61 protein-coding genes and 1 tRNA gene (2 of these 62 running past the window's edge) are annotated in these 55,584 nt (G+C 63.1%); 40 read left to right on the forward strand and 22 right to left on the reverse strand.

Going from position 1 to position 55,584, the window contains the following annotated elements; translation table 11 throughout:
* The 4 genes in view from ACT3UQ_RS07685 to ACT3UQ_RS07700 are tightly spaced (at most 55 nt apart) and all read left to right on the forward strand, a layout consistent with a single transcriptional unit that may run on beyond the window.
* A protein-coding gene (locus ACT3UQ_RS07685; protein WP_105649153.1) for an ABC transporter ATP-binding protein crosses the window boundary here: on the forward strand, positions 1–86 show its end. Its footprint begins 718 nt before the window's first position; 86 of the gene's 804 nt are visible here — the last part of the coding sequence; its start codon lies beyond the left edge, outside the window; its stop codon occupies positions 84–86.
* A gap of 55 nt (positions 87–141) precedes the next feature.
* The gene (locus ACT3UQ_RS07690; protein ID WP_105552081.1) at positions 142–1,089 is read left to right on the forward strand and encodes a dihydrodipicolinate synthase family protein; all 948 of its coding nucleotides are present in this window, start codon (positions 142–144) and stop codon (positions 1,087–1,089) included.
* Positions 1,090–1,091: 2 nt separating this feature from the next.
* Positions 1,092–2,036 (forward strand): ROK family protein, encoded by a 945-nt coding sequence (locus ACT3UQ_RS07695; RefSeq protein WP_105649152.1) that lies wholly within the window; start codon positions 1,092–1,094, stop codon positions 2,034–2,036.
* Positions 2,037–2,040: 4 nt separating this feature from the next.
* Positions 2,041–2,727, forward strand: a complete 687-nt coding sequence (locus tag ACT3UQ_RS07700) for an N-acetylmannosamine-6-phosphate 2-epimerase (RefSeq protein ID WP_105569086.1) — start codon at positions 2,041–2,043, stop codon at positions 2,725–2,727.
* Between the two features lie 202 nt (positions 2,728–2,929).
* Here the strand turns inward: ACT3UQ_RS07700 and ACT3UQ_RS07705 are convergent, their stop codons facing one another.
* A complete protein-coding gene (locus ACT3UQ_RS07705) occupies positions 2,930–3,394 on the reverse strand; it encodes an NUDIX hydrolase (protein WP_444636895.1) in 465 nt (154 codons plus the stop codon).
* Between the two features lie 193 nt (positions 3,395–3,587).
* A complete protein-coding gene (locus tag ACT3UQ_RS07710) occupies positions 3,588–3,797 on the reverse strand; it encodes a hypothetical protein (RefSeq protein WP_444636866.1) in 210 nt (69 codons plus the stop codon).
* A gap of 69 nt (positions 3,798–3,866) precedes the next feature.
* Here ACT3UQ_RS07710 and ACT3UQ_RS07715 point away from each other — a divergent pair, with 69 nt between their 5' ends.
* Complete coding sequence (locus ACT3UQ_RS07715; RefSeq protein WP_146113990.1) at positions 3,867–4,376, forward strand: hypothetical protein; 510 nt, start codon at positions 3,867–3,869, stop codon at positions 4,374–4,376.
* 97 nt (positions 4,377–4,473) lie between these two features.
* Here ACT3UQ_RS07715 and ACT3UQ_RS07720 read toward each other — a convergent pair whose 3' ends face one another.
* From ACT3UQ_RS07720 to ACT3UQ_RS07730, 3 genes are all read right to left on the reverse strand, one after another.
* Positions 4,474–4,671 (reverse strand): hypothetical protein, encoded by a 198-nt coding sequence (locus ACT3UQ_RS07720; RefSeq protein WP_146113989.1) that lies wholly within the window; start codon positions 4,669–4,671, stop codon positions 4,474–4,476.
* A gap of 112 nt (positions 4,672–4,783) precedes the next feature.
* Complete coding sequence (locus tag ACT3UQ_RS07725; RefSeq protein ID WP_444636867.1) at positions 4,784–5,494, reverse strand: hypothetical protein; 711 nt, start codon at positions 5,492–5,494, stop codon at positions 4,784–4,786.
* A gap of 42 nt (positions 5,495–5,536) precedes the next feature.
* Positions 5,537–5,767, reverse strand: a complete 231-nt coding sequence (locus ACT3UQ_RS07730; protein WP_444636868.1) for a hypothetical protein — start codon at positions 5,765–5,767, stop codon at positions 5,537–5,539.
* Positions 5,768–5,892: 125 nt separating this feature from the next.
* On the opposite strand from ACT3UQ_RS07730, the gene ACT3UQ_RS07735 reads away from it, so the two are divergent.
* The 3 genes from ACT3UQ_RS07735 to ACT3UQ_RS07745 all read left to right on the forward strand — a co-directional run bounded on the left by ACT3UQ_RS07735 (position 5,893) and on the right by ACT3UQ_RS07745 (position 8,279).
* Positions 5,893–6,201 (forward strand): type II toxin-antitoxin system Phd/YefM family antitoxin, encoded by a 309-nt coding sequence (locus ACT3UQ_RS07735; protein ID WP_444636869.1) that lies wholly within the window; start codon positions 5,893–5,895, stop codon positions 6,199–6,201.
* On the forward strand, positions 6,198–6,764 hold the full coding sequence (locus tag ACT3UQ_RS07740; RefSeq protein WP_444636870.1) for a type II toxin-antitoxin system RelE family toxin: 567 nt from the start codon (positions 6,198–6,200) through the stop codon (positions 6,762–6,764). Before ACT3UQ_RS07735 ends, ACT3UQ_RS07740 begins: the two co-directional genes overlap by 4 nt.
* A gap of 486 nt (positions 6,765–7,250) precedes the next feature.
* On the forward strand, positions 7,251–8,279 hold the full coding sequence (locus ACT3UQ_RS07745; protein WP_105649147.1) for a DUF1648 domain-containing protein: 1,029 nt from the start codon (positions 7,251–7,253) through the stop codon (positions 8,277–8,279).
* A 120-nt stretch (positions 8,280–8,399) separates the two neighbouring features.
* On the opposite strand, the gene ACT3UQ_RS07750 is transcribed toward ACT3UQ_RS07745, so the two are convergent.
* Positions 8,400–9,356 (reverse strand): GlxA family transcriptional regulator, encoded by a 957-nt coding sequence (locus ACT3UQ_RS07750; protein ID WP_105649146.1) that lies wholly within the window; start codon positions 9,354–9,356, stop codon positions 8,400–8,402.
* Between ACT3UQ_RS07750 and ACT3UQ_RS07755 the strand changes: the two genes are divergently transcribed.
* Both ACT3UQ_RS07755 and ACT3UQ_RS07760 read left to right on the forward strand, forming a co-directional pair.
* Entirely contained in the window at positions 9,349–10,032 is a 684-nt protein-coding gene (locus ACT3UQ_RS07755) for an isochorismatase family protein (RefSeq protein WP_444636871.1), read from the forward strand. The two genes, ACT3UQ_RS07750 and ACT3UQ_RS07755, sit on opposite strands and share 8 nt — an antisense overlap.
* A 97-nt stretch (positions 10,033–10,129) precedes the next feature.
* Complete coding sequence (locus ACT3UQ_RS07760) at positions 10,130–10,570, forward strand: VOC family protein (RefSeq protein ID WP_181150321.1); 441 nt, start codon at positions 10,130–10,132, stop codon at positions 10,568–10,570.
* A 51-nt stretch (positions 10,571–10,621) separates the two neighbouring features.
* Here the strand turns inward: ACT3UQ_RS07760 and ACT3UQ_RS07765 are convergent, their stop codons facing one another.
* Positions 10,622–12,631, reverse strand: coding sequence for an acyl-CoA dehydrogenase family protein (locus tag ACT3UQ_RS07765; RefSeq protein WP_444636872.1), 2,010 nt, complete (start codon positions 12,629–12,631; stop codon positions 10,622–10,624).
* A gap of 19 nt (positions 12,632–12,650) precedes the next feature.
* Positions 12,651–13,328, reverse strand: a complete 678-nt coding sequence (locus ACT3UQ_RS07770; protein WP_105552093.1) for a TetR/AcrR family transcriptional regulator — start codon at positions 13,326–13,328, stop codon at positions 12,651–12,653.
* A gap of 64 nt (positions 13,329–13,392) precedes the next feature.
* On the opposite strand from ACT3UQ_RS07770, the gene ACT3UQ_RS07775 reads away from it, so the two are divergent.
* From ACT3UQ_RS07775 to ACT3UQ_RS07795, 5 genes are read left to right on the forward strand one after another with little or no spacing between them, the layout of a single operon-like run.
* Positions 13,393–14,688: an acetyl-CoA C-acetyltransferase gene (locus ACT3UQ_RS07775; RefSeq protein ID WP_444636873.1), complete on the forward strand. Its 1,296-nt coding sequence runs from the start codon at positions 13,393–13,395 to the stop codon at positions 14,686–14,688.
* Positions 14,689–16,026 (forward strand): 3-oxoacyl-ACP reductase, encoded by a 1,338-nt coding sequence (locus ACT3UQ_RS07780; RefSeq protein WP_444636874.1) that lies wholly within the window; start codon positions 14,689–14,691, stop codon positions 16,024–16,026.
* Positions 16,027–16,881: a MaoC family dehydratase gene (locus tag ACT3UQ_RS07785; RefSeq protein ID WP_444636875.1), complete on the forward strand. Its 855-nt coding sequence runs from the start codon at positions 16,027–16,029 to the stop codon at positions 16,879–16,881.
* 55 nt (positions 16,882–16,936) lie between these two features.
* On the forward strand, positions 16,937–17,299 hold the full coding sequence (locus tag ACT3UQ_RS07790; RefSeq protein WP_105552097.1) for an ArsR/SmtB family transcription factor: 363 nt from the start codon (positions 16,937–16,939) through the stop codon (positions 17,297–17,299).
* On the forward strand, positions 17,296–18,273 hold the full coding sequence (locus ACT3UQ_RS07795) for a cation diffusion facilitator family transporter (RefSeq protein ID WP_308729548.1): 978 nt from the start codon (positions 17,296–17,298) through the stop codon (positions 18,271–18,273). Before ACT3UQ_RS07790 ends, ACT3UQ_RS07795 begins: the two co-directional genes overlap by 4 nt.
* A gap of 5 nt (positions 18,274–18,278) precedes the next feature.
* Here the strand turns inward: ACT3UQ_RS07795 and ACT3UQ_RS07800 are convergent, their stop codons facing one another.
* Both ACT3UQ_RS07800 and ACT3UQ_RS07805 read right to left on the reverse strand, forming a co-directional pair.
* Entirely contained in the window at positions 18,279–19,466 is a 1,188-nt protein-coding gene (locus tag ACT3UQ_RS07800; protein ID WP_105552098.1) for a glycosyltransferase, read from the reverse strand.
* 426 nt (positions 19,467–19,892) lie between these two features.
* Complete coding sequence (locus ACT3UQ_RS07805) at positions 19,893–20,090, reverse strand: type II toxin-antitoxin system HicB family antitoxin (RefSeq protein WP_444636876.1); 198 nt, start codon at positions 20,088–20,090, stop codon at positions 19,893–19,895.
* Between the two features lie 223 nt (positions 20,091–20,313).
* On the opposite strand from ACT3UQ_RS07805, the gene ACT3UQ_RS07810 reads away from it, so the two are divergent.
* Complete coding sequence (locus tag ACT3UQ_RS07810; protein ID WP_181148250.1) at positions 20,314–20,478, forward strand: hypothetical protein; 165 nt, start codon at positions 20,314–20,316, stop codon at positions 20,476–20,478.
* Positions 20,479–20,729: 251 nt separating this feature from the next.
* Here ACT3UQ_RS07810 and ACT3UQ_RS07815 read toward each other — a convergent pair whose 3' ends face one another.
* The 5 genes from ACT3UQ_RS07815 to ACT3UQ_RS07835 all read right to left on the reverse strand — a co-directional run bounded on the left by ACT3UQ_RS07815 (position 20,730) and on the right by ACT3UQ_RS07835 (position 24,145).
* Positions 20,730–21,317, reverse strand: coding sequence for a Fic/DOC family protein (locus ACT3UQ_RS07815; RefSeq protein ID WP_181148249.1), 588 nt, complete (start codon positions 21,315–21,317; stop codon positions 20,730–20,732).
* A gap of 19 nt (positions 21,318–21,336) precedes the next feature.
* Positions 21,337–21,510: an antitoxin VbhA family protein gene (locus ACT3UQ_RS07820; RefSeq protein WP_176484109.1), complete on the reverse strand. Its 174-nt coding sequence runs from the start codon at positions 21,508–21,510 to the stop codon at positions 21,337–21,339.
* Positions 21,511–21,718: 208 nt separating this feature from the next.
* A tRNA-Leu gene (locus tag ACT3UQ_RS07825) sits at positions 21,719–21,802 on the reverse strand.
* 265 nt (positions 21,803–22,067) lie between these two features.
* Positions 22,068–22,730, reverse strand: a complete 663-nt coding sequence (locus ACT3UQ_RS07830; protein ID WP_105552101.1) for an NADPH-dependent F420 reductase — start codon at positions 22,728–22,730, stop codon at positions 22,068–22,070.
* Positions 22,731–22,843: 113 nt separating this feature from the next.
* Positions 22,844–24,145 carry an Nramp family divalent metal transporter gene (locus ACT3UQ_RS07835; protein WP_105552102.1) on the reverse strand — a complete coding sequence of 434 codons (1,302 nt, stop codon included), beginning with the start codon at positions 24,143–24,145 and terminating at the stop codon, positions 22,844–22,846.
* A gap of 263 nt (positions 24,146–24,408) precedes the next feature.
* Here ACT3UQ_RS07835 and ACT3UQ_RS07840 point away from each other — a divergent pair, with 263 nt between their 5' ends.
* The 5 genes from ACT3UQ_RS07840 to ACT3UQ_RS07860 all read left to right on the forward strand — a co-directional run bounded on the left by ACT3UQ_RS07840 (position 24,409) and on the right by ACT3UQ_RS07860 (position 30,003).
* Positions 24,409–25,074 carry a response regulator transcription factor gene (locus ACT3UQ_RS07840; RefSeq protein WP_105552482.1) on the forward strand — a complete coding sequence of 222 codons (666 nt, stop codon included), beginning with the start codon at positions 24,409–24,411 and terminating at the stop codon, positions 25,072–25,074.
* Positions 25,071–26,501, forward strand: a complete 1,431-nt coding sequence (locus tag ACT3UQ_RS07845; RefSeq protein WP_444636877.1) for a sensor histidine kinase — start codon at positions 25,071–25,073, stop codon at positions 26,499–26,501. The genes ACT3UQ_RS07840 and ACT3UQ_RS07845 overlap by 4 nt, the downstream gene beginning before the upstream one ends.
* A complete protein-coding gene (locus tag ACT3UQ_RS07850; RefSeq protein WP_258133860.1) occupies positions 26,485–27,456 on the forward strand; it encodes a TAXI family TRAP transporter solute-binding subunit in 972 nt (323 codons plus the stop codon). Before ACT3UQ_RS07845 ends, ACT3UQ_RS07850 begins: the two co-directional genes overlap by 17 nt.
* 79 nt (positions 27,457–27,535) lie before the next feature.
* The gene (locus ACT3UQ_RS07855) at positions 27,536–28,852 is read left to right on the forward strand and encodes a M20/M25/M40 family metallo-hydrolase (RefSeq protein ID WP_105649141.1); all 1,317 of its coding nucleotides are present in this window, start codon (positions 27,536–27,538) and stop codon (positions 28,850–28,852) included.
* Between the two features lie 11 nt (positions 28,853–28,863).
* Entirely contained in the window at positions 28,864–30,003 is a 1,140-nt protein-coding gene (locus ACT3UQ_RS07860) for an acyl-CoA dehydrogenase family protein (RefSeq protein ID WP_105552104.1), read from the forward strand.
* Here the strand turns inward: ACT3UQ_RS07860 and ACT3UQ_RS07865 are convergent.
* A complete protein-coding gene (locus ACT3UQ_RS07865) occupies positions 29,992–30,234 on the reverse strand; it encodes a DUF5703 family protein (protein ID WP_105552105.1) in 243 nt (80 codons plus the stop codon). The two genes, ACT3UQ_RS07860 and ACT3UQ_RS07865, sit on opposite strands and share 12 nt — an antisense overlap.
* Before the next feature lie 44 nt (positions 30,235–30,278).
* Between ACT3UQ_RS07865 and ACT3UQ_RS07870 the strand changes: the two genes are divergently transcribed.
* From ACT3UQ_RS07870 to mshC, 3 genes are all read left to right on the forward strand, one after another.
* Positions 30,279–30,497: a hypothetical protein gene (locus ACT3UQ_RS07870; RefSeq protein WP_096284411.1), complete on the forward strand. Its 219-nt coding sequence runs from the start codon at positions 30,279–30,281 to the stop codon at positions 30,495–30,497.
* Between the two features lie 78 nt (positions 30,498–30,575).
* The gene (locus tag ACT3UQ_RS07875) at positions 30,576–31,400 is read left to right on the forward strand and encodes an undecaprenyl-diphosphate phosphatase (RefSeq protein WP_105569076.1); all 825 of its coding nucleotides are present in this window, start codon (positions 30,576–30,578) and stop codon (positions 31,398–31,400) included.
* An 89-nt stretch (positions 31,401–31,489) separates the two neighbouring features.
* Positions 31,490–32,752 carry a cysteine--1-D-myo-inosityl 2-amino-2-deoxy-alpha-D-glucopyranoside ligase gene (gene mshC, locus ACT3UQ_RS07880; protein WP_181148248.1) on the forward strand — a complete coding sequence of 421 codons (1,263 nt, stop codon included), beginning with the start codon at positions 31,490–31,492 and terminating at the stop codon, positions 32,750–32,752.
* Between the two features lie 75 nt (positions 32,753–32,827).
* Here the strand turns inward: mshC and ACT3UQ_RS07885 are convergent, their stop codons facing one another.
* Entirely contained in the window at positions 32,828–33,736 is a 909-nt protein-coding gene (locus ACT3UQ_RS07885; RefSeq protein WP_096284418.1) for a proteasome assembly chaperone family protein, read from the reverse strand.
* Between the two features lie 83 nt (positions 33,737–33,819).
* Between ACT3UQ_RS07885 and ACT3UQ_RS07890 the strand changes: the two genes are divergently transcribed.
* From ACT3UQ_RS07890 to ACT3UQ_RS07965, 16 genes are all read left to right on the forward strand, one after another.
* Positions 33,820–34,533 carry an HAD family hydrolase gene (locus ACT3UQ_RS07890; protein ID WP_444636878.1) on the forward strand — a complete coding sequence of 238 codons (714 nt, stop codon included), beginning with the start codon at positions 33,820–33,822 and terminating at the stop codon, positions 34,531–34,533.
* Positions 34,530–35,657: a site-2 protease family protein gene (locus ACT3UQ_RS07895; RefSeq protein WP_105552109.1), complete on the forward strand. Its 1,128-nt coding sequence runs from the start codon at positions 34,530–34,532 to the stop codon at positions 35,655–35,657. The genes ACT3UQ_RS07890 and ACT3UQ_RS07895 overlap by 4 nt, the downstream gene beginning before the upstream one ends.
* A 25-nt stretch (positions 35,658–35,682) precedes the next feature.
* Positions 35,683–36,735 (forward strand): tRNA (adenine-N1)-methyltransferase, encoded by a 1,053-nt coding sequence (locus ACT3UQ_RS07900; protein WP_255248365.1) that lies wholly within the window; start codon positions 35,683–35,685, stop codon positions 36,733–36,735.
* Between the two features lie 184 nt (positions 36,736–36,919).
* Positions 36,920–38,557 carry a proteasome ATPase gene (arc, locus tag ACT3UQ_RS07905; RefSeq protein WP_105649258.1) on the forward strand — a complete coding sequence of 546 codons (1,638 nt, stop codon included), beginning with the start codon at positions 36,920–36,922 and terminating at the stop codon, positions 38,555–38,557.
* Complete coding sequence (gene dop, locus ACT3UQ_RS07910) at positions 38,554–40,170, forward strand: depupylase/deamidase Dop (RefSeq protein ID WP_444636879.1); 1,617 nt, start codon at positions 38,554–38,556, stop codon at positions 40,168–40,170. The genes arc and dop overlap by 4 nt, the downstream gene beginning before the upstream one ends.
* 66 nt (positions 40,171–40,236) lie before the next feature.
* The gene (locus ACT3UQ_RS07915) at positions 40,237–40,422 is read left to right on the forward strand and encodes a ubiquitin-like protein Pup (RefSeq protein WP_096284431.1); all 186 of its coding nucleotides are present in this window, start codon (positions 40,237–40,239) and stop codon (positions 40,420–40,422) included.
* A gap of 62 nt (positions 40,423–40,484) precedes the next feature.
* Positions 40,485–41,858: a Pup--protein ligase gene (gene pafA / locus ACT3UQ_RS07920; RefSeq protein WP_105649139.1), complete on the forward strand. Its 1,374-nt coding sequence runs from the start codon at positions 40,485–40,487 to the stop codon at positions 41,856–41,858.
* Positions 41,859–42,052: 194 nt separating this feature from the next.
* On the forward strand, positions 42,053–42,910 hold the full coding sequence (locus tag ACT3UQ_RS07925; protein ID WP_146113322.1) for an FKBP-type peptidyl-prolyl cis-trans isomerase: 858 nt from the start codon (positions 42,053–42,055) through the stop codon (positions 42,908–42,910).
* Positions 42,911–42,926: 16 nt separating this feature from the next.
* Positions 42,927–43,322: an FKBP-type peptidyl-prolyl cis-trans isomerase gene (locus tag ACT3UQ_RS07930; protein ID WP_096284437.1), complete on the forward strand. Its 396-nt coding sequence runs from the start codon at positions 42,927–42,929 to the stop codon at positions 43,320–43,322.
* Between the two features lie 104 nt (positions 43,323–43,426).
* Positions 43,427–45,430, forward strand: coding sequence for a helix-turn-helix transcriptional regulator (locus tag ACT3UQ_RS07935; RefSeq protein ID WP_444636880.1), 2,004 nt, complete (start codon positions 43,427–43,429; stop codon positions 45,428–45,430).
* A 3-nt stretch (positions 45,431–45,433) separates the two neighbouring features.
* Positions 45,434–45,793 (forward strand): hypothetical protein, encoded by a 360-nt coding sequence (locus tag ACT3UQ_RS07940; RefSeq protein ID WP_105552114.1) that lies wholly within the window; start codon positions 45,434–45,436, stop codon positions 45,791–45,793.
* A gap of 32 nt (positions 45,794–45,825) precedes the next feature.
* Positions 45,826–46,041, forward strand: a complete 216-nt coding sequence (gene tatA, locus ACT3UQ_RS07945; protein ID WP_096284442.1) for a Sec-independent protein translocase subunit TatA — start codon at positions 45,826–45,828, stop codon at positions 46,039–46,041.
* A gap of 9 nt (positions 46,042–46,050) precedes the next feature.
* Positions 46,051–46,902, forward strand: coding sequence for a twin-arginine translocase subunit TatC (tatC, locus tag ACT3UQ_RS07950; protein WP_258133441.1), 852 nt, complete (start codon positions 46,051–46,053; stop codon positions 46,900–46,902).
* Between the two features lie 58 nt (positions 46,903–46,960).
* The gene (locus tag ACT3UQ_RS07955; protein ID WP_105649137.1) at positions 46,961–49,744 is read left to right on the forward strand and encodes a DEAD/DEAH box helicase; all 2,784 of its coding nucleotides are present in this window, start codon (positions 46,961–46,963) and stop codon (positions 49,742–49,744) included.
* A gap of 34 nt (positions 49,745–49,778) precedes the next feature.
* Positions 49,779–51,368 carry an amidohydrolase gene (locus ACT3UQ_RS07960; RefSeq protein ID WP_444636881.1) on the forward strand — a complete coding sequence of 530 codons (1,590 nt, stop codon included), beginning with the start codon at positions 49,779–49,781 and terminating at the stop codon, positions 51,366–51,368.
* 381 nt (positions 51,369–51,749) lie between these two features.
* Positions 51,750–52,478 carry a polyprenol monophosphomannose synthase gene (locus ACT3UQ_RS07965; RefSeq protein WP_096284450.1) on the forward strand — a complete coding sequence of 243 codons (729 nt, stop codon included), beginning with the start codon at positions 51,750–51,752 and terminating at the stop codon, positions 52,476–52,478.
* An 82-nt stretch (positions 52,479–52,560) separates the two neighbouring features.
* Here the strand turns inward: ACT3UQ_RS07965 and ACT3UQ_RS07970 are convergent, their stop codons facing one another.
* The 5 genes from ACT3UQ_RS07970 to ACT3UQ_RS07990 form a co-directional block, all read right to left on the reverse strand.
* A complete protein-coding gene (locus ACT3UQ_RS07970) occupies positions 52,561–52,908 on the reverse strand; it encodes an RNA polymerase-binding protein RbpA (RefSeq protein ID WP_096284452.1) in 348 nt (115 codons plus the stop codon).
* 176 nt (positions 52,909–53,084) lie between these two features.
* Positions 53,085–54,014 (reverse strand): SPFH domain-containing protein, encoded by a 930-nt coding sequence (locus ACT3UQ_RS07975; protein WP_258133442.1) that lies wholly within the window; start codon positions 54,012–54,014, stop codon positions 53,085–53,087.
* Positions 54,015–54,069: 55 nt separating this feature from the next.
* Positions 54,070–54,540, reverse strand: coding sequence for an NfeD family protein (locus ACT3UQ_RS07980; RefSeq protein WP_105552117.1), 471 nt, complete (start codon positions 54,538–54,540; stop codon positions 54,070–54,072).
* 103 nt (positions 54,541–54,643) lie between these two features.
* The gene (locus ACT3UQ_RS07985; RefSeq protein WP_105649136.1) at positions 54,644–55,492 is read right to left on the reverse strand and encodes a putative RNA methyltransferase; all 849 of its coding nucleotides are present in this window, start codon (positions 55,490–55,492) and stop codon (positions 54,644–54,646) included.
* Positions 55,492–55,584, reverse strand: partial view of a peptide deformylase gene (locus ACT3UQ_RS07990; RefSeq protein ID WP_105649135.1) — the end only. It continues 552 nt past the right edge of the window; the window shows 93 of its 645 coding nt (coding positions 553–645); the start codon falls outside the window, past its right edge — the gene reads right to left on this strand; its stop codon occupies positions 55,492–55,494. Before ACT3UQ_RS07990 ends, ACT3UQ_RS07985 begins: the two co-directional genes overlap by 1 nt.

Raw genomic sequence — 55,584 nt, forward strand, 5'->3', positions numbered from 1 at the left:
GCACCGCCGCACAGGTTTTCGACGCGCCGACCAACGAATACACCCGCACCCTGCTGGGCGCAGCTCCCTCGCTGCTCCAGCTCTAGGCACCCACAATTTCAGGGCCCGAAGAATTGGGCCCCAAGCAGAAGGATCAGTTACGTGGCATTTGTTAATAACCCGAAGTACAGCGGCGTCATCCCACCGGTAGTCACCCCGCGCTCGGCCGACGGCCAGCTCGACATCCCATCCCTGCAGCGCGTGGTCGAGCACCTGATCGCCGGGGGAGTCTCCGGGCTGTTCGTGCTCGGTTCCTCGGGCGAGGTGCCCTACCTGTCCAACGCCGAACGCGAGCAGGTGATGCGCGCCATCGTGGCCGCCAACTCCGGACGCGTGCCGATCCTGGCCGGCGCCAGCGAGCAGACCACCGTGCGCACCATCGAGGAAGGGGCGCGGTTGCTGGCCCTCGGCGCCGACGCGCTGGTGGTCACCACCCCCTTCTACGCGTTGAGCAATGCCGCGGAGATCGAGGCGCACTTCCGCGGGATCAAGGCCGCGCTGAACGTGGACATCTTCGCCTACGACGTGCCGGTGCGCACCCATCACAAGCTGCCGCTGGAGGTGGCAATCCGCCTGGCCAACGACGGGGTAATCGTGGGCGTGAAGGATTCCTCGGGAGATGACGTGTCCTTCCGCCAGCTGCTGCTGGCCACCCGCGAGATCGAAGGCTTCTCGGTCTTCACCGGCCACGAGGTCGTCGTGGACGGCGCGCTGCTCGGCGGCGCCCACGGCGTCGTGCCGGGACTGGGCAACGTGGACCCGGCCGGCTACCGCCGCCTGTTCGAGTTGGCAGTGGCCGGCGACTGGGCCGGAGCCGCCGCCGAGCAGGACCGCCTCGCGGCCCTGTTCAACATCGTCTACACCCCGGATTCGGCCCGTGTTTCCGGCGGAGCCGCAGGCTTGGGCGCCTTCAAGACCGCGCTGGTCGAGCTCGGCGTGATCGCGGCGAACACCATGAGCGTGCCGATGGAAGCGCTGAACGCGCAGGAGGCCACCGCCATCCGCACCATCCTGAATGAAACCGGACTGCTCACCGCGGCGGCCAGCTAAGCATGAGCGAACTCCGCTTCGGCGCCGGCGCGGTGCTCGCCCTGGATGTGGGCGGCACCAAAATCGCCGGCGCCGTGCTGGATTCCCGCCGGCAGATCATCGCCACCGGCCAGGTGCCTACCCCCGCGAGCGCTGGAGCGCCGGCGGTGCTCGACGCGATGGCCGGGCTCGTGGCGCAGCTGCGCGGGAAGGCGAGCGAGGAAATTCTGGGCCTCGGCCTGGGCGCGGCCGGAGTCATCGACCCGGCGAACGCGCAGGTCGCCTCCGCCACCGATACCATCGCGGGGTGGGCTGGAACGGATTTGCGCACCGAGCTGCTGGCCCGCACCGGGCTGCCGGTCCGCGCGGTCAACGACGTGCACGCCCACGGGCTTGGCGAGGCCCGCGCTGGCGCCGGACGCGCGGCGAAGCAGGTCTTGCTGTTCGCGGTCGGCACCGGCATCGGCGGAGCGCACCTGGTCAACGGTCAATTGCTCTCCGGCGCGCACCATGTCGCAGGGCATATGGGGCACGTCGACTCGCCGCTGGCGGCCGGGCTGCCCTGCTCCTGCGGCCGCACCGGACATGTCGAAGCCATCGCCTCGGGTCCGGCAATCCACCGCCACTACCTCCGCCTCGGCGGAGATGAAGGCGTCTTGGACACCCGCGAGCTGACGGCTCGCGCGGGACAAGGCGATGAGCTCGCCCGCCGTGCGCTGCAGACCGGGGCCCTGGCCGCCGGCATGGCGCTGGCCTCGCTGGGCAACGTGCTGGATCCGGAGCTGATCATCGTCTCCGGCGGGATGGCTGGCGCCGGAGACCTTTGGTGGCAGGCGCTGCGTGCCGGCTATGCCGCCTCGGCCATCGACCCGCTGGCGCACACCGCAATTGTGCCCGCCCAACTGGGCAACGACGCAGCATTTTACGGGGCGGCCAGCTTATTCTGGCCGGCCAACGAGAGGAAGTAGCGACATGCTGCTCAGCAAGTCACAGCAAGAAGCCCTGCGCGGAGGTTTGATCGTCTCGGCGCAGGCCTATCCGGGCGAACCCATGCGCAACCCGCAGACCATGGCGCAGGTCGCCGCGTCCGCGGTGATCGGTGGGGCGGCCGCCGTCCGCGTGCAGGGAATCGCGGATATCCAATTCACCCGTGCGGCGGTCGAGGTGCCGGTAATCGGCTTATTCAAGGATGGCCATGAGGGCGTGTTCATCACCCCGACGATCCACCATGCCGTGGCCGTGGCCCAGGCCGGTGCGCACATCGTGGCGCTGGACGGCACACGCCGCGAACGCCCCGATGGCAAGTCCCTGAAACAAACCATCACCGCGGTGCACGAACAAACCGGTGCACTGGTGATGGCCGACTGCGGGTCGCTCGACGACGCGTTGGAGGCCGCCGCGGCCGGCGCCGATCTGATCGGCACCACACTGGCCGGGTACACCGGCGAACGCGCCAAAACCGAGGGCCCGGACTTGGAGCTCCTCGCCTCGATTGCCTCCGCGGGGCTCGACCGGCCGCTGGTCGCCGAGGGACGCATCCACACCCCGGCGCAAGCCCGTGCCGCGCTGGATGCCGGAGCATTCTGCGTCGTGGTCGGTACCGCGATCACCCACCCGGCGAGCATCACCGGATGGTTCGACGCGGCGCTGCGCGCATAACAGGACAGCCTTCCGGCCAAGGACCTTTCGGAGCCAGAGAACTAGCCCTATCGCCGCGGCGAAGCGCGCGTAATCCTTGGACCGGAGGGCACGCGCACATCCGCGTGCCGCCTCGGAGACCGAGGCGCAACTTCGACGATAGATATTGAGGCATTCCACTCCCATGGAGGTGCCCAACCCTTGGCGGCGGATCCAGCGTAAATTACTGCGCCATGAGGGAGTTGGCGGCAATTATGGCCGGAAGGTCGTTGCCCAGCCGCTCTAGGATGTAGCGCTCGTGCGGAACAACTTTGCCAGGCAGCTCGCAAAGGTCGAACCAAGTAAGCGCCGAGGTTTTGTGCGGCTCCATAATCTGAGGCACACCCGTCCACGTGGTGCATTCGAAGAAGAAATCGATTCGACCACCGGCGGTTTCGTTGCTGGACTGCGGCCGGTGGACGGTGGTGAGCGGCTTGAGCTGCATGGCATCCAGCTCGATCCCGAGTTCCTCACGCGTCTCACGAACCGCAGCTTGGATGGCCGACTCACCCGCTTCGACATGACCTGCGGCAGCAGTTGACCAGTAGCCGTCTAGATAGCCCGTGCCCTGCCTGCGCTGCAGAAGAACTCTATTCCTATCGCGAACGATTACGTAGCTTACTGGTGTGAGCGCATTCCTATAATTAATGTGAAATCACTGCCTCTGCGTGTTTAGTTCGTTGGCCACGGGCCTAACTAGCCGAAGGGGAGACGCTGGCAAACTTCGAGCAATTAAGTGTCCGCGTGGAGAATTTGGTTCACTCACCAATCGCGAGATTACCTGCCACTTCATGGCTACTACGTAAGCGCTGAGCGTACTCATGATTCAACTAATTGAACAGCTAATTTGCCAGCCTCGTGAAGAGCCCGAGTGCAAATACGACCGTGAAGAACAGCGCGATCCAGAATGCGATGATGGCCCAGTTTCTAAAAAACTTGTCCTCCTTGGAATGAGTTCGCTTCCGGTCCTGGCGTTCCCCGAGGTAAGTCCCAATAAATACCAGCGTCAAAAATAATGAAATAAGTGTTGGCGCTAGCATGGTCTTTCTCATTCCGGTAGGCTAAAAGGTGTTGCTGCTGATCTTAGCAGGACGATCACTCGATGCCGATGGGAGGTGAAAATGACTAAAAGCCTAGTGGATACCGACAAATCTCATATCGCATGCCCTGCTGGAACTCGATTTTTATTCATTCTCGCCCCTAGTTTGTCTATCGCTTTGACGCTGCTGGCCTATTGGCTGGCCAGCCCGTGGATTCCGGACCATGTGGCAATTCATGTCGGACCGGACGGGGTTGGCTACGGATCAGCATTGCGCATGTTCGTGACCTGTTGCATCATCGCGACGGTGGCATTCATCGTTGGAGGTGTCACCGCGAGGGGATTCTTCGTGTCTGGACACTGGTATCAGATTGAAAAATCGATCGTCGTGTGCACGGAATCATTCGCCTATGCAGTGCTTGGTGTTGGGCTTGGGTCAGTTATGAGCACCATTGGACAAGAACCCAATGGTTCCAACGCCCAGAGTGCGGGTATCGGACTATTGTCGTTTGTGCTCGTTTTTATCGTCTTTGCCACCGTATACGTCCTAGCGCTTCCAAAAGGGCGCCTTGAAGAGCTCGACACCGCATAACTCACAACAGTTCTCGCGCACGCTCGTGAATGCGCTGAGGCGCGTTGCTTAGCGGCCTGTGGCTGTGCTTCAGGCAGGACAACTTCAGTCAAGTTGCTTACTCTCGTTGATGCTTGGGCAGGTGGATGACCGGTGGGGCAATATCTCGGACTATTCCGGTCGCTGGGGGTGCCAGGGATCGGTAGGTCCGTCCGTCTCCGGTGTCCATCACGATGGAGTGCGGCAGGCACGGATCGACTTTTTCATACCATCCCGGCAGTTCCTTCGCCTTGTCGCACCGGATTGGGTGTCTCATAAATTGTGTGTTTTCGGGCTATTTTCGGAGTAATGGCCCTGTTGCGTCATGTCAATACCTCCGGGAACTCTGATGCGTTGCGTCAGGTGAAAACGTCCGGGAAACAGGTTTCTCATCGTGAGGCCTTTCTCGCCTGCCGGGCCGAGGACCCGGACTTAGATATCGACAATCGCTCCAGGCTGCCGGTCAACCCAAAGATCTGCTGCGACAACGCCATGACCCGTATCTTCTTGAACTGCCCGTTCATCCGAATCACCGGCATCTTCTTCACTTCCGGATGCGCTACCGCACGCTGGTGAGCAGTCGCCGGCCGGTCATGCACCTTGATGACCTTGGCCCCTTTGCGAGTCTTGTGCAGCAGCTTCTGCTGCGGCAGAAGATAGTTCGTGAACACCCGGTCCAGCTCCCAAATCTGATTCAGCAATACCAGCTCTTCGGGACTGTCGTAGCGCTGGTGACCCGCGAGCTCACGAACCCGAGACCAGTTCTTCTGTTCCACGTGCGCCCCGTCGTTCTTGTTCCCTGACCGGGACCGGGTGAAGCAGAATTCGCCTTGGCTGTTGCCGCCTTCATGGCCCACCAAATCGATCTCGACAAATCCGGGTACCGCGTCATCCCATTCGGCCCACGTGCGAATGGGAATTTGGGACTTGAGGAGCGAGCCAGGCTTGGTATGGGACCTGCCATGAAGGATCATCTTCCGGCGTTCGTTAGCCAGGCGCCGGTCGATGGTTGACGCGCTCATCTTGATCAGCAGAGCGGCTTGATCGTCAGTGACGTCCAGGGCTTTCTCGGCGCGCAGCATCGGCACCAGAGGCGGCATGGAAGCCGTCAGCAGTTTCGACGCTGGGCCACGCAGGACGGCCTAGCACAGGATCAGGCCGGGTTGCAGGTCGGCCGGGTAGGTCGGTTTCCTGCCTGCTTTGATGATCCGTGGTTTGGCGGGCTTCAGTGCTTCTCGCAGGGCGCAGCGGGCGTAGTCGCGGTGCCAGCCGGTGATTTCGACCAGTTCATCCAGGATCCGTGTTTTCCCGGCTTTAGCGCCGAGCCGGTAGCTGTTCGCGAGTTGCTTGGTGACTTGTTTGCGTGCGCTCATTGTCAGTCCCATGCTGCTGAACAGATACCCGCAGAGTCCGAGAAGCAAGAGGTATTTTGCCGGAGGTTTATTACGAGTCAACGCGCCCACTAGAAAATCTAGGTAGAAATCTATATAGTTTTCATATGACTACTTTGAGTATCACCGAAGCATCACGCGCGGGACTTTCTGCGCTTGTCGCCGCCGCCGAAGAAGGCCGGGATACCTCTTTGTCGCGCCATGGCAAGGTTGTGGCCGAAGTCGTTTCCGCCAAGGAAATCGCTCAGCTGCGCCATGACCGTGACACCCTCCGCGATGCTGCGCTGGTGATGGCACGCTTTGCCACCGATAGCGGCGTACGCACGACTCTTGACCAAGCGATGGAATTCTTTGATTTGAACCGCGCAGAGCTTGAGGCGGAAAATGCCGAAGAAGGCCAGTCTGATAATTCGTGAAGCAGCCTCAAGAGCGCCTGTGCATCGTCCGGCTAACTGAAGGCGCAGTATCTGATTTGTACCGTCTTCACAACAAGGATCCGCAGATCGTGCGATCCGTGTTCAAGAAGATGCTGCTGCTCGAAAAATCTCCTGAGGCTGGCGAGCCTTTGCTCGGTGCGCTAGTCGGTTTCCGCAAGTTGGTCGTTGGCGATCGCGACTGGAGAATCGTATGGCGCATTACCGAAGACGCATCCGGCCGCCCAATTCTTGATATTTCTGAGGTCTGGGCTGTTGGCGCCCGTTCGGATGGCGAAGTTTACGATGAGCTCACCTCACGGGTCGCACGCATGGGCGATGACCCGAAGATCCAATCGCTCAAAGACGTCATTGTCCAGATGGGACGGCTCTACGAATCCGTTGAAGCCACACCTGAACCCGCACGGGGATCTGTCCTGCCCGAGTGGATGGAAGCTGCGCTCATAGAACAACTTCATCTGTCGGCACAAGAGATTTCAGGACTGAGCGAACAGCAAGCCCAGCAAAGACTCATGCAGCATTGGTCCCGTAACGCTGACAGCTAACCCATCCGCCGGCACCGCCGAGCTCAACGGCAACCGCTTGGTTCCGTATGGCAGCTTAGCCAAGAAGAAGAGGGGCAACTTTCCGCTGGAGCGTAGGGGGTAATTAAAGCCTTCCGATCTTCGAGACAGGGGAGCGTGCAGGCGCCAAGCCTATGGCGCAGGAAGGGATGCCGCGGAATTTGATGCCGGCGCTGAAGAAGCGTTTGCTCTCGGCAAAAGATCGCATCCGGATTTGCTGAAGCAAGCATCGCCGAGTTGGAGCGGATTGCCATCAAGGAATTAAATGCCGGATTCGATTCATCCTGGAGCGAGCGTTATGACTTTGGGAGCTACGAGCGGATCCCTTGCCGCGTTACTTTCGGCACTCGTCTTGAAGTCCTTCCAGTGCTCGACATGGGATCCGTAGATTATTGTAAGACTCCTATTTCACTTGGTAATGTTCATTCTAATGAATGGGCTTTAGGGTCTGGTAGGCGAAAGGGCGCCGTGGCGGAACAGAAGAAGACGTACAGCAGAAATTGGGCTATCGGAAGCATCGTCGGGTTGCTGGTCTTGGCGCTGAGTGCTTGCGGGTGGATGTACAGCGTGCAAAGCCGATTACCTGCAAAGCTTGCGGTTCATTGGAACGGCAGGGGGGAGGTTGACGAGTTTGCCACGCTCGCCAACGTGGCCATATCGACCGTGCTGCTGACGGTGTTTGTTGGCGTTGCCATATGCTGGTCGGCGATTTTGCTGCGTGCGCATTCGCTCATGCTTGCACGCATCGGACTGGGCTTCGGCGTAGCCTTGAGTTCCATGGTTGCCGGCCTGTTCCTCGCCCTCGTAGCCGGCCAAATCGATCGCGTGACCGCAGAACATGCTGCGTTTTCCAGTTCGGTGATTGCCGGAGCCATTGTCGTTTCCGTCCTGGCAGGATTTGCAACCGCTATGGCCTACCGTCCCGAGGAGATCGTGCGCGAGCAAAGCGTGGAAGCTGTTCGGGCCGATGAACTAGCCAATGATCCGGATTCCTCGGCATCAAGAACCCAGGAGGAGCGCGCTGCGCACCGCGCAGTCCACGAAATCCCGTTGCGGGTGACGCCGCTGCGCTATCTGCTGGTGGCGTTTGCGCTGCTGGCGGTGCTTGTCGGCTGGTATATGGATCAGTTTTACATCGTCTTTTCCTCGATTGTCGCGGGAGCCATCTGCTGGATCTTTTTCGCCGGGACCTTTGTGGTTGATTCGGCGGGAACCCGGTTCGTGGCCTCCGGCTTTTGGAAGGTTATGAAGCTGGACTATGCCGGCATCAAAGGCGTTCATATCAAAGACATCAAGGCGTTGGACTACGGAGGCTGGGGATACCGGTCGGATATTTCGGATAGGGGGTTCATCACCGGCGATGGTCCCGCGGTGCTGATCGATATGGGCTACCACCAGCAGCACGTCATCTCCATGCCCGACGTCAAATCTGCAATCGAAACCGCCGCGCTGATCAATGCCTACCGGGCGCTGGAAGCGGCGAAGAGCAGCAACTAGGCGGGCCCTGGACTATTTCAAAAGCTCTTGCAGAGCGTCACGCTGCTCGCGTTGCGCAGAATTGCTGCTGGAATGTCTCGATTTTCCGCGGGCAGGCCGGTGGTAGCCAGGGGCTCCATTTTAGCCCCGCAGCTGGAAAGCCTTGCGGTATTCCGCCGGGGCCACTCCCTTGATCGCCCGGAATCTCTGGCGGAAGGAGACGGGTGTCGCATAGCCGACCGCCCGTGCGATCTCGGCAATGGAGTTGGTGCTGTCCTCAAGCAATTGGCTGGCCTCATCGACGCGCCACCGCATCACCCATTGCTGCGGTGTGGTTCCCGTTTCCGCAGCGAAGCGTCGTAGAAAGGTCCGTTCGGACATGCAGGCGCGCCTGGCATAGTCAGCGGCGGTTCGGGATTGGCTTGGATCTTCTTGCAGCAGGCTGCGCACGGCGTGAAGTGCCTGCCCATCGGCATCCTTGAGGGCTACCGGAGTGCGGACGAATTGTGCCTGCCCTCCGGCGCGGTGCGGTGCCATCACCATGGAACGAGAAACCGTTGTGGCGATCTTTCCGCCGCACAACTGGCGGATCAAGTGGATGCTCAAATCGATGCCCGCGGCGACGCCGGCCGATGTCCAGACGCGACTGCCGCCGACGAAGAGCGCCGAGGGGTCCACCTCGACTTGCGGAAATCGTTGGGCGAATTCATCGGCCAAGGCCCAGTGCGTGGTTGCGCTCTGTCCATCCAACAGGCCGGTCTCCGCCAAGACGAAGGCGCCCGAGCAGAGCGAAGCGACGGTTGCCCCGCGTTGGTGCGCTTCGCTGATGGTTCGCAGGTATTTGGCATCTGGAATGCTGCGGGCGTTGCCTAACCCGGGGATCAGCAACACGTCCGCGTGTGCTGCCCACTCGAGGGATCCATTCGCGGCGCAGGTAGCCCCGTCGGTCAGCTCTACGAGCCCCGATTCAGCGGAGCATCGACGAAGCTCCAGATCCAAGGGCGGCGACGAGATTCGTTCGGTTGCCCAGGTCTCGGAGACGATGGCGACGTCAAAAAGTCTAGATCCTGGCATGAGCAAAAGGGCTACGGTGAGCATCACCCAATTATATGGCGGTAAATCATCGAACAGTGTCAAAACTGCCGCTCACGGTATGCGCCTTTCCGGCGGCAAAGTAGTAACCATGAATGAAATCATCATCGACCAATCCGCGCCATCGGCACATCCTGCACTGGTAATGATCGACGTGCAACAAACTTTCGACTGCGCCGAGCACTGGGGGAGGCGAAACAACCCCGAGGCCGAAACGAATATGCAAAGGCTGCTCGCCTGCTGGCAAGAGCGCGGTTTGCCGATCGTCATCGTCACCCACACTTCCAAGCTCATCGGTTCAACGTTCCACCCGCAGCACGCAACGTCGAAGCTGAAGCCGTTCCTGGCACATGTCGTTCCGAGCGTCAGGATCACTAAAACCGTGAATTCTTCGTTCTACGGCACCCCGGATCTGGCAAGTTGGCTCACCGGGCAGAACATCAGCCGCATCGTCCTGTGCGGCATTCAAACCAATATGTGCGTGGAGACCACGGCGCGGATGGCCGGAAACCTGGGCTTCAACACGCAGGTGGCCATCGATGCCTGCCATACCTTCGATCTCGCAGGTGACGACGGCTTGAAGATTAGCGCCGAACAGCTCACGCAGGTGAGCGCCACCAACTTATCGGGCGGCGGGTTCGCCTCGGTCGAGTCGACCGCGTCGATCATCGGGCGGCTATGACTTCTGCTCAGCAGAAAACCTGAGCAGCTGTGGTGCCCGGCCCCGGGCGGGCGTAGCATGTGGACTTGCGCCATACGAAACCCGAAGGGAATGCGCCATGCCACGGATCAAGAAGTTCGACCATGTGGGAATCACCGTCGCCGATCTGGATGCGGTGACCAAATTCTTTGTGAGCCTGGGGATGCACGTCGCCGGGCGCGTGGACGGGATGGAGGGCGAGTTTCTGGAAACCGTCTGCGGAATCCCCGGATCGCGCACCAATGTGGTGATGCTGCTGGCCGAGGACGGTGCCACGGGGATCGAGCTGTCCAGCTTCGAGCGGCCCGACCACGGGCCCGGGCAGCCGGAGGCGATGGCCAACGAACTGGGCATCCGCAACGTCGCCTTTGAGGTGGAGGACCTGCGCGGCATGGTCGCCGGGCTGCAGGCCGAGGGCTATGAGCTGGTCGGCGGCATCGGCGAGTACCAGGACAGCTGGCAGATGGCCTACGTGCGCGGGCCCGAGGGGATCCTGGTTGCGCTCGCGCAGCCAATTTAAATGAAGCAGGCCCGCCGGCGGAGCAATCCGCCGGCGGGCCTGCTTGAGCAGCTAGGCCTTGGCCTTCTTCAGCGATTTCTCGCTGACCGGGGCCTGATCGCTGGCGCGCAGCTTGGCGAAGTACGCCATCGCCTCATCCTGGCGTTCGGCTTCGATGCCGCTGGAGATCTCCGCGCGCAGGTGCTCCTGGGTGTAGCCGAAGGCGTCGACCAGCTCCTGGGCGTGCGGGCGCAGGCGGGCGAGCAGCCGGTTGATGTAGCCCGGCAGGGTGCGTGCGCGCTGCATGGACAGCCGGCCGTGCCCCAGGAACCAGCCCAGATCGTCTTCGATCACGCTCAGCGCGAAGACGTCGCGCAGCCAGGTGAGCACCTCGCGGGTCGGCTCGTCGGAGATCTTCTCCAGCGCGGCGGTGAACGCCTCCCAGCGCAGCAGCTCGCCGTGCGCGCGGGCGGCGGCGATGAGCAGCTCCTGGTTCTCGTTGAAGGCGTTGGCGGCCTTGAGCTTGTCCTTGCCGGCGGCGCGCAGCGCGGTGGCCACCTCGGCCACCTTCGCATTGATCCGGTCGGTGAGCAGTTCGCGCTGGTTCTCCGGATCCTTGAAGAAGTTCGCGCTCTTGCGCTCATCGGAGATGTCCACGAAGGCCTGGCCGACGCTGCGCAGCCCCGAGCGGTGCAGCGCGGTGGTGCCCACCTGCTTGGCCACGTAGCGGGCCATCGCCCCGGTATCGAGCTTGCGGAATTCCGCGGCGTAGTCGGTGAGCAGGCGCTTGCCCACCAGCTGCAGCAGCACGTTGTTATCGCCCTCGAAGGTCACGTAGACGTCCAGGTCCGCGCGCAGCTGGGTGAAGCGGTTCTTGGCGATGAAGCCGGCGCCGCCGCAGGCCTCGCGGGCCTCCTGGATGGTGTCCAGCGCATCCCAGGTGCTCAGCGACTTGAGCGCCGCGGCGAGGGTTTCCAGGTCCTGGCGGTCCTCGTCGGTGTCCTCGCGGCCGGAGAAGACCGCGTCGAATTTGTCCAGCAGCTCATCGTGGGCGAAGCTGGCCGCGTAGGTGCGTGCCAACCGGGGCAGCAGCCGGCGCTGGTGGCGCTGGTAGTCCAGCAGCGTGGTCTCCTCGGTGTCCGAGACGCTGTTGAACTGGCGGCGCTGGTTGCCGTAGGTCACCGCGATCTGCAGGGCCATCTTTGCCGCGCCGGTGGCCGCGCCGTCCAGCGAGACGCGGCCCTGGACCAGGGTGCCGAGCATCGTGAAGAAGCGCCGGCCCGGGGAGGAGATCGGGGAGCTGTAGCTGCCGTCGGCGGCGACATCGCCGTAGCGGTTGAGCAGGTTGCCGCGCGGGATGCGCACCTGGCTGAAGTGCAGCCGGCCGTTGTCGATGCCGTTCAGCCCGCCCTTGAGCCCGTCGTCCTCGCCGCCGATGCCGTCCAGGAACTCGCCGTTGGCGTCGCGGATCGGCACGTAGAAGCAGTGCACCCCGTGGTTGACGCCGTTGGTGATCAACTGGGCGAACACGGTGGCGGCGGTGCCGTGCAGCGCGGCGTTGCCCAAAAATTCCTTCCAGGCCGCGGCGAAGGGGGTGTGGATGATGAATTCTTCGCTGTCCGGATCATAGGTGGCGGTGGTGGCCACCGCGGCGACATCCGAGCCGTGGCCGATCTCGGTCATCGCGAAGGCGCCGGGAACCTGGAGGTTCATCGCGCCGGGCAGCCACTTGGCGTGGTGCTCGGCGGTGCCCAGGTGCAGGATGGCGCCGGCGAACAACCCCCACTGCACCCCGGCCTTGATCTGCAGCGAGGGGTCCGCGGCGACGAGTTCCTCGAAGGCGGCGATGGATCCGCCGTGGTCATCCTGCCCACCGAATTCCTTTGGGAAGGCGCGCTGCACGGCCTGCTGCTCGACGAGGATCTTCAGCTGGCCGAGCACCTGCTCGCGGTGCTCATCCATGGACCAGGCGGGGTCGCGCTGCAGCTTCGGGTCCGCGGCGCGGGCCCGGGAGGCCTTGCGGATCTCGGCGTAGGGGCCGAGCAGCTGTTCGGCGAGGGCTTGGACATTGATGCTGGTCATAAGTGGGGCCTTTCGAATGCTAGGAGCGGGAGTTGGTGGAGATGCCGTGGGTGAGCCAGCCGCTCAGCGCCTCGGCTAGTTCGTTCAGGCTCGGCTTGCCCGGCGCCTCGGGCTGGCGCAGCCAGAGTTCCCCGGCGGAGCGGATCATGCCCAGCGCCGCGCGCGGCCAAAGCGCCGTGGCGCTGGAGGGGGCGAGCGTGTGCGCGGCGAAGTGCGCGCTGAGCCGTTCGTTCATCAGCGAGGTGACCTCGTCGAAGAAGGCGTTCAGCGCCCCGGTGGAGCCGGTGGCCGCGCGATCCGGGGCGGTGAGCACATCCGGGGTCTGCGCGGTGACGAAGAAGTACAGGTTCGGACTGCCCTTGGCCAATTCCAAATAAGCGGTGACCATCGCGCGCAGCGCCCCGGCCTCGTCGCCCTCGGCGAGCCCGGCGGCGATGATGGAGTCGCGGAAGTCGGAGATGACCACGGCGCCCAGCGCCTGGCGCAGGCCCTCCTTGTCGCCGAAGTAGCGGTAGTACACCGGCTTGGAGGTTTTGGCGTGCGCCGCGATCTCCTCCATGGAGACCTGCGGGCCGAGCTTGTGCACCGCCTTACGGGCGAGCTTGAGCAGCTCCTCGTGGCGTTGGCTGCGGTGCGCCTGCCAGCGGGCCGAACGCCCGTCGGTAGCCGAGTCGATATCTGGGGTGATCTTGTTCACGTAACCCAGAGTATCATGTACTCTTGGTTACAGTAATACTTCTCACAACCCTAGGAGTTCCTTCATGGCCGACCAGCCAGTGCGCAATGCAGTCATCATCGGTGGCAACCGCATTCCCTTCGCCCGTTCGAACACCGCCTACGTCAACGTCTCGAACCAGGACATGTTCACCGCAGCACTGGAAGGCCTGGTGGCCCGCTTCGGCCTGCAGGGTGCGCGCCTGGGCGCCGTGGCCGGCGGCGCGGTGCTCAAACACTCCAAGGACTTCAACCTGGTCCGCGAGTCGGTGCTCGGCAGCTCGCTGGACGCCGCCACCCCGGCCTACGACGTGCAGATGGCCTGCGCCACCGGCATGGAGGCCATCGGCTCGCTGGCCAACAAGATCAAGCTCGGCCAGCTCGACTCGGCCATCGGCGGCGGGGTGGACACCACCAGTGACGCGCCGATCGTCGTCTCCGAGGGGCTGCGCGCGGTGCTGCTGGAACTCTCCCGCGCGCGCAGCACCAAGGCCAAGCTCACCGCCCTGTCCAAGCTGCGCCCGGCGCATCTGGCCCCCTCGGCTCCGGGCACCGGCGAACCGCGCACCGGGCTGTCCATGGGCGAGCACCAGGCGATCACCACCCACGCCTGGGGCATCACCCGGGTGGAACAGGACGAGCTGGCGCTGGCCAGCCACCAGAATCTGGCCGCCGCCTACGAGCGCGGCTTCTTCGACGACCTGCTCACCGCGTTCAACGGCCTGGCCAGAGACAATAACCTGCGTCCCGACTCGAGCATGGAAAAGCTGGCCAAGCTCAAGCCGGCCTTCGGCAAAACCCTGGGCGAGGAGGCGACGATGACCGCGGCGAACTCCACCCCGCTGACCGACGGCGCCTCCGCGGTGCTGCTGGGCAGCGAAGAGTTCGCCGCGGACAACGACCTGCCGATGCTGGCGAACTTCGTGGACTTCGAGGCCGCCGCGGTGGACTTCGTGCACGGCGCCGAGGGGCTGCTGATGGCCCCGGCCTACGCCACCGCCCGGCTGCTGGAGCGCAATAACCTCACCCTGGGCGACTTCGACTTCGTCGAGATCCACGAGGCCTTCGCCGGCACCGTGCTCGCCACGCTGAAGGCCTGGGAATCGGAGGAGTTCTGCCGCGAAAAGCTCGGGCTGGATGCGCCGCTGGGCTCCATCGACCGGGCTAAGCTGAACGTCAACGGCTCCTCGCTGGCCGCCGGGCACCCGTTCGCCGCCACCGGCGGGCGGCTGATCGCCAGCACCGCGAAAATGCTGCATGAAAAGGGGTCGGGGCGCGCACTGATTTCGGTGTGCGCCGCCGGCGGACAGGGCGTAGTGGCAATCTTGGAGGCACGAAGCTAAATGGCAGATAAGTACCTGGAACTAGTTAATAGCGGAATGACCAAGAAGCTGGCCAAGCTGCTCGGGCTGCCCCGTCCGCCGCGGCTGCGCCGCTACACCCCGGACACCGCGCTGCTGCCCGGCCCGGTGCTGGTGCTCGGCGCCTCCGCACGCGCCCAACAGCTGTGCGACACCCTGGTCTCCTGGGGGCTGGACGTACGCCGGCACGACGCGGGGCAGAGCAAACTCGGCGGGATCGTGCTGCTGCTCGATGAGCTCACCGACCCCGAACAGCTCTCGGAGCTGATGCTGAGTACCGGCGCCGCGCTGCGCCAGCTGGTCCCCGGGGCGCGCCTGGTCTCCTTCTCCCGTCCCGCGCTGGCCGAGAATGCTCCCGCGGTGGCCGCGGTGCGCCAGGGCATCGATGGGGTCATCCGTTCGCTTGGACGCGAAATGCGCGCCGGGGCCACGGCCAACGGCATCGTGCTGGAAAACGAAACCCAGCTGGACAGCCCGAGTGCGCTGGGCGCGCTGCGCTTCTTCTTCTCAGGGCGCAGCGCCTATGTGGACGGCCAATTCTTGGGCGTGCGGAACGCGCAGGGGGAGCTTCCGGCAGATTTCCGGGCACCGCTGAGCGGCAAGGTCGCGGTGGTCACCGGCGCCGCCCGCGGCATCGGCGCGGACATCGCCCGCACGCTGGCCCGCGATGGGGCGCAGGTGGTGCTGGTGGATATGCCGGCCGCCGGGGATGCGCTGGCCAAGGTGGCCAACGAGGTCGGCGGCACCACCTTGCAGCTGGATGTCACCGCCACGGACGCCGGGACGCGGATCCTGGATCACGCCCTGTCCCGGCACGGCGGGCTGGATCTGGTGGTGCACAACGCCGGCATCACCCGGGACAAGCTGCTGGCGAATATGGACGCCGGGCGCTGGGACTCGGTGATCGCGGTGAACATCTCCGCCCAGCTGCGCATGAACGAGGTCTTCCTCGCCGCGAAGCTGCCGGGTCTGCGCGTGGTCTCGCTGGCCTCCACCTCCGGGATCGCCGGCAACCGCGGGCAGACGAACTATGCGGCGAGCAAGGCCGGGGTGATCGGCATGGTGCGCGCCAGCGCGGGGCTGTTCGCCGAGCACGGCGGCTCGATCGCCGCGGTGGCCCCCGGGTTCATCGAAACCGAGATGACCGCGAAGATCCCGCTGGGCACCCGCACGGTGGCGCGCCTGGTGCTGCCCTCGCTGATGCAGGGCGGATTGCCGGTGGACGTGGCCGAGGCCATCGCCTTCCTCGGCTCCGACGCGGCGGCCGGGCTGAACGGTTCGACCTTGCGCGTCTGCGGCCAGTCGCTGGTGGGTGCCTAGATGGGCGCCGAACTAGTCACCGAAATCCCGACTATGGCCGCGGTCTATGCCCGGGCGGTGAAAACCCTCACGCGGAAGCCGAAAAATCCGGTGCTGCCCGAGGTGACGCTGATCTTCCAAGGCGCCCGCGCGGATCAAGCGAAACTGGCCGCCTACCGCCAGGCGGTGAGCGCGCCGGTCAACGGCAAGCTTCCGAGCCTGTACGTGCACTCGCTGGCCTTCCCGCTGGCCATGTCGCTGATGCTGCGCGGTGACTTCCCGCTGCCGCTGCTGGGCATGATCCACCTGGGCAACCAGGTCTCGGTCATCGAGCCGCTGGGCCAGGAGGAGGTCTTCGACGTCGAGGTGAATGCCGAAAACCTGGTGCCGCACGCCAAGGGGGCCTGCTGCGATCTGGTGGTGAAGATCGTGGTCGCCGGGGAAACCCGGCTCACGCTGCGCAGCACCTTTCTGGCCAAGGGCGTCAGGCTGGGCGGAGAAACTCCGGCTAAGGCCCATGAGCCCTTTGTGCCGCCGCAACGCACCGCCGCCTGGAAACTGGACGGCGGCACCGGACGGCGCTGGGCCGCGGTGGCGGGGGACTACAACCCGATTCACCTCAGCCCGCTGAGCGCCAAGGCCTTGGGCATGCCCGGGGCCATCGCGCACGGCATCTACCTGGCCGCCCGCGCGCTGGCGGCGATCGAGCCCGCCAGCGGGAACTACGAGTGGGAGATCGAATTCCATACTCCGGTGGTGCTGCCGGCCGTCGTGGACTTGGCCTTTGCGCCCAGCGCCACGGGGTTCGCGGTGCAGGGCTGGAATCCGCGCAGGGGCAAGCCGCACTTCGAGCTGCGGCTGACCCGCGAGGTCTAGCGCCCGCTGGCGGCGGGCCCTAGCCGGGAAAGGCCTGTAATGCCATAATGTGCGTATGAATGCAGATAAGAGAGTTTGTTCGCTGCAGGTCGACAGCCAGTATGTGGAACTCGCGGTAGAGGTCTTCTCCATGCTCGCCGACGCCACCCGGGTACGGATCATCCTGGCCCTGCGCGAAGGTGAAATGGCGGTGGGCGCGCTGGCCGGCATCGTGGGCAAATCCCCGGCTGCGGTCTCCCAGCATCTGGCCAAGATGCGGCTGGCCCGGATGGTTTCCACCCGCCAGGACGGCACCAAGGTGCTGTACCGGCTGGAGAACGAGCATGCCAGGAAGCTGGTGGCCGACGCGATCTACCAGGCCGAGCATGCCCTGGGCGGCGTGCCCGCGCACCACCGCGGCGAGCGAGCTACGCCGTGAACGCCACCGCTGACCACGTGCACACGCACCGCACCGGTTTCAAGGGGTGGCTGATCGAGCTGTTCATGCCGCATAGCCACGATGCCGCCGATTCCATCGACGACGCCATGGAGGCCAACCGGGAGGGCATCCGCGCGCTGAAGCTGAGCATGGTGATCCTGCTGGCCACCACGGTGCTGCAGGTGATCGTGGTGGTCTTCAGCGGGTCCGTGGCGCTTCTGGCCGACACCATCCACAACTTCTCCGATGCGCTGACCGCCGTGCCGCTGTGGATCGCGTTCATTCTGGGCCGCAAGGCGGCGGGCAAGCGCTATACCTACGGCTACGGGCGGGCCGAGGACCTGGCTGGGCTGTTCATCGTGCTGGTCATTGCGCTGTCCGCGGTGCTCGCCGCCTGGCATTCGATCGAGCGGCTGGTCAACCCGCAGCCGCTGCAGAACCTGTGGTGGGTGCTCGCCGCGGGGGTGATCGGCTTCGCCGGCAATGAGCTGGTGGCGGTCTACCGGATCCGGGTCGGGCAGAAGATCGGCTCGGCCGCGCTGGTGGCCGACGGGGTGCATGCGCGCACCGACGGCTTCACCTCCCTGGCCGTGGTCTTCGGCGCGGTGGGCGTGATGCTCGGCTTCCCGCTGGCCGATCCGGTCATCGGCCTGCTGATTTCCGCGGCGATCCTGGTGCTGCTCGCCGGGACGGTCAAAAGCATCGGCCGGCGGCTGATGGACGGCATCGAGCCCGAACTGGTTTCCCGCGCGCAGACCGCGCTGGCGGGCGCTCCCGGGGTGCTGGAAGTCGCGCGGCTGCAATTGCGTTGGGTGGGGCACCGGCTGCAGGGCAGCTCAACGATCCTCGTCGCCGACGCGCCACTCTCGCAGATCCAAGGGATCACCGCCGAGGCCGAGCTCCGTTTAGCCGCGGCGCTGCCCAAGCTCGAGGACATGGTGATCACCGCGTCCACCGGCGAGCCGCGGCGCTGAACCGCTTAGGAACGGCATTGGCAGGACATGCGGTAACTGGCCAGCGTGGACACCGCGGCCCGCTCCCAGGTGAATTCGCCCGAATGCTCCAGGGCCGCATGCCCGGCCCGGGTCACCCGCGCCGGATTGCGGGCCAGTTCGATCAGCTGCTGCGCCCACAGTTGTGCCGAGGGTTCGGGAATCAGCCAGCCCGAAACCCCATCGTCCACCGCGTAGCCCAATCCGCCGACCCGATTGGCCAGCACCGGAGTGCCGCAGGCCTGCGCCTCGGCGGCGACCAGCCCGAAGGTCTCCGAAAGCGATGGCACGGCGACCACATCGGCGTTGGCGAAAACCGCTGCCAGTTCGGCCGGCTGCAGCGGACCGAAGAAGCTCAAGCGCTCGGCGACGCCTTCGCGGCGGCCCAGGGCGGGCAGGTCGTATTCGCCGCCGCCGGACAGCGCGCCGAAGAGCGAGGCGGTAATGCGCAGCTCGGGTGCGCTGCGCTGGGCAATGCCCAGCGCCTCGATGAGCAGGTGCGCCCCCTTCAGCCGCTGCATGCGCCCGGCATAGACCAGATGCAGGTCATCCTCGCCCAAAGGGCGGGCAAGCTTGTCCTGCTCCGGGTGGAAAATGCGGTGGTCGACCCCCGGGAGCACCACGTCGAGCCGCTCGCGTTCGAGCCGGTAGAAGCGCTCGAGCTGGGCGGCCTCGACGGGGGTATTGGCGATCACCCGGTCGGCCTGGGCCAGCAATGCCCGCTCGGATTCCTTGCGCAGCTCCGGCTCGGGTAGTCCGGACTCGAACTCCTTGGCCGCCGCCGAGGTGTGCATGGTGAGCACCAGCGGCACCTGCCACGCCGCGGCAAGCTGCCGCCCGACCAGGCCCGAAAGCCAATAGTGCGCGTGCACGATGTCGATCTTCAGCTCGCTCAAATGAGCGGCGATCCGCTCGGCGGCCGCATCGATGATACCCGGCAGTTCGTCCTTGCTCAGCACCTGGCCGGCGGCGACCTGCACCTGATGCATCCACACGCCCGGGGTTACTTCGGCGCTGCTGCTTGGCTCGGCGGTGCGGGTGAGCATATGCACCTCGTGCCCCAGCGCACCGAGGGCATAGGAGAGATTCTGGATGTAGACGTTCATGCCTCCGGCGTCTCCGGACCCGGGCTGCTGCATGGGGGAGGTGTGCAGGGAGAGCATGGCGATGCGCATGAAAAGAGGCTCCAGCCGGATCGGGGATAAGACCGTAGGACAAATGAGGGTCGAGTCGATATTACCAATAGCCGCGATGGGTTGGTTCGGCCTGGCTCGGCGTGCAGCGGATTGGTGGACGGGCAGGCGGTGCAACCAGAACGCCCACGCGTATAAGGCTGCTACCGGTCGACTAGATAATGAAGGGCGATGAGCCGATTCCAGCAACTTTTCGCTCAACTGCGTGCCCACCTAGCGAGTTCTGGAGAGTTGACCTTGGATTCGGTCAGCATTCAAGGGTCGGTATGTCCGGTCAAATGAAACGAATGCCCCGTACGAATTCGATCGCGATATCGAAGCGCTGATGGTTTAGGCAGCGCCGGGCATGCCATAGCAACTGGGCTGGCCGTGCAAAGGATGGTGCAAACTTCGGGCCCAACGTGGAAGCTAGTCGCCGTCGTCCAATTCGATAACACTTGCCACGGTCACGCTCGCAATGTCGACGCCGGTCAGGTCGGCCACCACCGAACGTGCCATATACGGCACTTCCTCCCAGGTTTTTGCCTGAGTCAAAGCGCCTTCAACGTCGGGAACGCTGACCGAATAAATGTCGTCGGCGTGTACGTACCGAACTTCAATCTCCATGACCAAAGTATGACCCTAGCGGGCAGGTGAAACAAGGACGGATTGGCCAAATGAGCGCGGTGAATTTTTAGGGTTTGCAACTGAACTATTGCAGCGCGATTGGAGCCATCCTGCCGCATTGGTTTCAGTGGAAAATGAAAACTCTCGTGAACCAAATGTAACAAGGCTTTTTGTGCTGAACCGGAATGTTTGGGACCAGCCGCGATTGTTGAAGTGGACGTCCGTGGCATTTATGCAGCTACTTCCGAAACGTGAACGCGACGCTGCCGGCTATTTCCCGCACCGAGCCCATGACCACGCAGACGAACTGAACCTTATCGTTGAATCGAACGTGCCGGGAGTCCGCAAAAAGTTATTCGAGGGCTACCTGGACTTCCTAGACGCCTAGCAGGGTTTCCCATACTTGCACCATGGCTAAAACAACTTACACGACGGTCACGGACGTTGCGGTGCTCGGAGTAGATCAGTGGTCGCCCTCCCGAGGAGTCAGCGAAGTCATGCAAGACCTACTTGGACAGCTGGCAACCGCTAGCTCACCTGATCCCACGCATCGACGGGCAGACCGAAGGCGGGGACTCAGGGCCAATGAAAGTAGCAGATGCGGTAAATAAATCACCGTGCAACGGTACGTGGAACAATTCAGGTTCTTAAAACCGGGGGTACGGCCGTGACACATTTATCCAGAGCCCGACGCAAAGGCTCTAGATTCAGATCTTCCCTTGCGATTCTACTTGTCTCGTTCAATTCGTTACCTTGTATAGGCTGCCAAACCAAATACCAACCGGCGGAAAACGCTATTCTCGACCAGTAAGTTCGTTGCACTCTGCCATTTCCTTCACGGAACGGGTGAATGTGGTTGAGCTCGTCGTAGAATTTCGCAAGTGAATCAATGAATTCTTCTTTCTCCAAGTCTTTGAGATGGTTGCGATTCGCCAGCTCGGACATGACATTGTCGATAAGAAAGGGAATGTGAGAACTGGGCGCAAAAAATTGCCCTGAACCCCGCCGCATATTGATGGTACGGTACTCGCCGGCCCAATCGTAAACATCTTGAAATAGATGCCTGTGGAGGCCTCTTATTTCCCAGGCATCTCGAGTTGGTTCCACTAGTTCATGGTCGCGAAGTTGAACGACACGTGCGTGGAATAGGTCGGCTTCAGCCTTAGCGAGCGCTTGATACGAGTCGGCCCCGACTAAGTTCCTCAGAACTCCATCGGGGCTGGTCAAATATGGATCCTCGATACTACTACTTGAGGCCATATCGTTCCCGGGTAATCCTCACTAGCTCATCTGCAGTGATATCACCCGCAACGTAATTTTTTGATTCTTCAGCATATTCCGAGCTGACGGTTAAACCTTCAAGGTATACGCTGTGAGTGGCTTCTTCCACCCAACCAGATCGCATTTCAAGTGTAGACATGTGCGCTCCTGCAAGTGTTGGTGTCTACTATTCTACCGGCGCCGGGATGCTAATCCAACTAAGACGAGCGGGTTTTCGCCTGAATAACTGAGCCGGAGCTGAGATGAATCCTCGGTGATCGCCTAGTTGGGACTTAACCCTCAGATTGCCGACGGTAGTAGTTATAAAAAATCCCCGGTTGACCGAAGTCAACCGGGGATTTCACCTGTGCGCGAAAGGGGACTTGAACCCCTACCCCCTTGCGAGGACTAGCACCTCAAGCTAGCGCGTCTACCTATTCCGCCACCCGCGCAGGTTATGCGTTGTCTGCGTTGTTATCGCTGGCAACGAAGTAAAACTTTACCACCGTCCGGCGGCGTTTGCCAATCGGGCAGGATTGGCCACCAGGGCTCCAAAATCCGCGGAATCATGCGGGAAACTCGGGTTTGATCAGTAGTTTCGCATTAATTTTCACCGAATCAGTGTTGAGCGTCACAGCAAAACGGCCGATTTCTGGGCTCTGGCGAAGGTTTGCGCCACCCTGTCGCCGTGGTCCAGTTTGTTCTGCCGGATGCGGCTTAGGCCTGCACGATCTCCCGTAGCTGCTCGGCGCCAAGTACCTGATTGAAGATCTCGCCCTCCGGTTCCATCCAGCGGCCGGCGGCAAGATCGGCCAGGCGAACGGGCTCGTAGCCCAGCGCGCTGATCAAAGCCGCGGCGAGCCCGGCGCCTTCGGGATCATCGGTGGCGATCGCGAGCGCGCGTCGTTGTTCGGTCTTTGCCGCTCCGTCGGAGTCCAAATCCCAGTGGCTGATGTGGTTCAGCGCCTTGACGACCCGGGACTCCGGGAAATGCGCGGCGATGGCCTCGGAACTGGATAGCCCGGCCCGCAGGCTGAGTTCGAGCCAGTCGGGCAAGGGCTCGTCCTGCCAGCGGTTTGTCGCATCCAGCAGCACCAGATCCGCCAGGCTGTCCTGCGCCACCTCGTCCAGGTCCTCCTGGGGGACCATGAGGACGACGAGGTCGACGCCCGCACCGATGTCTTGGGCCGGCACCGCCTGGGCCTGCGGAGCATACTGGGCCAGATGGTATTTCATCTGGCCCACGGGCCGTGAGGAGGCGATGTTCACCGCGATGCCGGCCGACGCGGCCGCACGAGCCAAGGCGGTGCCCGCCCGGCCGGCACCCAGGATGCCAATGCGTTCAATTTCTGCCACCGCTGGGTGTGGACTCTGGCCCATATGGATCCTCCTAGCTTCGTACTTGAAGCCTAACCGCAGTTGCCGGGTTGGCGCATGAAAAAGGCCACCGGCCCGAGTATGGAACTCGGGCCGGTGGCCTAGATGGAGATTGGCTAACCGCCGAAGAGCGGAGCGATGTTCTTCCAGAGCTGCTGGAGGCCCAGCGAGATGAACAGCAGCGCGGTAATGCCCAGCGCCGTGTTGGTGTGCCAGCGGTTCGCCCATCCCTTGGGGATGCGCTTGCCGTTGAGCAGGCCCAGCAGGGTGATCGCCAGGAACGGCATGAACAGCGAGCCGAGCACGCCGTAGGCGAGAATCAGCGCGATGGGCTTGTCCAAAAGGAACAGCACCATTGGCGGGAAGGTCAGCCAGAGGACGTAGAACTTGAAGTACTTGCCGCCGGTCAGCGTGTCCTTGTGGCCGGCGGGCTTCTTGCGCATGTGGCCCCAGAAGTCGGCGAACATCAACGATACGCCGTTCCACACGCCAATGATCGAGGAGAACGAGGCGGCCCAGAAGCCCACCAGGAATCCGGTGCCGACGAACGTTCCGTAGCGCTCGTTCAGCACCTCGCCCAGGTCCAGCAGGCCGCGGTCGCCAGCGGAGATCGATACCCCGGCCGAGCGAACGACCTCGGCGCCGACCACGAGCATGGCGAGCACGAAGATGCCGGTCATCACGTAGGCCATCGAGTTGTCGATGCGCATCACGCGCATCCACTTCGGGGTGTTCCAGCCCTTTTCACGCAGCCAGTAGCCATAGGCGGCCAGGGTGATGGTGCCGCCGACGCCGCCGGCCAGAGCCAGGGTGTAGACCACGCCGCCGGACGGGATCATCGGCACCAGGCCCTTGAGCATTTCCGGCACGTTCGGCACGGCGATGATCGCCAAGCCGACGACGGTGACGAACATGATGCCCACGAGGACCGCGGTGACCTTCTCGAAGAAGGAGTAGCGGCCGAACCAGACCATGGCGAAGCCGGCAAGGCCCATCAGCACGGCCCATATCTTGAGGTCCACTGCGGGGAAGAGGGCCGCCAGCGGCATCGCCGCCGAGCTCATCGCGGTGGCGCCGTAAACGAAGCCCCAGAGGATGATGTAGGGACCGAAGTACCAGGTGGTCCAGCGGCCCAGGGACTTCCAGCCCTCGAAGATCGTCCGGCCGGTGGCCAGCGTGTAGCGTCCGGCGCCTTCGACCAGAACGATCTTCAGGATGACGCCCAGGATCACCGCCCACAGCAGGGCGTAGCCGTACTGGCTGCCGGCCACCAGGGTCGCGACCATATCGGCGGCGCCCACACCGGTTGCCGCGACAACCAGTCCGGGGCCGACAATCTTCCATTTTGGTGCTCTGCCGCCGTCGTGGTCGGCGTGCACCGGCGCGCTCTCGGCGCCCGGTTGATGCTGTTCGGCCATGAATGAAGTCCTTAAAGTTTTTGCTCGTATCCGGTGCGAGTACCGGGATGCCTCGGACCAGCGGGTGTGAGCAAGAATCGACGTTGATCTTCATCACTGCCACTAGAGAGACAGATCTAATGTATGGGTGATGCGCGACATAACCAAGGCGTGCGCCAACTCTTAAGTGAATCTTAGGAAAGCAGCGGGCCGGCAAGCCGCCGAAACCAGCTGATAAAGTGCTTCACAGTGCGTGGTGCACCAAGATTTGAAAGGACGTGGCCTTGCAGCTGCTCATCGTCGAGGATGACGACGCCGTCTCCACGGCCCTTGCCGACGCCGTCGCAGCTGCCGGGCACACCGCCGAATGCGTCACCCGCGGGGAGGACGCGTTGCTGCGGCACCGCGAGGCGGACATGATCCTGCTGGACCTCGGCCTGCCGGATATGGATGGGCTGGAGGTGCTGCGCAAGCTGCGCCTGGTGACCACCACCCCGGTGGTGATCCTCAGCGCCCGCAACGACGAACGCAGCGTGGTGCGCGGGTTGCGCCAAGGCGCCGACGACTATCTGGTCAAGCCGATCGGGTTGACGGTGCTGCTCGCGCGCATCGAGGCGGTGGCCCGCCGGTCGCGGATGAGCTCACCGGTCAGCGCCCTGCTGCAGGTAGGGGAGCTGGGCATCGACCTGGACAAACGCGAGGCCCGGTTGGGGGCGCGGGCGCTGAACCTGACCGCCAAGGAATTCGACCTGCTCGCGCTGCTGGCCAAGCATGCCGGCTCGGTGGTCACCCGGGAGCAGATCCTTGATGCCCTCTGGGGAGATGCCTTCGTAGCCGTTTCCCGCTCGCTGGACGTGCACCTGACCGGATTGCGCGCCAAGCTCGAGCGTCCCGGAATGATCATCAACGTCCGCGGTGTCGGCTACCGCCTCGAGGCAAACCTCCAATGAGATTGCGCGTCATCGCCATTCTGGGATCGCTGCTGGCCCTGCTGGTCGTGATCGTCTCCGCGGTGCTGATGCAGAGCGCGAGCGTGGATGCGGCCCAGGAGCTGCGGCTGAGCCGCGAAGCGTCGCTGAATAGATTCATCCAGTTGGGCGCCCAGGCCGAAGCCGAGGCCGAGCACGGCAAGCTGCAGCTGGAAATGGACACCTATTCCAAGCTCTATGACGAGGCTCTGCTGGTGCGCCTGGGCACCGAAACGCTGACCTCCGGCCAGCTCGATCCCACCAGGCCGGAGGTGGCGCGGGCCTTGGAGAATACCGAGCTGAACCTCGCGCATACCGACATCCCCGCGATCAACCCCTTCGCCACCGGCAATGCGCTGATCGCGCGCCCTTTCGGCAATTCCACCCAGGTGCTCGGCTCGGCGCTGCTGGAAGTCAACCTCGACATCTCCCGCCGGTTGGTGCTGCAGCGATGGATCTGGGTGGTGCTGTTGAGCATCGCGGCCGGGGCGGGGCTGCTGCTGCTCGCGGACCGGGTCACCGCCTGGGTGCTCAAGCCGATCCACCGGCTCAATGAAGCGACCAAGGAACTGGCCAAGACGAAGACCTCGACCCCCTTGGAAGCCGCCGGGCCTCCGGAGCTGCGCGAATTGGCGCATTCCTTCAGCAAGATGTCCGATGCGATGACCGCGAGCCTGGCCCAGCAGCGGGAGCTGATTGCCGAAACCTCGCACCAGCTGCGCAATCCCGTGGCGGCGCTGCGCCTGCGGGTGGATCTGCTGAAGCTGCGCCTCCCAGCGGCTGCGGATCCGCAGGCGGTGCAGGCCGTGGAGAAGGAACTGCACCGGGTGGAGTCGCTGCTGGACGCGGTGCTCCGGCTGGCCAGCGCGGATCATCGGCTCTCCGAGCAGGCGGCGGACCGCACCCCGGCTGCCCGCACGGCGGAGGTCGAAACGGTCAAGGTGCGCGAACTGCTGATCGAGGAAATCGAGCGGCAGTCTTCGGCGGCCCGGCAAAGCGGCACCCAGCTGCTGCTGGAATCCGGGAACGAACCGGAGGTCCTGCTGGCCTGCAACGGGTTCGAGCTGCAGCAGATGCTCGCCGAACTCTATGAGAACTGCCTGAAATATGCCGCCGGGACGCCGATCGAAACCACCCTGCGGGCCACGCCTGAACTCGTCGAGATCAGCATCCGCGACCACGGCCCCGGGCTGAGCGAAGCACAGCTAGCGCAGGTGTCCGAGCGGTTCTGGCGCGCGGACCCGGCCGGGGCGACCCCCGGCACCGGGTTGGGCATGGCGATCGTGGAGCGCCTGGCCCGCGCCAACGCCGGAGAGCTGCGCGTCGCGGCGGCCGAAGGCGGAGGGCTGTGCTTCAGCCTGCTGATGCCACGCGGCCAGGCGCCGGGCGGGGGTGGCCAAGCTGGCTGAGCACCGGAACCCGAGCCGGCGCAGCGTGCTGCGCTGGGCCGGGCTGGGCGCCCTGGGCCTGCCGGCGCTGGCCTCCTGCACCAGGGGCGCGCTGATCGAGCGGCTGGATGTGGCCGGCGGCGAAAGCGGGGGCATGTACTTTGAATTCGCCAACCTGCTCGCCGCGGCCCTGGTCCGCTACGGCATCGCCGCGCACTCGGAAGCCCTGGTGACCGAGGCGAGCGTCGAAAACCTCGAGCTGCTGGAGAACGGGAAGGCCGGGCTCTCGCTGGCGCTGGCGGACACCGTGGCCCAGCACGAGCGCTCCGCGGATTCCTCGCTGGTCGCGCTGGGCCGGGTCTACCAGAACTACTACCACTGCATCGTGCGCCGCGGGAGCCGGATCCGCTCGCTGGCGGACCTCTCCGGCCAGCGGCTGGGCACCGGGGCGCCGGGGTCGGGCACCTGGGTGACCGGGCAGCGCATCCTGTCCGCCGCCGGGCTGGACGAGGAGGGAACCCAGCCCAGAGAACGCCAACTGGGCTATGTGGCCGGACTGCAGGCCCTGGAAGCAGGGGAGATCGATGCGCTCCTGCTTTTCGGCGGCATCCCGGTCAGCTCCATCACGGCGTTGGGGCGGACTATGCAGCTCCGGCTGATCGATCTGGCGGGGGTGCTGCCGGCCTTGCGCGCGGAGCATCCGCGGCTCTACGAGCATGTGATCATCCCGCGTCATACCTATCCGGGGGTGGCCGAGGTGGACACCGTGGGAGTGGCGAACCTGCTGATGGCCAACGCCGCGCTGCCGGCCCCGGTGGCGGCGGGAATCGTGGAGCTCTTGGTGGACCATGCGCGCGAACTGATCCCGCGCAATAGCGCCGGCATCCAATACCTCACCCCCGATACGCTGATCTCCACCGGCGGGCAGCGGCTGCATCCGGCGGCCGCAACCACCTACCGCAGGCTCCATGGCTAGCGCGGCCAACGCGCCATGGGCCGTGGGGAACTAGGGTGGATAGCAACCGAGGCCGCCACCGCGAACAGAGGATCCAAAGATGCCGAGCACGCACGCCTATGAGCTTATGCAAGAAGAAGTGGTGCAGATCTGCCGCAAGCTGATCAGCATCGACACCACCAACTTCGGCGAGAACAACAGCCGCGGCGAACGCGAGGCCGCCGACTACATCGCGGGGCTGTTCGCCGAGGTCGGCCTGGCCTCGACAATCCACGAATCCGCGCCGGGACGCGCGAACCTGATCGCCAGGATCCCCGGCAGCGACCCGAGCCTGCCGGCGCTGGTGGTGCATGGGCACCTGGACGTGGTCCCGGCGATCGCCGCGGACTGGTCCGTGGACCCCTTCGGCGCCGAGCTCATCGACGGCATGATCTGGGGCCGCGGGGCGGTGGACATGAAGGGCATGGACGCGATGATCGTCGCGGTGATCCGGCGGCTGATGCGCGAGCGGATCAGCCCGCGCCGGGATCTGGTCATCGCCTTCTTCGCCGACGAGGAGGCCGGCAGCGACTGGGGCTCGATGTGGATGGTGGAGCAGCATCCGGAGGTCTTCGCCGGGGCCGGGGAAGCGATCAGCGAGGTCGGCGGATTCTCCACCGAGATCGCCGGGCAACGCGCCTACCTGGTGCAAACCGCGGAGAAGGGCATCGCCTGGATCAAGCTCGCCGCGCACGGGGTGGCCGGACACGGCTCGCAGCTCAATCCGCGCAACGCGGTGACGGCCCTGGCCGCCGCGGTGGCCCGGATCGGTGAATACCAGTGGCCACTGTCCTACACGAAAACCACCCGCGCGCTCTTCGAGGAGCTGGCGGTCATCTGCGGCACCGAATTCGACGAAGCGAACCCCGCACCGCTGCTGCAGGCCTTGGGGGATACCAGCCGCTTCGTCGGCGCCACCCTGCAGAACACCTCAAACCCCTCGGTGCTCAAGGCCGGCTACAAGCACAATGTGCTGCCCGGCTATGCCGAGGCGCTGATCGATTGCCGCACCCTGCCCATGGAGCACGAATCCACCATCGAGAAACTGCGCGAGCTGGCCGGCGAGCACGTGGAGCTCACGCTGCTCCAAGACCAGCAGTCGCTGGAGGTGCACTTTGGCGGCGAGCTGGTCGATTCGATGGTTCAGGCGCTGGTGGCCGAGGACCCCGAGGCGGTGGTCCTGCCCTACATGCTCTCCGGCGGCACCGACAATAAGGCGCTGGCGAAGCTGGGGATCACCGGCTACGGTTTTGCCCCCTTGCAGCTGCCCAAGGATCTTGATTTCACCGGAATGTTCCACGGAGTTGACGAGCGGGTGCCGATCTCGGCGCTGCAGTTCGGAACCCGCGTCCTTGACCGACTATTGCGCAACTACTAGGAGTAGCCAACGTGCCTATCGAACAGATCCTCAGCGATGAGCTGCTGTCCCGCTTCCGCGAACGCGCCGGCGGCTATGATGCCGCCAATGCCTTTGCCACGGAGGACTTCGAGGAATTAGCGGCCCTGGGCTATCTCAAGGCCCTGGTGCCCGAATCCTCCGGCGGTTTGGGCTGGAGCTTCGAGCAGCTGGTGCTGGCCCAACGCCGGCTGGCCACCGCCGCGCCGGGCACCGCCCTGGCGATCAATATGCACCAGGTCTGGGCCGGCGTCGCCTATCTGCTCGCCGCCCGGGGGGACGCGCGCCTTCAGATGGTCACCGAGTGGATCGCCGCCGGGGAGATAATGGCCTTCGGGATCTCCGAACCCGGAAACGACTCGGTGCTCTTCGATTCGAACACCGCGGCGAGAACCCTGGCCGATGGGTCCGTCAGCTTCACCGGCACGAAGATCTTCACCTCGCTGTCCCCGGCTTTCACCCGGCTTGGCGTATTCGGCAAGGACGAGGCCAGCGGGGAACTGGTGCACGGGTTCGTCCCCCGCGGCGCCGGGGTCCGCTCGCTGGAGGACTGGGATACCTTGGGCATGCGCGCCAGCCAGTCGCACACCACCAAATTGGAAGGCGCGGTGGCCCCGGCCAGCTGGGTGCACACCCGGCTTGAGGTGGGACCGAACGCAGACCCGCTGGTCTTCGGAATCTTCGCCTCGTTCCTCACGCTCACCGCGAGCGTATATGTCGGGATCGCCGAACGCGCCGTGGAGCTTTCGCAGGCGGCGCTGCGCAAACGCACGCACCAGGACGGGGGCAGCTACACCCAGGACGTGCGCGCCAGGGGAGTGCTGGCCCAAGCCGGAATGCGCCTGCTCAGCCTGGACGCCCTGCAGCGCACCGTCGCCGCGGATCTGGAAGGACAGATAGATCACGGGCCGGGCTGGTTCCCGCGCCTGGTCACGCTGCGCACCCTCGCCGGGCAGAGCGCACGCGACAACGTCGAGGCCGCCGGCCAGCTGCTCGGCGGCGGCGGATATTTCCGCGGCAGCGAATTCGAGCGGCTCTACCGCGACGTGCAAGCCAGCTGGTATCACCCATCCAATGCCGCCTCGGCGGAGAATACCGTGGCCAGCTGGCTGGTGGGTCCCCTAGAGCCCTGAGCGATCCAAGGTGCTGACCACCCGGATCACCTTGCGGCGCAGCCAATATTTGCTCGCGCCGCCCTCGTAGCGCAAGGTGCGCATCAGCTCCCATTTGCCGTTATCCGAATGCTCGCGCAAGGCAGCCCGCGCCACCTGCTTGGATTCTGCAGGGAACGCGGTGATCACCAGATACTCGTAACGGTCGTCATTATCCAAGTGCCGCGGAGCCTTGATTAATTCCTGAAGCATTACACCCCTATCGAAAGAATGATTTCGGTTGTAGCGTGTGACTCATGAGCACCGAACCGAGCTACGCCCTGCAACTGCTGATCTCACGCCTCGAGCAGCACCTGACGGTAGTTTCCCAGAGCCGCGGGTCGGCCGACGCCGCGGTCGATGCCGCCTTCGGCTCGCTCGCCGAAGCGTTCGAGAGCTATGAGGATGCACTCTACGAGCAATATTCCGAACTTCTTCCGTTCACCATACCTACGGATGACGACGATGACGAGTGAGTACGGCCACGGTTTGAATTTCCTTGCGAAAGCCGTGTAATCACCGATAAGCCCCTCGAAATGACGTAGTGTCAAGGGGTGAATTGGTTTGAAGCAGCTTTCCTCGGATTAATCCAGGGCCTGACAGAGTTCTTGCCCATCTCCTCATCGGCCCACTTGCGCATCGTGGGCGAGCTCTTGCCCAACGCGCAAGATCCCGGTGCGGCCTTTACCGCGATCACCCAATTGGGGACCGAAACCGCGGTGGTCGTCTTCTTCTGGCGTGACATCGTGCGGATTATCGGCGCCTGGTTCCGGGCGATCACCGGCAAGATCCCGCACTCTGACCCGGACGCCAAAATGGGTTGGCTGATTATCGTCGGTTCCCTGCCGATCGCCATCCTGGGGCTCCTGCTCGAAGACTATATCGACTCGAACTTCCGTTCGCTGTGGATCGTGGCGACCATGCTGGTGCTCTTCGGCCTGTTCCTGGCCATCGCCGACCACTACGGCAAGCAGGAACGCACGCTGGATAAGCTCACCGTCAAGCACGGCGTGTTCTACGGACTAGCCCAGGCGATGGCGCTGATCCCCGGCGTGTCGCGCTCCGGCGGCACGATCACCGCCGGGTTGCTCATGGGCTATACCCGTGAAGCCGCCGCCCGCTATTCCTTCCTGCTGGCCATCCCCGCGGTATACGCCTCCGGGCTGTACAAGCTGGCCAAATCCTTCTCCGAGCCCGGGGTCTACTCGCTGGCGCAGACCGGGCTGGCCACCGCGATCGCCTTCGTCGTCGGCTTCTTGATCGTGGGCTGGTTCCTGAAGTACGTCTCCACCCACTCCTACCGGCTCTTCGTCTGGTACCGGATCCTGCTGGGCCTGGGATTGTTCGTATTCCTTAGCCTCGGAATGATCAGCGCCTAAAACTCTTTGCCGGCGCGGGAATAAACCTTGCGCTCGTTGACTTGCCCTTAAAGGAAGATCGTCTATACATCTGCGAAAGGATGTACTCAGTGCTCGCGTGGAAGTCTCCGCAAGTGCCGCATGTAGTTGGCTCCGCACCTATTCTGGAGGTCTTCGACACCTCCAGCGGAACCAAGCAGGCCACCGCTCCGGCCGATAAGGCCAACGCCCCGGCAAGCATGTATGTCTGCGGGATCACCCCGTACGACGCCACCCATATGGGACACGCCGCCACCTACGTCACCTTCGATTTGCTGCACCGCACCTGGCTGGATAACGGCCGCGAGGTCACCTATACACAGAACATCACCGACGTGGATGACCCGCTGCTCGAGCGCGCCACCGCCACCGGGGTCGACTGGCAGGACCTCGCCGAAGACCAGATTCAGCTCTTCCGCGAGGATATGGAAGCGCTGAACGTGATTCCGCCGCAGCACTACATCGGCGCGGTCGAATCCGTGCACTGGCTGGTTCCGGTGGTCGAGCGGCTGCTCGCCGCGGACCTGGCCTACCGGGTGCCGGCAGACGCCGACGGGGTGGAAGGGGATATCTACTTCGATACCCTGGGCTCGGAGAACGGTGCCTGGAAGCTTGGCCAGGTCTCCAACTACGACCGCGAGACGATGCTCGGCTTCTTCGCCGAACGCGGCGGGGACCCGGACCGCACGGGCAAGCGCGACCCCTTGGATCCGCTGCTCTGGCGCATGGCCCGCGAAGGCGAACCCTCCTGGGCGGGCGGCGAGCTGGGCACCGGGCGCCCGGGCTGGCATATCGAGTGTTCGGTGATCGCGCGCAGGACCCTTCCGGCCCCGTTCACCGTGCAAGGCGGCGGATCGGATCTGATCTTCCCGCACCACGAATTCTCCGCGGCGCACGCCGCAGCCGATGACCAGACCGCATTGGCCCAGGCCTATGTGCACACCGGGATGGTGGGCCTGGACGGCGAGAAGATGAGCAAGTCCCTGGGCAACCTGGTGCTCGTCTCCAAGCTGCGCGCCGCCGGCGTGGAACCGGTCGCCATCCGCGCGGTGCTGCTCTCGCAGCACTACCGGACGAACTGGTCCTGGACCGAGCAGCTGCTCGCCCAAGCCCAGGAACGCGTGGCTACCTGGCGGGAGCGGATCGCCGGGGCCGGGCTGGCCGAAGCCACCGCGCTGCTGACCCGGATCCGCTCGCGCATGGCCGATGACCTCAACGCCCCTGCGGCCTTGGAAGCCATCGACCAGTGGGCCGCCACCGCGGCCGAAGGCAGCGGGGAAGGCAGCGAGCTGCTCGCCCGCGGAATCGATTCCCTGCTGGGGCTGAAACTCTAGCGGCAACCTGGCTCCCCACAAACCGGTCCGAGACCTTCGGCACCGGCTTGTGGGGAGTTTTTTATGCCCGAAGAATCAGATCTCGAAGTCCGGGCCGTGCTCTTCGCCGCGGGCGCGTCCCCGGCGGCGCAGGTAGCGTTCGAATTCGCGGGCGATGGATTCGCCGCTGGCCTCGGGAAGTTCGCTGGCATCCGAGGCCTGCTCGAGCTGCTGCACGTATTTGGCGACCTCCGGATCCGCGGCCGAGAGCTCGTCCACCCCGCGCGTCCAGGCGCCGGCATCCTCGCGGAGCTTCTGCGAGGAAACCTGCATCGGAACCAGCTCCTCGATCATCTCCACGATTGCCAGTTCCACCCGCGGGCTGGGCGCTTGGGCCACATAGTGCGAGAGCTGCGCCCAGAGCGACATGGTGGGAATGCCGTGTTTCTCGAATTCGGCCCCGAGCACCGCAGGAATCCCGGTGGGCCCCTCATAGCGGGAGGCCGAAAGCTTGAAGTACTCCTGCAACTTCGGATGGTCGCTGTTCAGCACCGTGGGCACCGGCCGGGTGTGCGGCACATCGGCCAATAAGGCGCCCAGGGAGAGCACCACATGGACGTTTTCCGCCTTGGCGTGCTTCACGATCTGCGCGCAGAATCCCTGCCACCGGAAGGTCGGCTCCACCCCGACCACGAGCAGCAGATCCGCCGGGGCGAGCGGATTGTCCAACCGGTAGAGCTCGGTGGTCGGCCACTCGATGATCCGGCCTTCCGCGGTCACCCGCGACTGCGGCCGGGTGAACTGGTAGTCGTAGTAGTCGTCCTCGCCCACGGTGGCCAGATGCTTCGGGGCGCCGCTGTTCAGGATGCGGCGCACCGCGTCGCTGGCGGCCGAACCGGCGTCGTTCCAGCCCTCGAAGGCCGAAATCAGGACGGTGGGACGCATCTCATGTTCGGTTTGCGCAACGAAGCCGTTCAGCGTTGGTGCGTGGTATTCCTCGCTCATGACTTGCCCCTCTCCAGCCTGCGCACCGCCCCGGCAGACGCGACGAAGCGGTTTAGCCCCACTCTTCCATCTAGAATGGAGTCATGCCAAGCACCAAATCAGCGTTCGATGCAAAAGTTCCATCCCCTGGCCCCCACGCGGTGCTCTGGGATATGGACGGTACCCTCATCGACACCGAACCCTATTGGATCGCCGCGGAGATGGAACTGGTCAAATCCCATGGCGGAAACTGGAGCGAGGAGCAGGCGTTCAACCTGGTCGGCCAGGCACTGCCCAACGGGGCGAAAATCCTCCAGGAGGCCGGGGTGGACCTGGGCGTCCGGGAGATCATCGATCACCTCTCGGGCCAGGTTGTCGCCGGCCTGACCAGTGACGTGCCCTGGCGGCCCGGCGCCCTTGAACTGCTCAGCGCACTGCATCGGGAGGGAATTCCGCAGGCGCTGGTGACCATGAGCGAGCGCAGCATCGTTCACGAGCTGATGGCGGCGCTGCCCGAAGGGATCTTCACCGCCAGCGTCACCGGCGAAGAGGTCACCCACGGCAAGCCGGACCCCGAACCCTACCGGCGCGGATTGGCGTTGCTCGGCGAGCGGCTCGGCCGCAGGTTCGACCCCGCACGCTGCATCGGCTTCGAGGATTCCAAGCCCGGAATCACCTCGGCCGCCGCGGCGGGACTGCACGCGGTGCTGATCCCCAACGCTACGGACCCCGGCGTGGGGAACTGGCGGCGTATCGATACGCTGGTGGACATAAATCTCAAGACGATGACCGATTGGCTGGTGCAGGTTAACGCGTGAGCGAAGCTACTGAAAAAGCCCCGGGGCTGAAACTTGGCCGCATCGGCGGGGTGCCGGTGTACCTGTCGAATTCCTGGTTCATCATCACCGCGGTGATCACCGTGGCCATCGGCCTGCAACTGTCGAATAATGCGCTGATCCCGCCGCTGGTGGCCTACCTGCTGGGTTTTGCCTGCGCCGTGGTGATCGCGCTGGCCGTGCTCGTGCACGAGGTGTCCCACGCGTTGACCGCCCGCGCCTTCAAATGGCCCGACGCGCATATTGTGCTGACCCTGATGGGCGGGCACACCCAATTCGGCTCCTTCAAGGCCAAGCCCGGGGCCTCACTCGCGGTGGCCATGGCCGGGCCGCTGTCGAATTTTGTGCTCGCCGGGCTCGCCTGGTTGGCGCTGCAGCTGCCGAACCTCGGGTTGTATCCGGGCTTGCTGCTGAACTTCTTCGTCTACGCGAACCTGCTGCTCGGCGCGTTCAACGCCCTGCCCGGCTTGCCCTTGGACGGCGGCCGGCTGGTGGAGTCCGCGGTCTGGAAGCTGACCGGCTCCCAGTTCAAGGGAACGATCGCCGCCTCCTGGGTGGGCCGTTTCATCGTCATCGGCGTCCTGGCCTGGTTCATCGTGGTGCCGTTCCTCAAGGGCGAGCAACCCCAGCTGCTGACCATGGTGGTCGGGGTGATGGTGGCGGTCTTCATGTGGCAGGCGACCACGGCGCTGATCAACCACGCCAAGATGATGCTGAACCTGCCCAAGGTGATCGCCGGGGACCTGATGTCCCCGGCCAGCGCGATGATGTCGGTGGCCACGGTGGCCGACGTGCTCACCCGCAGGCGGAACCGCGGCGGTCAGATCATCCTGGTCGACCCGCAGGGCATGCCCTGCGGCGTGGTCGACGAGCAGGCGCTGAGCCGGGTGGACCCGGCCTCGGCCGCGCAGGTGTCCGCGCTGGCGGTATCCCGCGCCCTGGGCCGCGGCGCCGTCGTAGCCCAGGACTCCGACGGCCGCCAGCTCATCGACTACCTGGCCAGCGTGAGCACCGCAGAGTACGCGGTCATCGATGCGCGCGGCACCGTGGTGGGTCTGCTGCACCAACGCAAGATCATCGCGGCCGTCACCGGCCGCAAAGCCTAAAAGCTCTACAACAAAGGAAAACTCAGTGAGTGCTCAGAACACCGCAGCGCCGCATGGCGCGAATGCCCGGCGCGGACCCTTCCGCGTCGGAGACCGCGTCCAGCTGACCGACCAGAAGCGCCGGATCAACACCATCACCCTGGAGGACGGCGGAGAATTCCACACCCACCAGGGAGTGCTGGGACATGACGCGATCATCGGGGCGCTGGAAGGCAGCGTGATCGAAAACGTCGAAGGCGTGCGCTACCAGGTGCTGCGTCCGCTGGCGAAGGACTTCGTGCTGTCCATGCCGCGCGGCGCGGCCGTGGTCTACCCCAAGGATGCCGCGCAGATCATCCAGTTCGGCGACATCTTCCCCGGAGCGCGCGTGGTGGAGGCCGGCGTGGGTTCCGGAGCACTGTCGATCTCCCTCTTGCGCGCGGTCGGCGACCAGGGCTACCTGCATTCCTATGAGCGCCGCGAAGAATTTGCGGATATCGCCCGCGGCAATATCTCCACGGTCTTCGGCGGTGAGCACCCGGCCTGGCATTTGTCCATCGGCGACTTCCAGGAGAAGGTGCTCGAGCTGGAGGAACCGGGCAGCGTGGACCGCGTGGTGCTGGACATGCTTTCGCCCTGGGAATGCCTGGACGCGGTAGCGACAGTGCTGGCTCCGGGCGGGGTGTGGACCAACTATGTGGCCACCGTGACCCAGATGTCCCGCGTGGTGGAGGCGATTCGCGCCTCGGGGCAGTTCACCGAGCCCGAATGCTTCGAAACCATGGTGCGCGGCTGGCACGTCGATGGCCTGGCGGTCCGCCCGGATCACCGCATGGTGGCGCACACCGCATTCTTGATCACCGCCCGCCGCCTGGCCGACGCCCAGGACGGCATCCCGAAGGCCAAGCGCATCAAGGAGCACGGCTACTCGGCCGAGGACCTGAACGCCTGGACACGGGAGCATGACAAGGAGCAGTGGACCGAAACCGCGCTTGGCGAACGCGGTATTTCGCCGAAGAAGCTGCGTCGTGCCGCCAAGGACGCCAACCGTCCGAACCGGATCCGCGAAGGCGAAAACGTCTCAGATACCGAGAACTAGCGTTTCAATATGTGAACTAATGCCCCGGGAAATTCAATCCCGGGGCTTTACGTTCATAGGATGGACTCAGAACGACCCGCACAGCCAGCACCAGTAGCTGGCCACGCGTGGCGAACGGCGAGGTTTGGGAGAATACAACGTGAGCGAAAATAACGAGGCGCAACGCGTCGCCGAACGGCTTCAGATGACCGAACGCCAGGTCAACGTGCTGCGCGAGAAGAACCGCAACCTGGACAAGCAGCTTGCCGGGATCAGCGGAAACAACCAGCGCCTCGTGGCCCTGTTGGAGCAGACTCGCGAACAGATCATCAACCTCAAATCCGCGCTGGAAAAAGACGGCGATACCCCGTTCAGCCACGGCACCATCGTGGCCAAGCACCCACGCAAGCATCCCGAAGCAGGCCTGGGCATCGAAACCACCGCCGCGCAGGCGGTGGATGTGATCCACTCCGGACGCAAGATGCGTGTGGCCATCAGCCCGCTGCTGGATTTCGCCAAGCTGCACGTTGGCCAGCAGGTGCTGCTCAACGAGGCGCTGGTGGTCGTTGCGGGCCTGGGCTACGAGCAGTCCGGCGACCTGGTCACGATCAAGGAAATCCTCGAAGACCACCAGGCGGTGGTGATGGCGCGCGGCGATGACCAGCGAGTCATCGAATTCGCCGAGCCGCTGCGCGGGGAACACCTGCGCGTCGGGGACCAGCTCACCATCGATGCCCGCACCGGTCTGGCGGTCAACCGGGTGCAGCTGACCGATATGCAGTCGCTGGTGCTCGAAGAGGTGCCGGATATCGACTATTCCGATATCGGCGGCCTGAATTCGCAGATCGAAGCGATCCAAGACTCGGTGGAGCTGCCTTTTGCCCACCCCGAGCTCTACCGCGAACACGGGCTGAGCGCACCGAAAGGCATCCTGCTCTACGGCCCTCCGGGCTGCGGCAAGACGCTGATCGCCAAGGCCGTGGCCAATTCCCTGGCCCAGCGCGCCGCGGCCCGCAAGGGCACCGGCCAGGCGAGAAGCTACTTCCTGAATATCAAGGGTCCGGAACTGCTCGATAAGTATGTGGGCGAAACCGAACGGCATATCCGGCTGATTTTCGCCCGAGCCCGGGAGAAGGCGCTGCACGGGGACCCGGTGGTGGTGTTCTTCGACGAGATGGAATCCCTCTTCCGCACCCGCGGGTCCGGGCTGTCCTCGGATGTGGAAACCACCATCGTGCCGCAGCTGCTGGCCGAAATCGACGGGGTGGAACGCCTGGATAACGTGATCGTCATCGGCGCGTCCAACCGCGAGGACATGATCGACCCGGCGATCCTCCGCCCGGGACGGTTGGATGTGAAGATCAAGATCCGCCGCCCCGACGCGCGAGGGGCCAGCGAAATCTTCGGCAAATACCTGACCACCGAGCTGCCGCTGCACGAATCCGAGGTGGCCGCCGACTCCGGGGACGCCCAAGAGACCGTGGACCGGATGATCGCCGGCACCGTGGCGGCCATGTACTCCACCGAGCAGTTCAACGAATTCTTGGAGGTCACCTACGTCAACGGCCAGGTGGAGGTGCTCTACTTCAAGGACTTCTCCTCCGGCGCGGTCATCCACAATGTGGTGGACCGGGCCAAGAAGCACGCGATCAAGGCGCTGATCACCAGCGGCGAACGCGGGCTGAAGATGGAATACCTGCTGCGCGCGGTGCGCGAGGAATTCGCCGAGCACGAGGATATGCCAAATACCACCAACCCGGATGACTGGGCGCGGATCTCCGGGCGCAAGGGCGAACGGATCAGCCACATCCGTTCGCTGGTCAAGGCGAAGGACGCCTCATGAGCGCCCGGCGCCTGGTCGGTCTGGAAACCGAATACGGGATCATTCGACCCGCGATGCCGCAAGCCAACTCGACAGTGCTCTCGGCGCAGATCGTCGACGCCTACGCCCAGCTGGTGCGCGACTCCGGCTCCGATGCCCGGGCCGCGCGCTGGGACTACTCCGATGAATCGCCGCTGGCCGATGCGCGCGGGCATTCGGTGGATCGTGCCCTTGCGCATCCGAGCCAGCTGACCGACTCCGAGCCCGCGCTTGGGGACTCCGCGGTCTGGACGGCCGAATCGATTGCGCTGGACGGCAACGACGCTCGCGTCGGCGCCACGCTGTACCAGGAGAAGGACGCCACCGACGTGGTGATGAACATGGTGCTCGGCAACGGCGCGCGGCTCTACGTGGATCACGCGCACCCCGAATATTCCAGCCCCGAGGTCACCTCGCCGCGCGCCGCGGTGCTCTGGGACCATGCCGGGGACGAGGTGATGCGCCGGGCTGCGGCTAGCGCCGCAACGCTGGGCAGCGGCGAATTGCTGCTCTACAAGAACAACACGGACAACAAATCCGTCTCCTATGGTTCGCACGAAAACTATCTGGTGCCACGCGAGGTGGAATTCTCCGCGCTGGTCAGCGGGCTGACCGCCTTCTTCGCGACGCGGCAGATCTTCTGCGGCGCCGGACGCGTGGGCCGCGGCATGCTCGGGCGCGGCGCCGAATTCCAGATCTCCCAGCGCGCCGACTTCTTCGAGGCCGAGGTGGGCCTGGAAACCACCATCAACCGCCCGATCATCAATACCCGCGACGAACCGCACGCCAACTGGGACAAGTACCGCCGGCTGCACGTGATCATCGGGGACGCGAACCTTGGACAGATTTCCACGCTGCTGCGCGTGGGCACCACCAATCTGGTGCTCAGCCTCATCGAAGCGGGAATGTCCCCGAAGCTCGAGCTGGCGGACCCGGTGGCCGCGCTGCAGCAGATCAGCCACGACCCCACGCTGCGCACCAAGGTGGCGCTGCGCGGCGGCCGCAGTCTCACCGCAATTCAGATCCAGCGCAGCTACCTGGAGGCCGCCGAAAGCTTCTGCGCGCAGCGGGATCTGCAAGATCCGGATACCAACGAGATCCTTCGCCGCTGGCGCGACATCCTGGACACGCTCGAAAGGGATCCGCTGGAAGCGGCCGCGCAGGTCGATTGGGTGGCGAAGTACAAGCTGATGAAGTCCTTCACCGAACGGCACTCGGTGGGCTTCGATGATGCCCGGGTGGCCCTGATGGATCTGCAATGGGCGGATCTTCGCCTGGACAAGGGCCTGTACTACCGGATGGCTTCGCGGGGCCTGATCGAAACCATCTTCAGCCAAGCAGAAATCAACGCCGCGGTGGATCATCCGCCCGAGGATACCCGCGCCTACCTGCGCGGCATGACGCTGCAGCGCTATGCGCCATATGTGGTGGCCGCGAACTGGGACGCGCTGTCCTTCTCGGTGCCCGGCGCCCGCAAGGTCAGCCGATTCCACATGCCCGAGCCGCTGGCCGGCAGCCGGGCGCAGGTGGGGGAGCTCTTCGACGCCGAACTGGAAATCGCCGAGTTCATCGAGCAGTTGGCACGACGGCGCTAAACGGCGCAGAATGAAAACCAGAGGCGCGCAAAAACGTGGCGTTTCGACAGACTTTAGGAGAAGACCATGACCCAGGAAAATTTCTCGGCTCGCCGCGAAACCCAAGCGCAAGCGCTCGAAGCCGAGCAGGTGCAGGCGAACACGACCGGCACCAGCGCAGGCGTCGATGACCTGCTCGATGAAATCGACTCGGTGCTCGAGTCGAATGCCGAAGAGTTCGTGCGTGGATTCGTCCAAAAGGGTGGCCAGTAACCCGCGGGTGCAGCAGGTAACCGTTGCCTATGGGCAACATCATTGAGGGGAAGTAACTTCTGGTGGATCGCAGAATCTTCGGTCTGGAGACCGAGTTTGGGCTGAATTACGTGCCGTCCGACGGGCGGCGGCTCACCCCGGAAGACGCGGCACGGCACCTTTTCCGGCCGGTCGTCGCCTGGGGGCGTAGCTCCAACGTGTTCCTGAACAACGGTTCGCGGCTCTATCTCGACGTCGGTTCCCATCCGGAATACGCCACCGCCGAATGCGATCAGCTCCTGCAGCTGATCGCCCATGACCGGGCTGGCGAGGCGGTGATGCTCGATTTGGTCGAGCAGGCCGAGGAGCAGCTGCTCGAAGAAGGCCACGAGGGCCGTTTGTTCCTGTTCAAGAACAATGTGGACTCGGCCGGCAACTCCTACGGCTGCCACGAGAACTACTTGATTCCACGCAAAATCGAGTTCAAGCGGCTCGCCGACATGCTCATTCCATTCTTGGTCACCCGCCAGCTGCTCTGCGGTGCCGGGCATCTGGTGCAGGTTCAGGACCAAACCAAATTTGTGTTCTCCCAGCGTGCGGACCATATGTGGGAGGGCGTCTCCTCGGCGACCACCCGTTCGAGGCCGATTATCAACACCCGCGACGAACCGCATGCCGATGCCGAATACCATCGCCGCCTGCATGTCATCGTGGGGGATTCCTCGATGAGCGAAACCACGCAGCTGCTGAAGATCGGGGCCACCGACCTGGTCTTGCGGCTGATCGAGTCGGGGGAGATCTACCATGATCTGCGCCTGGAAAATCCGATCCGCTCGATCCGCAGCATCTCCCATGAATTCACCGGCCAAACGGTGGTGCGTTTGATGTCCGGCGACGAGCCGACGGCCTTGCAATTGCAGTGGAAGATCCTGGAACTGGTCAAGGCGTTTGTGGCCCGCCATGGGGCACACCACGACCAGGTCGAACGGGTTCTCGAATTGTGGGAGCGGGTGCTCGTCGCCATCGAAAGCCAGGACTTCTCGCCGATCGACCAGGATATCGACTGGGCGATCAAGCACAAGCTGATCACCGGATATGCGAAGAAGAACGACTTGGCACTGGATTCGCCTCGGATCGCGCAGCTGAACCTGACCTATCACGACATCGACCCGAACCGCGGGCTCTTCCATCTGTTGCGCCGCCGCGGACTGGCCAGTTCGGTGCTTGATCCGGCGATGATCCACGACGCGGTGGAGAACCCGCCGGCCACCACCCGTGCGGCTCTGCGCAGCAAATTCATTCGCGCCGCGCGCGCCACCGGCCGGCGCTACTCAACCGACTGGGTCCATATGAAGTATGAGGAAGGCGAGGGCGGGGTCGTGTTGTGCAAGGATCCCTTTGCCACCTCTAATTCGGCGGTTGATGAGCTCATTGAAGTGATGCGCCGCCCCGTATGACCAGCTGAAAACAAGTATTTTCACAGTAAATACCCCTAAGCTAGATGCAGATCGTCGCGCGCCCTTGCTTCGGCAAGATGCGTCAGCAGAACAAATAATTCTTATCGGAAAGAAGATTCGTGCGAAAAGTTTTGGCAGTATGTGCAACCGCGTCCGTCTTGGCCCTCGTCTCCTGTGGTTCGGGCTCCAGCTCCGTGAGCAAGGTCGAGGTGAAGCCAGCCGCAGACGAGCAGACCGCGCCCGAGGTCAATTTCAAGGCTCCGCTGCTTACCGAGAAGGAAGAGGCAGTCACCGTCGTCGAGGGTGATGGTCCCGATATCAAAGATGGCGACACCATCGACATCCAATCGGGCCTCTACAAGACCATCGATGGGCAGCTGACCAACGAAAACTTCACTGGCGCCACCACGCAGATGCCGGTGGACGCCACGCTTAAAGAGCAGATGCCTGAACTCTATGAGACCCTGCTGACCTCGCAGGTCGGGGACTGGATCGCCTACGCGGCCATCGACGGAGTGCAGCAGCCCGACGGCAGCATCGCCGAGCCTGCCGAGGGCGCTCGCGCCGAACGCCTGATCGTCATCAAGATCGCCGACTCCGTCGGTGCCAGCAAGCCGCTGACCCAGGACGAGGTCAAGAAGCTGAAGGACGACGGGAAACTGCCAACCGTAAAGACCGGCAAGGGCGACCCGATCATCACCATCCCTAAGGACACCGAGGCACCCGAGGGCCTCGTAGTGGATGTCCTCGAAGAGGGCACCGGTCCGGAAGCCACCGAAACCGCCAGCGCCAACGTCCACTACCATGGCGTGCGTTGGGAAGACGGCAAGAAGTTCGACGGAAACTTCGGCGACGACAAGGGCTTTGACATGAAGATGTCCGGCGGCGTGATCGAGGGCTGGCTCGAAGGCCTGAAGGGCCTGAAGGAAGGCAGCAAGGTCTTGCTGACCATCCCGTCGAATATGGCCTACGGTGACGACGTTTCCTCCGGACGTCCAACCGGACCGCTGGTGTTCTACGTAGAATTAGACAAGGTAACCGAAAGCAAGTAACAGAAAGGCCGTAAACATGTCCTTTGGAGAACGTAATTACGACCGCACCAAGCCTGAAATCGACTTTCCAGGTACCGACGCGCCCACCGAGCTGGTCATCACCGACCTGATCGAGGGCGACGGCGCCGAGGTCACCCCGGGCACCACCGTCCAGGCGCACTATGTAGGCGTTTCTTGGTCCACGGGCGAAGAGTTCGACGCGTCCTGGAACCGTGGTTCGACCCTCGACTTCCCAGTGGGCGTCGGCATGGTCATCCAGGGTTGGGACCAGGGCCTGTTGGGCATGAAGGTCGGCGGTCGCCGCCGTCTGGAGATCCCGTCCGAGTTGGCCTACGGCGAACGCGGCGCACCGGGCGCCATCGCGCCGAACGAAGCCTTGATCTTCGTGGTTGACCTGATGGGCACCAAATAGTTCATTGAAGAAAGCCCCAAGAGTTGCGGACATTTTCGCAATTCTTGGGGCTTTCCTCGTCTTCAAAGTCTTGGATCAGCGTGGAAGTTCGTTAGGGTAGGCACGTGAGCACAAAGCAGAGTGACGGACCCAGCAAGGCGGAACGCCTGACAAGTCTCATCTACGCGTTGGCGACTACCGAACGGAAGTTCAATGCCGAACGCATCGGAGACTATCTGAACCCTGCTGGCAACCCGGAGGCCCGTGAAAAGGCCATCGAACGGTTGAAGGACGAGATCCGCAACGAGTTCGGGCTGCGGCTGATCTCCGAAAGCGTCGACGGGACGGCGTACTACCGAATCGATACCAGCGACTGGTTCTTGCCCGCAGTGGACTTCACCGTCGCCGAAACCGGGATGATCGCGCTCGCGGCGAGCCTCTGGAAGGATTCGAAACTCCAAGCCCTCGCGCTCAGCGCCGCCGCGCGCATCACCGGCAAGCAGAGCACCGAGCTGAGCATCGCACCTTATGCCGCGGCGATGCTCCCGCGGCTGTCCATGGACGACCCAAATTTCAAGAGCTGTGCGCTGGCGGTTTTCAACAGGAAAACGCTGAAGTTCGATTACCAGGACGCCCAGGGAAACACGACCAAGCGCGTCGTGGATATGTGGGGGATCGGCCAACGATTCGGCAACTGGTACTTCACCGGCTGGGACCACTCGCGCGCCGCGCAGCGCGTTTTCAGGCTCAACCGCGTGCAGGGAAACTTTGCCACCCAGGTACGCCGCGACGGCGCCTCCAGCGGGGATTACCGGGCACGCCCAGAAGATTTTTCGATGACTCGGGTGCTCCAGGATTTTGACCTGCGCAACCCCGGGCATCTTGCGGTCATCGAACTGCTCGACGAGCGGGCCACTCCGCTGCGGGCCCGTGCGATCAACGGGACGCGCAGCTCCGCGACGCTCAATATCGGATACGCCGACCGGCATTCCTTTGCGGCCGAGCTAGCCAGCTTCGGGGCGTCCATCAGGGTCCTGGAACCAGCGCAACTGGTTTCCCAGGTGACGGAAATTCTCCGCCGAGCTCGTGCGGCGCAGGCGGATATTCCCACGCGGCCGGCGGTGAAGAGCGCAAAGTTCACGCCGCACCGTGCCATGGGACGAAGCTCAACCGCCCAGCAGGTGATGCGGAATATCGACATGATCCAGTTCGTGGTCTCCCAAGGCTCGGCGACGATCGGCGAGTTGTGCGAACGCTACTCGTTGTCGCAGGCGAAGGTTCGCGACGAGCTGGCGATGATCATGATGTGCGGGGTGCCAAATGGCCAGCACGATGAACTGATCAACGTAAACGATGGCGATCTGGATTCGGATGTAGTCACCATCTCCAACGCGGCCCTCCTTGCCGAACCGCAAAAGCTTGCCCCGCTGGAGGCCGTGGCGGTGCTGGGCGGCTTGAACGCCTTAGGCAGCATCCCGGAATTCGAGCACCGCGAAGTGCTGCAGACCGCGTTGGAGAAGATCAATGCCGCGGTGGCACGCTTCGAGGGCTGGAATGGCGCCTTGGGCTTTGCCTTGAACCAGGTCCGCGAGCATGACACTCCGGGCCAGCTGATCCAGGCGCTGCGCAACGCCGACGTCGTGGAAATCGACTACTATTCGGCGAATTCGCAAACCCACCAGTTGCGCGTCATTGAACCCTTGCGGATCATCGAAGACGGTCCGGTCCAGTACCTGCGTGCGTGGTGCCGTACCCGCGAGGCAATCCTCACCTTCCGGGTTGACCGGGCGCTCGAAGTCACGCTCACCGGGGAGCGCTTTGAACTCACCGAGCGCCATCGGGATGTCGAGAAGCTGGATTTCAGCTATTCGGCAAACAGCGATGATCTAGAAGTTGAATTTTTCGTGCATCAAGACGTTCTGCCGGTGATCGAGGCATTCAACCCGGTAGCATGGTCTCAATCCAAGGTTGACTCGGGCCATCTTGCGAAAGTGCAGCTATCGGACCATCTCGTTGCGGCCCCTTGGGTAGCCCGCAACGGCGGTAAGATTGCTGTAGTCGCCCCTGACGCTACACGCGAACGCGTGACTAAGTGGTTGGACGACGCTATCAGAATGTATGAGGATTGATAGATGCTTCCTTGGTGGTTTTGGGTTCTCCTATGGACCGTCCTAGTCCTTGCAACGCTGCTCCTGGCGGTGCTTGCCGGCTTCCGTTTGTTCCGTCGCGGCATGGCCGTGCTCGGCAGCGCTTCGGACGCGGCTGACCATATTAGCGGCGAATTCGCCAAGCCCGGCAGCGTAGTTGACTACGCGCCGGTGGGACGGCGGTACCCCCACGGAACCGATGCAACTCATGGCGATCCAGAGAAGATCGCCAAGAAGAGGCTGAAGGGCAAAGCCGAACGAATCGAGGCGCGACGTGTCAAGCGCGTGGCTCGTCGCAGTGATCGAGGACAGGCGCAAAACATGCGCGATCTGAATCTGTTCTGACGTAGACTTAAGTTTGAGAGAAGGGAACCAACATGTTTGGTGGTTTACAGGGATGGCATTTGGTCATCATTATCGTTTTGGCATTGCTGCTCTTCGGTGCGCCGAAGCTTCCAGGCTTGGCACGCTCGATGGGACAGTCACTGCGTATTTTCAAGTCTGAGGTTCGCCAGATGAAAGACGATGACAAGCCGGAAACCGTTGACGGGACCGTGAATGAACCTAATCCCGACGAAAAGAACAACTCGTAGACCTTTTCAGTGGTAAATAGCAAAGATAAGGCGCCGCGCGGCAGCAAGAAGGCGCGAGCCAAAGACGCCGAGGGGCGGATGTCCCTCAAAGACCATCTGATCGAAGCGCGCAATCGGCTCTTCAAGTCGTTGATCGCCCTGGCGATCGGTACCGTGGCGGGGTTCTTCCTCTACGACGACCTCCTGGCGCTGCTCATCGAACCGGTGAAGGCAGCCGGGGGATCGGTGAACTTTACCGCGGTGATGTCTCCTTTCGACATTCTGCTGAAGGTCGCGATCTTCGTTGGCGTAGTCGCTTCCTCCCCGGTCTGGATCTACCAGATCTGGGCCTTTATCGTGCCCGGACTGAAAAAGAAGGAACGCCGCCTGGGCTATTCCTTCGCCGCGGCCGCCGCACCGTTGTTCCTCGGTGGCGTGGCCATGGCCTATTTCGTTCTTCCTTTCGCATTGCAGTTCTTTATCGGGCTGGCGCCGGAGAATTCCGAAACTCTGTTCACCATCGATACCTACCTGCCATTTATCTTCCGGCTGCTGCTCGCCTTCGGCCTTGCCATGCTGGTGCCGGTCTTGATGGTGGGTCTGAACATGGTCGGAGTGCTGCATTCGAAGGTCATTCTCAAGAACTGGCGGATTACCGTCTTCCTCATCGCCCTCGTGGCAGCCATGGCGGCACCAGGCGGCGACGCGATCACCATGTTTGCGCTAGCCGGACCCCTCTTCCTGACCTTCGCCGCGGCCACGCTGTTCTGCTTCCTGAACGACAAGAAGCGGGCTAAGAAGCAGGCGGCACAAGATGCGGCCAACGAAAATATGGCGGACGGGACCGCCTCATCGATCGATGAACCAAGTACCGAGGTCTAGCAGCAATAGCTAAGTGTTTCGGAACGGCGATCCCGTTCCAGAAAGTGAACGGCCGATAGTGACTTCACCCGCGGAGCGATACGCGAATTCCAAGGAACGACAGGTCGAAAGCGGCACCTATTTGCCCGACTTCCGTGCCAGCGTGTCCTTCAACCTCGATGAATTCCAGTCCCAAGCCTGCCAGTCGGTGGCCAACGGCCATAGCGTGCTGGTCGCCGCGCCCACCGGTGCGGGCAAGACGGTTGTCGGTGAATTCGCTATCTACCAGGCGATTCACGAGCACCGCAAGGCTTTCTACACCACCCCGATCAAGGCGTTGAGCAACCAGAAGTATTCCGAACTGGTCAAACGCTACGGGCCGGAGCAGGTCGGGCTGCTCACCGGTGACACCTCGATCAACAGCGAAGCCCAGGTGGTCGTCATGACCACCGAAGTGCTGCGCAATATGCTCTATGCGGACTCCCGCACGCTGGATGGGCTGGGCTACGTGATCATGGATGAGGTCCACTACCTCGCCGATAAGTTCCGCGGCGCGGTGTGGGAAGAAGTCATCATTCACCTGCCCTCGAACGTGCAGACAATTTCCTTGTCGGCCACCGTATCCAACGCCGAGGAATTCGGCGGTTGGCTGGATACCGTGCGCGGGCAGACCGACATCATCGTCTCCGAGCATCGCCCGGTCCCGCTCTTCCAGCACGTGATGGTCGGCCCTGAGCTTGTGGATCTCTTCGCCGAAGACGTCGCCTTCGACCGGGCGGCCGACGAGGATGCCAAGATCAGCGTCAACCCCGAGCTGCGCAAGCTGGTTCGCAGCAACCGTCCGGCCGGACGCCCGCAGCGTGGTGGACGGGGACCGCAACGCGGCCGTGCCCAAGGACCGGGCCTAAGCCGCCGGGTCAGCCGCCGCGACGTGATCTCCCGGCTGGATAAGGCCGAACTGTTGCCGGCGATCTTCTTCATCTTCTCCCGCAAGGGCTGCGATATGGCCCTGCAGCAGTGCGTTGCGGCAGATCTGCGGCTCACTACGAACGAGGAAGCCGCGCAGATTGCCGAGGTGCTGGACGAGGTCGCCTACCGGATACCCGGTGAGGACCTCGATGTGCTCGAATTCTGGTCCTGGCGCGACGGACTGCTGCGCGGGATCGCCTCGCACCATGCAGGCCTTCTGCCGATCTTCAAAGAGATTGTGGAGGACCTTTTCGCCCGAAATCTGATCAAGGTGGTCTTCGCAACCGAAACGCTGGCCTTGGGCGTTAATATGCCGGCCCGTTCGGTGGTACTGGAAAAGCTGGTGAAATTCAACGGTGAGTCCCATGTGCAGATCTCCTCGGGGGAGTACACCCAGCTCACCGGGCGCGCAGGTCGCCGCGGCATCGATGTCGAGGGCCACTCGATCGTGCTGTGGAATCCGGATATCGAACCGGAAGCCTTGGCCGGGTTGGCCTCCCGGCGTACCTACCCGCTGAATTCCTCCTTCCGTCCGACCTACAACATGTCCACCAACCTGCTGGCGCAGTTCGGACGCGAACAGACCCGCCAAATCCTGGAGTCGTCTTTCGCGCAGTATCAGGCGGACCGTTCGGTGGTCGGCATGGCGCGGCAGGTGCGTTCGCGTGAGGAGTCGTTGGCCGGCTACGAGAAGTCCATGGAATGCCATCTGGGGGACTTCCGCGAATATCTGAAACTCCAACGCGACCTTTCCGAAGCCGAGAAGCGGGCGGCCAAGAACCGCAAGAACCTCCGCCGCTCGGCCGCAGAAAATTCCCTGCAGTCGGTGATCCGCGGCGATGTCGTCGATCTGCCCGGCGGACGACGATTCGGGCGGGCGGTCATCGTCGCCCTGGACGAGTCGCTGTACAACCCGCGCCACACGGTACTGACCGAAGAAGGTCAACTGCGCCGGCTCTCCGTCGATGACCTCAACGGTCCGATAGAGATCATCTCCCGCATCCGGATCCCCAAGGGGTTCACCGGAAAGAGCCCGAAGGAACGCCGGGATCTGGCCACCGCCTTGCGCAATGCGATCGCCGATGAACGCCCTCCGCGTCAGGACGCCCAGAGCTTCAATTTCGACGGAGCGGACTCCTTCGAGCGCGAGAGCGACAAGCTGCGCCTGGCCATGAAGGACCACCCCTGCCATGCCTGCTCCGACCGGGATGCGCATATGCGCTGGGCCGATAGGTACTGGAAGCTGAAGAAGGACACGGACAAGGCACGTCGCGCGATCCGCGGGCGCACCAATACGATCGCCACCGAGTTCGACAAGGTCTGCAAGGTCCTCGAGCGGTTCGACTACCTGATTCCCAGCAATGACGGCGAAGACTACGAAATTACCGCCTCGGGCCGTCGGCTGCGTCGCATCTATGGCGAACGCGACCTGTTGACCAGCCAAGTCCTGGAAACCGGCAAGCTCAACGGGCTGCACCCCGAAGAGCTCTGCGCGGTGGTTGCGGCGCTGGTCTACCAGGGGCGCCGTGACTACGACAGGCCCGATCCGAAGATGCCCACCGACCGGGTCGGCGATATCTGGACCCAGACGATCAATATCTGGGGCACGCTGTCGGACGCCGAGGAGGCACTGGGGTTGAACCCCACCGCACCGCCTGAGGCCGGACTGATCTGGCCCATGTACAAGTGGTCGCGCGGCGCTTCGCTCAACAGCGCACTGCGCGGGGGAGATATGGCTCCGGGCGACTTTGTGCGCTGGGCCAAGCAGGTCATCGACACCTTGGACCAGTTCGCCAAGAACACCGACCTGCCGGTGGAGCTGGTCAGGTCCGCGCGTCAGGCAGTTGACCTGGTCAAGCGTGGGGTCATCGCCTATTCGAACGTCCTTGATTAATCGCAGCCGGTTTGAGAGCAAAGGAAAATAACTCGTGGCACTAACCTTGTACCGCAATGGATCCATCTATTCCGCGGCCGATCCTTTCGCAACGGCTCTGGTCATCGACGGGGATACCGTCGCCTGGCTGGGCGGTGAAGAGGCCGCCGACCGTTATGCTGCGAAGGCCGATCGGGTGATAGATCTTCAAGGCGCCTTGGTGACCCCGGCGTTTGTGGAGTCCCATGCCCATTTGGCGGCCCTCGGCCGCAGCCTCGGGGGAGCGGACCTGACCGGCGCCGGCTCGGCCACGGCACTGCTGGGCCTGCTGGCGCAGCGCGCCAAAACCGCTGAAGATGTGGTGGTCGGCCAGGGCTGGGATGAAACTGCGTGGTCCGACCCTTCGCTTCCGAACGAAACCGATCTGACCTCGGCCGCCGCTGGCCGGCCATATTACCTGTCCAGGCGCGACGTGCACAGCGCCCTGGTGAACCGGGAGCTGCTGGACCGGCTAGGTCTGGGCTCCGTCGACTCCGGCCTTGTCCGCGGCGCCGAGCACGACGAGGTACGCCGGGCGTTGCTGACCCAAGGCCCAGCGGTGGAACAATTCCAGCAGCTGGCCTTGGAACACTACGCCTCGCGTGGCTTTGCCACGGTCGTGGAGATGGCCGCCCCGCAGCTCGAGGGCCGTGCGGCGCTGGACCAGCTGCTGGCCGCGGACCTCTCGGCTTTGCCGCAGGTCTACGCATACTGGGGCGAGCTGGTGGACAGCGCCGAACAGGCCGATGAACTGATGCGTTCCTTCCCGCAGGGCCGGGTGCTTGGCCTCGGTGGAGACCTGAGCGTGGACGGCTCCCTCGGCAGCCGCTCTGCCTTCTTGCGTGAAGACTACAGCGATCAGCCCGGCCACCGCGGCCAGGCCTATCTGAGCGTCGAGCAGATCTCCGGACACCTGATTGCCTGCTCGGAGCAGGGGATCCAGGCGGCTTTCCACGTGATCGGCGATGCGGCCCTGGACTTGCTGCTCGAGGGCTTTGATGCGGCGGCGCAGCGGATCGGTGTAGCCAAGCTGCAGTCGGCGCGGCACCGCTTGGAACATGTGGAAATGGTAGATGAGCCAACTCGTGCACGCTTGCTTTCCTACTCGATCACCGTCTCCATGCAGCCGGGCTTCGACGCGCTCTGGGGCGGCCCTGAGGGCATGTACGAGCAACGCCTGGGCGAGCGCTCGGCAACGATGAATAATCTTTCTGCCATGCTCTCCAGCGGCGTTCCGCTGGTGCTTGGCTCGGACGCCCCGGTCACCGAGGTCGATGGCTGGGCCGTGGTGCGCGCGGCCATGTCCATGAGCAACCCGGAGGCAAGTATTTCGGCTCGCGCCGGATTCATGGGCCAAACCCGCTCGACCTATCGTGCGATGGGCGAGCTGAACCCGTTTGCCGGGCAGCTGGTCATCGGCGCTCCGGCCACGTTCGCTGTGTGGAGCGCGTCCGAATTGGCGATTCAGACCCCGGATGAGCGAATTAGTTCCTGGAGTACCGATGCTCGTGCGGGAACGCCGATGCTTCCGGTGGTTGATGAAGAGATTCCGCTGTGCTTGCGAACCGTGCGTGCCGGTGTAACGATCTTCGACCGGTTGGATTAGCGGAATTAGCCCTGAGCATAATCCCCACTGCCGCAAGTTCTTCAATATCACAAATCTAGCCTTTGACAAGTATAGATTTAGTGAAGATTGTAGTCACCATATGGTTGACAGCCGGGGTAGGGGAACGACTAGGCTGGGGGACAGCGCCTCATCGTAATGCACTGCATTGCGTTCGAAACGACGCAGTACGATAGCGATCCCCGGTGACCTTAGATAACATTTCGCACGCTTCGCGCATGTGAGATTGGGCCGAAGTCACCGGGGATTGCTGTGTCTAATAGTGCTGCGGGTTTCCGGGTGACTATACTTTGAATTTGGCTTTACTCTCCGCCCTGTCCGCAGGTTGGAACTTCTGTTGTATATCTAGAAAGGTGCCGCCGCGTGCGCGTCATTACGATCATTCCGACTTATAACGAATTGGAGTCGCTCCCACTGACGGTGGGGCGTCTTCGACAGGCCGTTCCGGATTCGGATGTTTTGATCGTGGACGATAACTCCCCGGACGGCACCGGTGAACTTGCCGATAAGTTCGCGGCCGAGGACTCATCGGTCCACGTACTTCACCGGACCGGCAAGGAAGGCCTGGGCGCGGCCTACATCGCTGGCTTCCGCTGGGCGCTGGAACGCGACTACGACGTGCTGGTGGAAATGGACGCCGATGGCTCGCACATGCCTGAGCAGCTTCCACGCCTGCTGGAGGCCAGCGCCGCCGGCGCCGACCTCGTCATCGGCTCACGCTGGGTCAAGGGCGGCGAGGTCGTCAACTGGCCGCTGCACCGCAAGCTGATCTCCCGCGGTGGCAGCTTCTACGCTCGCACCATGCTCGGCCTGCCGCTGCGCGACATTACCGCCGGATACCGCGCCTTCAAGCGCACCACCCTCGAAGCGATCGATTTCGACGCAGTAGAGTCCCGCGGCTACGGATTCCAGGTCGACATGACCTTCCGTGTGGCGATGCTGCGCAAGAAGATCGTCGAGGTTCCGGTAACTTTCGTGGAACGTGAACTTGGCGATTCGAAGATGAGCGGAAACATCGTGTTCGAAGCAATGTGGAACGTGACCCGTTGGGGACTAGGCGCGCGTTGGAAGAAACTGACTTCCAAGAAGTAGCGCCAAGAGCATAGAAAAAGGGAGGCGGTTTCCAACTCGATGAGTTGGAAACCGCCTCCCTTTTCTGCAGAAGCTTCGAAAACTACGCTGATTCGCCTCGCGAAACGCGCAGGTGGGTCAGGCGGTCGCCCAAGATCTTCTCAAGTTCTTCCGTGCTACGACGCTCTAGCAGCATGTCCCAGTGGGTACGTACCGGCTTTTCGTTCGCTGCTTCAGGGGCGTTGGCCTCGCCGTGGACCAGCTTTGCCTCTTTGCCGCTCTTGGTGAGCCAAGTGGCAGGAATTTCGGCTTCGGCTGCGAAGACGATGAAAATACCTTCGCCCTCTTCGGTACGGTACTCCACACGCTGACGGGCAGCCGGCTCCACACCTGCCTCAGATTCCATGCTCTGTGCACCCAGGCGCATGCCTCGTAGGCTGCGATCGCTCATGATTTCCCTCCGCGGTGTTTTAAAGAATTCGCTACACGTACCAACGATTGGTCTCACTAAATAATTCCCAGGGAATATTCGCGACACCAAAACATCCATTATACGCGTCGATGGCGGGGTACGTCATGCGCACCCCGCCATCGAACTGATGATATTTCACCCTACATGCTCTGAAATTAGATTCCCGAGTTGTTTTTTGGCGGCTCTACCGGTCCTTCGCCCGGGTTCTGGCTGTTGCTGAACGCGCCGCCAATACCCTTCAAGGCCTCGGTCAGCTCGCTAGGGATAACCCAGAGCGTGTTGCTCGTACCCTCGGCCAGTTTCGGCAAGGTCTGCAGGTACTGGTACGCGAGCAATTCGGAATCCGGCTTACCGGCGTGAATTGCATCGAAGACCTTCTGAATGGCTTGGGATTCGCCATCTGCGCGCAAGATCGATGCCTGGGCATCACCTTCGGCCTTCAGGATCGAAGACTGGCGCTGGCCTTCGGCGGTCAGGATCGAGGACTGCTTGACGCCTTCGGCGGTCAGGATCGCCGCACGGCGATCTCGATCCGCGCGCATCTGCTTCTCCATCGAATCCTGGATCGAGATGGGTGGATCGATGGCCTTCAGCTCGACGCGAGAGACACGAATGCCCCATTTGCCGGTAGCTTCGTCCAAGACACCACGCAGCTGGCCGTTGATCTGGTCGCGGCTGGTCAAAGCCTCTTCCAGGTTCAAGCCACCGACGACGTTACGAAGCGTGGTGGTGGTGAGCTGCTCTACCGCCTGAATGTAATTAGCGATTTCGTAGGTGGCGGCGCGTGGTTCGGTGATCTGGTAGTAGATCACGGTATCGATCGAGACCACGAGGTTGTCTTCGGTAATCACCGGCTGCGGTGGGAAGGAAACAACCTGCTCACGCAGATCAAGCATTGGCAGCAGTCGATCCACGAATGGGATCAGTAGCGTCAGCCCCGGGTTGAGGGTTCGATTGTATTTGCCGAGACGTTCCACAATGCCAGCGCGTGCTTGCGGCACGATACGAACACTGCGCAACAGAACAACGATCACGAAGATCGCCAGGACGACAAGTACAATTGTCGTGCCAAATCCATTTTGCATGGTGTGTACTCTCTTTCCTAGTGCGTAGTAATGGAGGGGTTAAACCGTGGCGAAGCTAGGCTTCGTCTTTCGGCGCGGGGTTGAGGTACGCGGTGGCGCCCTGGATGCGGCTGACTACCGCGTAGGAACCTGGCGACATGGTCGCCGCATTCGCTTCGGCTCGGGCGGTCCAGATTTCACCGGCAATTTTTGCAGATCCGGACAGACGCGATGTAGGTTCCAGAATCAGCGCATCCTGTCCGATCAAGCGCTCAATATTCGTTCGGAAGCCTTCGGGCGATTTCTTCAGGTGCTTAATGGCAACCGGCCTGACCAAGAAGATCATCAACAGCGACATCAAACAGAAAACGACTACTTGCAACCAGATAGGTCCGTCGAAAAGCGCTACGGCGACACCGCCCAACGCGCCTACGCCAAGCATGACGAAGTAAAGATCCAGCGAGATCATTTCAATTATGGCCAACAGCAGGAATAGCGCGAGCCAAATGACCCAGGCATTGCTGATAATCCATTCTGCCGTTGTCATGGCATCCACCTTCGTTCAAAAGAGCAAGGGCCAATTGCGAGTGGCCTTTGCTCCATTCTGCCGTAATGAGACAAGAAAAGCGGTAGTCATTTTGGGGTATTTTCTAGCCTTCGCGGACGAATATATGTACTCCAAAGGATGCGTTGACTCTTTGCGCTCCGAGGGAATCGGTCTTTGCGCGTAAAACCTCGGGGGAGAGGTGATGTCCTGCCGGTCCCATGAAGGCCAAGTTGAACAGGTCGCTGGTCTGCAGGTCCATCGCATAGCTCAAGTTTGTCGACTGCTGGTGCCGCAATCCCGCGGCACCGAACTTTTCGATTAATGATGCCTCTTTGTTTTCTGCGATCCCAAGCATTCCCAATGACTCACGGATCTCTTGCAGATGGTCCTGCGCCGCGGTGACCACCAAGCAGACACCGCGTTTGCGTAGGACGCGCTGAAACTCTGCTGGATTATGTGGGGCAAAGCAGTTCAGGACCACGTCCCGCGATTGATCTGCCGACGGTAGGCGACGCCAGACATCCCACACCATGGCCAGCGTATGTGGCAGTTTCGCCGCCCTCCGCATGGCATAGCGTGAAATGTCCAAGGCCAGCGCGTCAACCTCGGCTGCGGATGCCGAAGCGATCATTTCGCCCAGGTAGTAGCCAGTTCCGGCGCCGGCGTCGAGCACGTCAAGCTTGTTCTCTGGATGGTGTCCGGCAATGGAAGCACTGAGCTCCTTCGCCAAGGGCGCGTAGTGCCCTTGGTTCTGGAAGTTCTCGCGGGCGTTGACCATTGGCCCAGTATCTTCGATGAAGTTTGTCCCGCGGCCAGTTAAGAAGTTGAAATACCCTTGCTTAGCCGCATCAAAACGGTGTCCGTCCGGGCAGTTCAGGCTGCGTCGCGGCTCGGTGGATAGGACCAGGGACTGATCGCAGACCGGGCACAGGACCGTGGTGCTATTCGACATTAGAATTTCAGCTCTTCTCGGGCCTGGCCCAGATCAAGTCCTGGGTAGCGGTACAGTTCGGTTTCGCCGATCAGTGAACGCGTGAGCGCCTT

Origin of the sequence: Glutamicibacter sp. AOP12-B1-11 (assembly GCF_052379245.1) — a bacterium.
Classification (GTDB): domain Bacteria; phylum Actinomycetota; class Actinomycetes; order Actinomycetales; family Micrococcaceae; genus Glutamicibacter.

Coding starts and splice junctions, on each gene's coding strand:
- ACT3UQ_RS07695 (WP_105649152.1), top strand. CDS start 1,092: ATGAGCGAACTCCGCTTCGGCGCCGGCGCGGTGCTCGCCCTGGATGTG.
- ACT3UQ_RS07700 (WP_105569086.1), top strand. CDS start 2,041: ATGCTGCTCAGCAAGTCACAGCAAGAAGCCCTGCGCGGAGGTTTGATC.
- ACT3UQ_RS07710 (WP_444636866.1), bottom strand. CDS start 3,797: ATGAGAAAGACCATGCTAGCGCCAACACTTATTTCATTATTTTTGACG.
- ACT3UQ_RS07715 (WP_146113990.1), top strand. CDS start 3,867: ATGACTAAAAGCCTAGTGGATACCGACAAATCTCATATCGCATGCCCT.
- ACT3UQ_RS07720 (WP_146113989.1), bottom strand. CDS start 4,671: ATGAGACACCCAATCCGGTGCGACAAGGCGAAGGAACTGCCGGGATGG.
- ACT3UQ_RS07725 (WP_444636867.1), bottom strand. CDS start 5,494: ATGCCGCCTCTGGTGCCGATGCTGCGCGCCGAGAAAGCCCTGGACGTC.
- ACT3UQ_RS07730 (WP_444636868.1), bottom strand. CDS start 5,767: ATGAGCGCACGCAAACAAGTCACCAAGCAACTCGCGAACAGCTACCGG.
- ACT3UQ_RS07735 (WP_444636869.1), top strand. CDS start 5,893: ATGACTACTTTGAGTATCACCGAAGCATCACGCGCGGGACTTTCTGCG.
- ACT3UQ_RS07750 (WP_105649146.1), bottom strand. CDS start 9,356: ATGCTCACCGTAGCCCTTTTGCTCATGCCAGGATCTAGACTTTTTGAC.
- ACT3UQ_RS07760 (WP_181150321.1), top strand. CDS start 10,130: ATGCCACGGATCAAGAAGTTCGACCATGTGGGAATCACCGTCGCCGAT.
- ACT3UQ_RS07765 (WP_444636872.1), bottom strand. CDS start 12,631: ATGACCAGCATCAATGTCCAAGCCCTCGCCGAACAGCTGCTCGGCCCC.
- ACT3UQ_RS07775 (WP_444636873.1), top strand. CDS start 13,393: ATGGCCGACCAGCCAGTGCGCAATGCAGTCATCATCGGTGGCAACCGC.
- ACT3UQ_RS07780 (WP_444636874.1), top strand. CDS start 14,689: ATGGCAGATAAGTACCTGGAACTAGTTAATAGCGGAATGACCAAGAAG.
- ACT3UQ_RS07785 (WP_444636875.1), top strand. CDS start 16,027: ATGGGCGCCGAACTAGTCACCGAAATCCCGACTATGGCCGCGGTCTAT.
- ACT3UQ_RS07790 (WP_105552097.1), top strand. CDS start 16,937: ATGAATGCAGATAAGAGAGTTTGTTCGCTGCAGGTCGACAGCCAGTAT.
- ACT3UQ_RS07800 (WP_105552098.1), bottom strand. CDS start 19,466: ATGCGCATCGCCATGCTCTCCCTGCACACCTCCCCCATGCAGCAGCCC.
- ACT3UQ_RS07805 (WP_444636876.1), bottom strand. CDS start 20,090: ATGGAGATTGAAGTTCGGTACGTACACGCCGACGACATTTATTCGGTC.
- ACT3UQ_RS07820 (WP_176484109.1), bottom strand. CDS start 21,510: ATGTCTACACTTGAAATGCGATCTGGTTGGGTGGAAGAAGCCACTCAC.
- ACT3UQ_RS07830 (WP_105552101.1), bottom strand. CDS start 22,730: ATGGGCCAGAGTCCACACCCAGCGGTGGCAGAAATTGAACGCATTGGC.
- ACT3UQ_RS07835 (WP_105552102.1), bottom strand. CDS start 24,145: ATGGCCGAACAGCATCAACCGGGCGCCGAGAGCGCGCCGGTGCACGCC.
- ACT3UQ_RS07845 (WP_444636877.1), top strand. CDS start 25,071: ATGAGATTGCGCGTCATCGCCATTCTGGGATCGCTGCTGGCCCTGCTG.
- ACT3UQ_RS07855 (WP_105649141.1), top strand. CDS start 27,536: ATGCCGAGCACGCACGCCTATGAGCTTATGCAAGAAGAAGTGGTGCAG.
- ACT3UQ_RS07865 (WP_105552105.1), bottom strand. CDS start 30,234: ATGCTTCAGGAATTAATCAAGGCTCCGCGGCACTTGGATAATGACGAC.
- ACT3UQ_RS07870 (WP_096284411.1), top strand. CDS start 30,279: ATGAGCACCGAACCGAGCTACGCCCTGCAACTGCTGATCTCACGCCTC.
- ACT3UQ_RS07885 (WP_096284418.1), bottom strand. CDS start 33,736: ATGAGCGAGGAATACCACGCACCAACGCTGAACGGCTTCGTTGCGCAA.
- ACT3UQ_RS07890 (WP_444636878.1), top strand. CDS start 33,820: ATGCCAAGCACCAAATCAGCGTTCGATGCAAAAGTTCCATCCCCTGGC.
- arc (WP_105649258.1), top strand. CDS start 36,920: ATGACCGAACGCCAGGTCAACGTGCTGCGCGAGAAGAACCGCAACCTG.
- dop (WP_444636879.1), top strand. CDS start 38,554: ATGAGCGCCCGGCGCCTGGTCGGTCTGGAAACCGAATACGGGATCATT.
- ACT3UQ_RS07915 (WP_096284431.1), top strand. CDS start 40,237: ATGACCCAGGAAAATTTCTCGGCTCGCCGCGAAACCCAAGCGCAAGCG.
- ACT3UQ_RS07930 (WP_096284437.1), top strand. CDS start 42,927: ATGTCCTTTGGAGAACGTAATTACGACCGCACCAAGCCTGAAATCGAC.
- ACT3UQ_RS07940 (WP_105552114.1), top strand. CDS start 45,434: ATGCTTCCTTGGTGGTTTTGGGTTCTCCTATGGACCGTCCTAGTCCTT.
- tatA (WP_096284442.1), top strand. CDS start 45,826: ATGTTTGGTGGTTTACAGGGATGGCATTTGGTCATCATTATCGTTTTG.
- ACT3UQ_RS07970 (WP_096284452.1), bottom strand. CDS start 52,908: ATGAGCGATCGCAGCCTACGAGGCATGCGCCTGGGTGCACAGAGCATG.
- ACT3UQ_RS07975 (WP_258133442.1), bottom strand. CDS start 54,014: ATGCAAAATGGATTTGGCACGACAATTGTACTTGTCGTCCTGGCGATC.
- ACT3UQ_RS07980 (WP_105552117.1), bottom strand. CDS start 54,540: ATGACAACGGCAGAATGGATTATCAGCAATGCCTGGGTCATTTGGCTC.
- ACT3UQ_RS07985 (WP_105649136.1), bottom strand. CDS start 55,492: ATGTCGAATAGCACCACGGTCCTGTGCCCGGTCTGCGATCAGTCCCTG.